Source organism: Undibacterium sp. Tian12W (assembly GCF_049339405.1).
Classification (GTDB): domain Bacteria; phylum Pseudomonadota; class Gammaproteobacteria; order Burkholderiales; family Burkholderiaceae_D; genus Undibacterium.
Genome location: NZ_JBMPPK010000003.1, coordinates 346,029 through 388,392, shown reverse-complemented (window position 1 = coordinate 388,392; position 42,364 = coordinate 346,029). Strand labels below are relative to the sequence as shown.

The window sequence follows — 42,364 nt, the reverse complement described above, 5'->3', positions numbered from 1 at the left end:
TGTGAACACTTGCTATATTATTTAAGCATTCCAACTAACCTAAGTTAATTGGTGCGCTTCACCAAGTGCCCACATTTATTGACTGTTAATTGTTAAAGAACCAGAATCTTTTCTACCTCGCCAGACCATCTTCTGATCCAGCTTTGCGTCGCAGCGTTGTGTGCGTCAGCAGCAGAGAAACGAGATTATGAAGCACTTATTTGCCGCTGTCAACACCTGCAACTCATTTCGTTTTGTTTCGTTCTTTCGAACTAGTTAAACTGTTGCAAACTATTCACAGCAACCAGATTCTTCCGCAGTTTTAACTTCTCCGCTCAGTCTCTAGCTTTGCTTCTCTTCTCGCCCGCTCTTCAGCGGGAGGCGAACTATAGCAAACTTCCTCACCCCTTTGCAAGACCTTGGCGTAAATTATTTAGGGAATTGTTGGAGGATGCTGATTTTATAGGGGGAGCAGTGTGCTACTTCTTAGTGCTTATAGGGTCAAGGCTATCTCTGTATATATAATAGATAGGGCAACGGTGCGCATGGCGCACCCTACTGCCCCTGGTGTTTGGCGTATGTCCTGGTTACCAGCTTCGCCGTTCATCACCGGACGACGCTGGGCTCCTGCCTGCGCAGGAGCGACGAGTTCGGGGGCTATCTATATAGCGCTGATTTCGCTGATCGGCCGAAACCCACCCCCTTCCCGGCCATTTCACTGAGCCGCTCACAGGCGGCTTAGATTCTGTCGGCACAAAGCATGCTTTGTGAAACCCCGACGCCATCCCCTTGAAGGGGAAGGTGTTTGCAGGGCTTTGCGAAATTCTCTCAGTGATACAAAATTGATTTCGCATACCTGGTTAACATCGGCTTTCCTCACAAGGAAATCCATATATCAAGGCACATGCGGGTAAAATAGCGGATTCATCAAACCACTAATTGAACATCTGCTTATGTATATATATGCAGATCATTTGTCATCAGTGTTATCCGGACCGAATTTATGTTGCGCATTACCGATTTACAACTCCCGCTGGACCATGCCGAAGACGAGCTGAAAGCCGCCGTGCTGAAGGAACTGGGGATAACAGAAAAAGAATTGATTAATTTTACGGTGTTCCGCCGTAGCTATGATGCGCGCAAAAAGACCGCGATCATTTTGATCTACACAATCGATGTGGAGACGACGAATGAAGCTGCCTTGCTGGCCAGCCACAGAAACCGCACGAAATTATCCGAGACACCGGATACGTCCTATAAGTTTGTCACGCATGCGGACGGCAAGTCATTTAAACGCCCGGTTGTGATTGGCTTTGGACCTTGTGGTTTGTTTGTTGCACTGCTGCTGGCGGAGATGGGGTTTAACCCTATCGTGCTGGAGCGTGGCAAGACTGTGCGTGAGCGCACCAAGGATACCTGGGGCCTGTGGCGCAAACGTGAATTGAAGCCAGAATCGAATGTGCAGTTTGGTGAAGGTGGAGCCGGTACTTTTTCTGATGGCAAGTTATATAGCCAGATCAAAGACCCAAAACATTATGGCCGCAAGGTGCTGACTGAGTTCGTCAAGGCTGGTGCGCCAGAAGAGATCATGTATGTCAGCAAACCGCACATAGGCACCTTCCGTCTGGTGAAGATGATAGAAGAGATGCGTCACAATATAGAAGCGCTGGGTGGCGAAATCCGCTTCGAACAAAGAGTGACGGATATTGATATCGTTGATGGCAAAGTTCAGGGTGTGCAACTGAATGACGGTGAATATATAGAGACTGCCCATGTTGTGCTGGCGATAGGGCACAGCGCGCGCGATACCTTCCAGATGATTGCTGATCGTGGCGTGTATGTAGAAGCAAAACCGTTTTCCATCGGTTTTCGTGTAGAACATCCACAATCTGTCATCGACAAGGCACGTTTTGGCCCTAACGCAGGCAATAAGATATTGGGTGCGGCAGATTACAAGCTGGTGCATCACGCCAAAAATGGGCGTTCTGTGTATAGCTTCTGTATGTGCCCTGGTGGGACGGTTGTGGCAGCGACATCTGAACCTGGCCGTGTTGTGACGAATGGCATGAGCCAGTATTCACGCAATGAACGCAATGCAAATTCGGCTATCGTTGTCGGCATTACGCCCGCAGATTATCCTGGTAACCCATTGGCGGGCATAGATTTGCAGAGAGCCCTGGAAGAGAAGGCATATGAAGTTGGTGGTGGTAACTATAATGCGCCTGGCCAGTTGGTTGGTGACTTTTTGGCAGCGCGCGCATCCACGGAATTGGGTACGGTAGAACCATCCTATAAACCCGGCATTACCTTGTGTGACTTGGCAACAGTGTTACCTGAATTTGCGATCACCGCAATACGCGAGGCCTTGCCGGAGTTTGAGAAAAAGATCAAAGGCTTCGCCATGAAGGATGCGATTTTGACTGGCGTGGAAACCCGTACCTCTTCCCCTATCCGTATCAAACGTAATGACGACGACTTGCAAAGCTTGAATACCAGAGGCCTGTTTCCCGCCGGTGAAGGTGCTGGTTATGCAGGTGGCATCTTGTCTGCGGCAGTAGATGGCATCCGGGTTGCGGAAGCAGTTGCGCTTGATATACAAGAATAAATACAAGAAAAAATACAAGCAAAAATACAAGCAAACACTTAAAAGAAGGAAGCAAATATAAAAAATGGCAAAAACGAATTCGTTTTTGCCATTTTTCTTTTGCAGAGGCGTTAACCTAAAAGATCTTCCAGCCCCGCGCTCAACTCTGCCAACGGCGGCATTTCTTCAAGAATAAGCTCTGGCTTGATACCCAGTTTTTTTGCCACTTCTGTTGGGAAGGTGGCTTCGCGCTCTTCTTTCGAATAATGACTTTCCTCGCCTCTTGCGCACCAGGAAGCAATGTGGACCACCGCACCTATCTGATCAAACTCTGATTGCTGCAGTGGTTCGCCACAGGCCTTGATGGCAGTGGCAAAAGTGTCAGGGAAGCGCCAGCGCTTGGACAACTCAGCACCCACATCAAAAAAATCATAACCAAAGGATGTGCGCTCGACATCTGGCCGGCGTGGGTCCAAAGGACCGGCAGTTTTATCGACTTGCAGCATTTGCTCTGGCATGCCTGCATGCATGACCAATTGGCCTATCGCATGCATCAAACCAACGGTAAAGGCAAAGTCCGAATTACAGTGGGCTTTTTTGGCCAGCCATTTTGATACGACAGCAGTATGCAGGCTGTAGCGCCAGAACTGCTTCAGGTCCACCCCAGGCATCGACTTGAAACCGCTGGTTAAACCGCTGCTGACCACCAAAGTACGTACGGTCATGAAACCCAGCATCAGCACAGCATCATCGACCGAACCAACCGTCCTTGAAGCATGGTAATAGGAGGAATTGGCCAGGCGCAGCAGTTTTGCGCTGAGGACCTGGTCTGCAGACAGCTTGCGGGCAATCTCGTCTATGGAAACATCGTCATTATTAAAACTATCGATGACTTCCTGGACGACTTTGGGTATCGATGGCAAAGCATTTTGCTGCTGAAACAGATTCTCGATTTTCATAGGGCATCTCCTTTGGGGATGTAGATACAAGAGGTCTATGTCTCTTATTATTTCCGGAAATTGATACACCTTCAGCAAATTCCCTTAACAAACAGGAAGAATGCGCATTGCTATCAAAAATCATACTCTGATATTGGTTTTTCAGAAATGCTTTTTTGTTGCTTGCAGCTCTTAACTCAAGATTGCTAACAATTGGCGTGTCAAACAATATTTGACTTGGCACTTTTCTACATGAGCAAATGTAATTTGTTACTTTCCTGTCAGCTTACTTTTTGACTTGTTTCTTTACTTCACTTCAGTGGGTACATGGTGGTAAAGTAGTTTAGAAGTAATGTAGGACAGGTTTTGGAACAGTTCATCCAGTCAGAGCCAGCAGCCAGCCAGGAGACGCATCATGCAAAATGCCATAGAACTCGCAACACAAGTCGGTGAAGAACTCAAATCCAGAAAATTAATACTTAGCATCGCCGAATCCTGCACGGGTGGCGGGGTTGCCCATGCCATTACAGAAATTGCCGGATCGTCAGAATGGTTTGATTGTGGCTTTGTGACTTATTCCAATTCGTCCAAGACGGAATTGCTCGACATACCAGCAGCGCTGATAGCCCAGCATGGAGCAGTAAGCGAAGAAATTGCCGCTGCCATGGCGCAGGGTGCCCTGGCTAATTCTGAAGCCCATTTATCCTTATCCACCACTGGCATTGCCGGGCCTACCGGAGCTGTTCCTGGCAAGCCTGTAGGAACCATTTGCTTTGGCTGGGTAGTCGGTGGTATCCCCCATACCGAAAGGCTGGTATTTGCCGGTGACAGAAAATCAGTCAGGGAGCAAACTGTCATTCATGCCCTGGATAAATTACTCAGGTATATCAAGGAGTTATAAAATTGCTGACTGCATTGCCAGTAACTGTGGATGCACCCCAGCGTCAGTCATCAACATCAGGTTTAGCCGCGCATGGTAGTCGCCTGCATATCTTGCTGGTCGATGACGATGTAGAAATTGCAGCCTTGCTCAGTAACTACCTGGGGAAATTTGATATAAGTTGTGTTGCAGTGCAAGACGGCGTGGCAATGCGTGCAGCACTGCAGTCACATAATTTTGATGTGATTTTACTGGATTTGATGCTGCCTGGCGAAGATGGCCTGAGCCTGCTACGTCAGTTGCGCCGCCATGCCAGTACGCCAGTCATCATGCTGACTGCCCGCGGTGAATTTGCCGACAAGATACAGGGTCTGGAATCAGGCGCTGACGACTACCTGATCAAACCCATCGATACCCGTGAACTGGTTGCCCGCATACAAAGCGTCACCAGACGCGCCCATACATCAGCAAAACAAACGCAAGAAGCTACCGAGAGCAGAGCAACAGAAATACGCTTTGATGCCTGGGTATTGAATTTGCCGGCGCGACAATTGTGCAGCCCCGATAAACTGATTATTCCACTGTCAAATGCAGAATTCAGGCTCTTGCTGGCCTTTCTTAAAAGACCGGGGCAGATACTCAGTCGTGACCAGTTGATCGATTTTGCGCACAACAAATCAACTGAAGTCTTTGACAGGAGCATAGATTTGCTAGTGTCGCGCCTGCGCCAAAAACTCGGCGATGATCCCCGCCACCCTGCCCTATTAAAAACCATACGTGGCGAAGGCTATTTGTTTAACGCCAGCGTGCCATGAACAAGCTGCTGCGCGATACCATCTTCAGCCGTCTGTTCGGCCTGGCCATGGCTGCGGTAGTCGTAAGCCATATCATCACCTTTATCCTGCTATTTGTTTTTCTGGGTGATCACCGTCCACCGCCTCCTCCTGCACATATGCCGCAACATCACCCGCACGGCATCTTGCATGGCCCTTTCCTGGGTTTTTGCCTGAGCATGGCCATACAATTGCTCTTGCTGGCGATCGCGGCGTGGGCAGGTTCGCGTAGTCTGGCGCGCCCCATGCAGCAACTGGCAGAAGCAGCAAGCAAGCTGGGCAAGCATAAAGAACCTTTGGCGATTCCAGAGACAGGGCCAGAAGAAGCACGCCAGAGTGCCCGAGTCTTTAATCAGATGCAAGAACGTCTGTTCCAGCAAATGGAAGAGAGAGAACGCTTCCTGGCAGCGGTTTCCCACGATTTGCGCACGCCATTGACGCGCATAAAGCTGCGCATAGAGCAAATGCACAATGAGGCAGATGAAAAACTGCTCGACGATGTAGAAGAAATGCGCCTGATGCTGGACGCTACCCTGAATTACCTGCGTGGCAGCGAAGAGTCTTCGCAAATGCTGGATGTCACATCATTGGTGGCCGCCATTGTCGACAATATGCAGGATGAAGGCAAAGCTGTCAGCATGCATGGAGAGGCACGCCCTCTGATGGCTCTGCCAAATGAACTGAGACGCTGTATCAGCAATTTGCTGGAAAATGCGATTGCCTATGGCAAAACTGCACAGATCGGTTTGCATGATAGCCAACATGAATTGTTAATCATTATTGAGGATCAGGGTCCTGGCATACCGGAAGCAGAACTGGAAAAGGTATTCGCTCCGTTCGTCCGCCGGGCTGTTTCCAGAAATAAAAATACTGGTGGTGTTGGCCTGGGGCTCAGCATAGCCAGGGAAATCGCCAGACGTCACCAGGCTAGTCTGATACTAAAAAACCGCCCTGGCAATCAGGGCTTGCTGGTGGAATTGCGCCTGCCTAGGAACTGAGCGCCTCTTTGTGTCAAAGTCGATACAAAGCAGACACAAGCGGGCAACATGTGGATGCGACACTTCAGATCACAACAACGCATGACTGAAGGAGAGCGCGATGAGCAGCATCAGTGGAGTAAGTGGAAGTTCCGGCAGCTATTTCCCGCAAACTGGCGGCACCCAAAGACGCGAACGTGATACCAGCAAGATAGCGGAAAATGTATTTTCCAAGCTTGATACCAAGAACCAAGGCTATCTTGAAGTCTCGGATCTGGAAAGTGCATTTGGCAATATTGCATCATCCTCATCCACCAGCACCGCCAGCACTAGCAGCAGTGGCAGCAGCACAAATTCTACCAATGCCAGCATCAATGACTTGTTCAAAAAACTCGATAGTGATGGCGATGGCAAGGTCACCAAAAGCGAGTTTAGCGATGGCATCAAAAAACTCGGCGATGCCCTGGAAACACAATTCAATGCCAAACGCACCCGTGGCGCAGAGGGATCGAGACCGCCTCCACCTCCGCCACCAGGAGGTGGTGAAGGTGGCGATCAGGGCCTGGATAAAACCCAGTTGACGGATTTATCGACAGAAGTGGGCAAAACCAATAGCAGCGCCGGTGCGGCACTGAGCCAGGTGGCGCAGAATTTTGACGCTGCCGATACTAATCAGGATGGCAAGGTCAGCTTGCAAGAAACCCTGGCCTACCTGGAAAAAGCCAGTACTACACAGACGAGCAGCACATCCACGGCGACCAGTACAACCGCCACTGCCAGTACAAGCAACTCCAGCACAAGCAGCAGTTCTGGCAGCACTGGCAGCGCATCGGATGGAACGACCAGCTCGGTGACAGGTAGCATTAACAATAGTAGCAGTACGAATACCGACGCAGCCCTGTTCAAAAAAGCGCTGCAGTTATTGCGTGCCTACAGTTCGCCGCCAACCAGTTCCAGCAGTCAAAGTATTTCGGTCAGCGCATAAAGACAAAAGGCACATGTAGATCATGTGCCTTGTTTTTATGCGTCAGGGAGTTCTCACTACTCGCGAATCACTGCTCCCTGTTTTGCATCAATAATTCATTGATGAGCACAGACTCTATTTTGTCGGTCTGCAAGGCTGAATTCAAGCCGGATTTGAGTTGCGCCCTGACCGTGTCAAAGCCTTCTTCACTATGCAAATCGTCAGGGTCAATTTTGGCGAATTCGATTTGAAATATATTCGTCAATATTTTCTTGTTTTCAAATAGCCATTCCTTATCCTCAGTGCGGACTTGTATTGTGACTTGCATACGCACCACTTGCCCATTCAGATTGGCAACTTGCTGCGGCAAGACATAATAGCTAAGTCCAGCTGCATTGCTGCCTACACTACGGATATAGAAAAAAATCGTCAGCAAGATGGCAAAGCCAAACAGCACTATGATGGCCGCATAGAGGCCAAAACGATCTTTGGTCGCGCCAGGCTTTTTCGCTGACTTTTTGGCAAGTGCTGCTGTGCGGGAGCTGGATGCAGACGCAGCATTGATCGTAGAACTGGAGCCGGTACTAATTTTAGCCGCGCCCCCCTTCGCCTGGACGGCAGAGGTAGCTTGTCCTGCCTCAAAATCCAGAGCACTGCCTGTTTTTTGGGGTTCACTGCCATCTATCGCTTCAAAATCCAGCTGTGCGCTGAGCAAGCTGGCCTTTGACCTATCTTTAGACATAACTACCTCTTAGCTTGCAGATGTCCATACATTCAACACACTGATAGTGCATTTAATTTCCAAGTGGAAATTTTAAAGAATGGAAAGCATAGCCCATATTTTACCCAAATTCATCAAATTCCAAGGCAAGCTGGCGAAAAAAATGCAGCTTCAAGTTTTGTTTTTATGGCATGTTGAAGCTGGTTTTCTGCAATCAGCTTTCTACTGGCCGCATTGCGTTCATGTAACCCGGATACTGGAATTTAAATGCTTCGTTACAAACTAAGGGTGTAAATCGCCAGCCAACTTCGCTATCATGACGGCATTCCCCCGCATTAGCTTGACAGGCATGACCAATCCCACAACTCCCAAAATCAGAAACACCAGCATAGACAATATCAAGGCTGTCTTGATATTTTTAGTCGTGTTTGGCCATCTGATAGAAATTTACGTGGGCGAAGATCATGTTTTGCGTTCCATCTGGATTTTTGTTTACTCCTTCCACATGCCCATGTTTGCCCTGATGTCAGGCATGTTTTCGAAGGCCAGCTGGGATGATAAAAATGCCACACAACTGATATCGACCGTGCTGGTGCCTTTGATAGGCTTTGAAATTATTTATGAAGCAACCGAATTCGCCCTGAAGGGCACAGGCAGCGTATATGCTGGACTGGTCGCACCTTACTGGATGCTGTGGTATCTCCTGAGTTTATTGTGCTGGCGCCTGTTAATGCCCTTGTTTTCGCGCATGCAGTTTGGTGTCATGCTCGCGCTTGCCCTGTCTCTGGCAGGCAGTTATTCTGAGCATGCGGGCTATTTCCTTGGTATTTCACGCACCCTGGTCTTCTTCCCCTACTTTTTGTTAGGTTGGAAACTTGGCGCTGAAATATTCAATGTGAAGAAAAAAGAAAGACTGGTGATCAGCGCGATAGTAGTGATCGCTGCGTTCATTGCTGCTTTTATGCTCAAGAGTGATTTTGACTACCGCTGGTTTTATGGCAGTTACTCATTGCACAGACTGGAAATGGCCAACCTGACGGGTAGCATGTATCAGTTATTGCAATATGCCGCCTCAACGGTCATCGGTTTGTCTGTCCTGTATTTGCTGGCGCAAAAAGACCTGCGTCTGGCACAGATAGGCAAACGTTCTATTTATGTTCTGGTGTGGCATGGAATGGCATTGATCATATTGCAAGAAACTGGTGTATTGCGCGCCATTTTCAAGCATGAGAATACTGTAGCCCTGGCGGTTTCAGTTGTGGTTTCCATAGTTATCACATGGGTATGCGCTCATGAAAAAACTGAAACCCTGACCAAGCGCCTGATCCTTGATCCACTTGCGTGGCTGCTGATCCCTCAAACGTCCAACAAGCCAGCGGGGCTGGCAATAGACGCTCAGGATGCCCAGAAAAACCCTGTACAGCAAGAGCCTTGATCTGTATTGATACGCTAATCCGTGTCAGTGCTGCCCCCTTGCTCAGTCCTGCGATCTTGCCTGTGTTTTGCCCTCATCGAACTGTTGTGGATTCTTGCCTGAGATGCCGCAGTAGAACTCGCGTATCTGCACCATATCGGCTTCAATATCACCGCTCACGGCAAACATCTTGCCTATACCACCGGCCTTGCGTTTGAAATCAAGATAACCAAGCGCGATCGGTACACCAGCACCAAGCGCAATGTAGTAAAACCCTGTTTTCCAGTGAGTCACCTTACCCCGGGTACCCTCGGGTGGCACGATGACAGTCAGTCTTTGATTTGCATGGAAGGCATCAACCGTGCCCTGCACCAGATTGCCAGATTTACTACGATCAACCGGAATACCACCGAGCCAGCGCATGATATGCCCCAATACCGGCGGAAACAGGCTGGACTTACCCATCCAATAGACGCGCAAACGCAAGGCAAAACACACCATCAGGGTCACAGGAAAATCCCAGTTGCTGGTATGCGGAGCGGCGATCAGGACGTATTTTTGCTCGGCAGGAACGATACCTTCGACCTTCCATCCAGCCAGCTTGAGTCCTATGATGGACAACCAGCGCATAAAGGTATTAATGATGGGAGTTTCAAAAATGGTAAGATGCATGCCGTAAGTCTTTGATAAGAAAAGAGAATTCTGCCTTCTCTTCAAGCAAGCGGCATTATAGTGAGCAGTAGCAACTATAGGAAATAAATATCGGTTTTTTTTAGATTAATTAACGAAAGCGATATCAAAACGAGTTATCAAGTCTTGACCCAATTCACGATGTGCTCCCATTGCGGCAAGTCTTTTTCCACCCTCGATGGAGCGACATCCCACAAGGTAGCGCCATGGGCCGCCAGTTGTATGTAGTTTTGTGTATCCCGCAAAAAACCCAGGACGGGCAAGCCCAGTTGACCCACATAGTGTTCAAGCTGCTCGGCTGCCTTGCTGCGGGTATTCACGCGCATGCCGAGTATGCCGATCTGGTAGCCATTTTTTTTATGCTGGGACAGGCTTTTCAAGAATTCTTCAGTAGCCAGGATATCAAAAATAGACGCCTGCAAGGGCACGATGATCTTGTCGGCGGATTTCAACACCATGTCGAGCTTGCTGCCTACCAGTCCGGCGGGAGTATCCAGCACGACATGGGTAGTGCCTTTGGGCGGTTTCAAGACATTGCCATCAGCAATATCCCAGGGCTGGATTAGCGGCAAATTTTGTGGCCGTAATGTCAACCAGGTGCGGGAAGACTGCTGCACATCGGTATCGCCCAGCATGACTTTGTGACCATGCGCTGCGAAATAGCCAGCCAGGTTGGTAGCTACCGTGCTTTTACCGACGCCCCCTTTGGGATTGACAATTGCAATGACAGGCATGTCCGCTCCTTTTGACAGTGTAAGAACTACAGCATCTGATCAGATTATCCATATTAACCAGAAGATAGCAAGACTTCATCTGATACAGAGCATACACAACACCATCTGAAACCTGTCAACACCGTCAAAATATTCAGGCAGGCACCAATAAAGCCAGCTGCTCAGGAGTCAGATAACACCACTCGCCCTCTTCCAGTTCCAACGAAGCCAGTGTCAATTTACCTATGGCAGTGCGTTGTAAGGCAGCACAATGATTGCCTGCGGCAGCCAGCATGCGTTTGACTTGGTGGTATTTGCCCTGCTCCAGTACGATTTCGAGCAGATGCTCCCCCAGCTTTTGGCAGTGTATGGCAGCCAATGGTTCTGGTTCATCGTGCAGCTTGACGCCCTTTAGTAACAAATTTACCAGCTCTTCAGTCAACGGTTCAGCGGTGGTGGCCTGATAGACTTTTGGCACATGACGTTTGGGTGAAGATTGCGCATGGATAAATGGACCATCGTCAGACATCAGCAACATGCCGGTCGTGTCATGGTCAAGCCGCCCTACGGGTTGCACATCGCGCCAGCTGAATTGCTCAGGCAAAAGTGTCAATACACCAGGATGATGGCTGGGCTTGCGCGAACATTCAAAGTTGGACGGTTTGTTGAGGACGATATATACGCGCTCGCGGTATTCCCAGTCTTCTTCAAAGATATGAAATTGCAAATCCTGGGTTTCAAAACTTGTTTTGACGTTGCGTATCACTTCGCCATTGATGGTAACTTCGCCATCTTCTACCAGATCGCGGCAATATTTGCGGGTTCCGAATCCTTGCGACTGAAGGATTTTATCTAAGCTTAATTTTGTCATGCCGCGACTTTATCAGATGTAGTACTAGCCCCGCTAGTGTCCGTGCTGTCAATGAACCTCGGCGACATCTTCATCGGCCATCTTTGGTTCCAGCGGCAAGCTGATTTTAAAGCAGGTTCCCTTGCCGACATCGCTCTCAACCACGACATTACCGCCCAGGATACCCGTCACCAGGTTATAGACAATATTGAGACCCAGACCACTGCCTCCCAGACCCAGACGAGTCGTGAAGAAGGGATCAAAAATGCGCCCCAGATTGCTTTCTGGTATGCCTTTACCATTGTCGCGCACGGTTATTTCGACGAAATTTTCATCAAAAATACGCGCCGTGATGCTGACCGTACCGCGATAATCACCATCAAAACCATGGATAAAGGCATTGTTGATCAAATTGGTCATGACCTGGCCCAATGGCCCCGGATAACTATCCATCATCAGCTTGGGTGGGACACTATGAACGACATCATGACGGGTCTTGCGTATGGTAGGCCCCATGGTCAGGATCAGCTCAGACAACATTTCATCCAGCGCAAAGACGCGGCGGTTGGCACTGGTTCTATCGACGGCAACCTGCTTGAAGCTGATCACCAGTTCAGATGCCTTGCTCAGATTACGCAAGAGTAAATCGGCACCGGTCTTGGCATTTCTTAAATATTCTTCCAGCACAGAGCGGCGCAAGCCTTTGTCAAATTCAACCAATACAGCATCTGTGTGCTGGGCCAGCGTGCTGGCCACGGTGACACTGGTGCCTATGGGCGTATTGAGCTCATGTGCAACACCTGCGACCAGAGAACCAAGTGCTGCCATTTTTTCAGTCCTGAGCAATTCGCGCTGGGCGCGTTGCAGATTTTCTAACACGATGGTCAGTTCACTGTTGGCCGCTTCCAGCGCCTGGGTACGCTCAGAAACCCGCCTTTCCAGCGTGGTATTCATATTGCGGATTTCCTGCTCATTCTGGCGTTTTTCGGTAATGTCTTCCTGCACCAGGATAATCAGGGGTTCATTACCGAGCCGTATCATGCGCCCGGATACCTGACAGAGGATGATTTTTTCTTGCTGGCCGCAAGTCAGCCAGGCTTCATAATCATGGATTTCACCATCGCGTTCTATGATGCGCAATATCTCCGCGAAATCAGCTTCGTTGCGCCACAGCGCTTTCTGCGTTTCGTTGTCCCCGAGAATTTCATCATGTGACCAGTAAAATTGCCTGACCCAGGCATCATTGACGTCGATCATGCTGTAGTGCTGGCTTTTGCGCAGCACCGTCATGGCGACGGGTGATGCCTGAAAAATACCAATGAACTTCTCTTCAGTCACTTTCAGGGCCTGCTCGGCGCGCAAGCGCTCGTTGAGTTCTTGCTGTAGGGTGATATTTTGCGCTTCGCGTTCCGTGATCAAACGTCCCAGGTTCAGACGCATCTTGTCCAGGCCTTGCGCCAGATTACCGATTTCGTCCTGTCTTTCCCATTCCAACGGCTGATCCAGTTTGCCACGCGCCAGTCGCCCGGTCGCCAACTGCAATTCCATGATCGGCCTGACGATCCGGCGCTCAAACAATAGCCAGATCAGGATAAAAGAAAACACAACCTGCACCAGCAAGGCCAATCCCAGCTTCAGAAAGTCTGCCCATAGTTCTTTTTCTATATGTTCAGTAGTCAGCTCCAGCATGACACTGCCGATGACCTTGGTCTCCAGCAGGATGGGGCGTTCTTCGCGCAGGAATTTAGCGCCCTCTTTCTTGAACTTGCTGCTATGGGCGAAGATGGATTTGGATTCATCAAGCACTTCGACGCTGACCACTTCGGGATTGCGCATGACGGCTTGTATGAATTGATTGGCGACTGCCTTGTCCAGCGTCCAGACCGGCACTGCCATGCCGCGCGACAGCATATCGGCATATTGCGACATAGGATTGCGTACGCGCAGTTGCAATTCCCGCTCATACCTGTCCTGCACCAGAAAGCGCCCCAAAACAATCGCAGGCAATACGATGCCAACTACAACGCCGATAATAAGAATTTGTCGGAGGGAGAGTGTACGCAATGGTTTACCTGTTATTTGCAGCGGTTACTTCGATTGTTGCTTGCGCCACAATTGTATATTGGCCGCAATGAGTTTATTCATCACGTTTTGCTTGTCCAGTTTGTATACTGCCTTGGCAATGCGGCCACGCATTTCCGGCGTATTGCAGGCTGACTTATGGGACAGGGTCAAATATAAATTTTCGTTTGTAATCGGTGGCGTGACGGTTTTCAAGCCAGTGATATTCAGCTTGGCGACATAGGCCAGGCCTGGGTCTTCTTCATAAATCAGGTAATCAGCACGAGACAGACTGAGCATCTTCAAAGCCTGCTCAAGGCTGGGCACCATGGAAATCTTCAGTGACTCTTTGGCATAACGATCAAAGTCTTCACCAAAGCTGTTGTTAATCACAGTAACACCCTGCTTGCCCGCCAGGTCAGCCCATTTCTTGTACGGCAGATTATAATTATTTCGGGTCCAGATGACCGTGCGTGTTTCACGAAAAGCCGGGTAGAAATAATCCATGTATTCCAGCCTGGGCAGGGTAAAAAATGCACCTGCCAGCAAATCTACACGTCCCAGCTTGGCCTCTTCCTGCACTCTTCCCCATGGGCCTACATATTTAATGTCTATAGGTATGCCAATTTCTTTGGACAATAACTGCATCCACTCTGCATTTGCCCCTATCAGACGGTTTTCATCTTCAGGATCACGCCACAGATAAGGTGGATATTCAGGGTTACCAGTTGCCAGCAGGCTCTTGCAAGACTCATTGGCATGCGCTGCTGAACTGAACGCTGCCATCGACAATAATGCCGCACAGCAGAACAACTGCAACAGGACATTATTTGAAGGACTGGCTTCGCAAGTATCAAGCTTCATGGCACGACCTTCTCGGCAAGAACGTGAGGGAATGGATACCTAAGTCTAACTGCTGGAATTAGGCTTGGCAAGAAAGTAGTTGTGAAGGAGGAACGGTTTCCAAAAAGAAAATAATTCCTCCAAATCCTGACCATAAGTGCAAGATTTTTACCACTTTGCAATCAGCCAGAATAAGGACTGCCCGGACACGGCAATCCTTTTCTATATGATATGGAGTTTAGCGCCTGACGACAGAATTACCACTACTTCTGACTGCATCGCCAGACAACAAGCTAGGGTCATGGTCAAAAGAATAGGTCTGCTTGTTGCCATTATCAAAAGCGACCGTTACATTCCATACCTTGGTTGTTTTCACTTTTTGTTCTATCTTGTGCCCGGCTAGCGCGCCACCAGCAGCACCGGCCAGCGTCGCCAGATCACGGCCAGTACCGTTACCGACCTGATTACCGAGCAAGGCACCGGCAACGCCGCCTGCAATCACACCGAGAGCACCGCCCTCACCTTCCTTATCTTCCACAGATACGGCAAGCACCTTGCCGCAATCAGGGCAAACTGGCTCATTCCTGGCATTGGCTGGCGCAGCTACAGGTTTGCTACTCATATTTTGTTTGGCAACAGCCAGCGCCGTATTGTATTCAGTCTTGGCATCACGCAGACACTGCATTCTGGCCGAGGAACTGCCAGCATCAGCACACAGCCTTTTATCGTCATTGTATCTTTGCGTGGCGCGCTTGCTGTCTGCTGCGTATTGCTGTTTGGCCGTCATGTTCTGTGCAAATGCACCCGTCACGGCAGTCAGCATCAGGCTGGCCAGGAACAATTTTTTATTCATTTACTACTCCTCAGTTAATCAAAGTTCAGTATCGCATTGCGAAACATACATGCATTAACGGTTCACACCCAAAATTGATGACGTAAATCACAATAGTTGACAGTTACATATTAAATGAGATTGATTCGATGGGACTATTTTGGCTTGGCGCCATAAAAAAACCCGCCAGCAGCGGGTCTTGATTATTGCAATGTGAAGTATTCGATCAAATTCTGGCTTTGATCAGCTTGCCCAGTTTCTCGATACCTTCATTGATACGCTCTGGCGACACAGTCACGAAGGACAGGCGCAAGGTATTTTTTGCAGGGTTGTTTGCATAGAAAGGGCCACCTGGCACAAAAGCGACATTTTGCTGAATTGCTTCATCCAGCAATTGCTTGCTGTCCATGTGCTCTGGCAGTGTGACCCAGATGAACATGCCGCCTTCAGGCTTGGTCCATTGCACACCTTCAGGGAAATGCCTGCTCATGGCATCCAGCATGGCGTTACATTGTTTTGCGTAAAGAGTGCGTATGGTCGGGATGTGTTCACTCAGGAAACCATCTTTGATGACTTCATACACCACCATCTGCGTCAACTGCGCTGTGTGCAAATCAGCTGCCTGCTTGGCTTGCTCAAGCTTGCGTATCAGCGGTGTAGGGCCAACAACATAACCGAGGCGTATGCCTGGCGTCAGCACCTTCGAGAAAGAACCCATGTAGATCACGCCACCGGGGTTCATGTTCAGCATTTTTGGCAAAGGCTCGCCGCTGTAGCACAGATCGCCATAAGGATTATCTTCGACCAGCGGGATGCCCATGCGTGCGCAGGTTTCTACCAGCTCATAACGGCGCTCTACCGACAAGGTGCGTCCGGTAGGGTTCTGGAAGTTAGGCAAGGCATACATCAGGCGCGCGCCTGCGCCTTTGGCGGCAACAGAAGCGGGGATCAGGCCATGGTCATCAGTATCCACCGACTCAAACTCTGGGCGATAAACTGAAAAAGCCTGCAAAGCGCCGAGGTAGCTCGGTGTTTCCACCAAAACCTTGCTGCCTTCATCCACCAGTACTTTACCCAGCAAATCCAAACCTTGCTGAGAGCCGGAGACCATCATGATCTGGTCAGGCAGGATTTTTGAATCATTGGTAGACAAAGAGTCGGCCAGAAATTCACGCAAAGGGGCATAGCCGTCAGTGGGGCCGTATTGCAATGCAGACTTGCCTTGTTGTGTCAGTACCTTGTCAAAAGCAGCGCGCATGCGCTCTACCGGGAAAGTTTCTGGAGATGGCAAACCGCCAGCGAAAGAAATCACTTCAGGACGCATGGTCACTTTTAAAATTTCCCTGATGGCAGAGCTTTGCAACTGCTCGGCGCGGTCAGAAAATTTCCACTCTATGGGGCTGGGATTCTCAAGTTTCATGCTGGTCTCACTATCTCTCGGTTGGGATTGCCATCTCGGGCAAGTTTATTGTTTTATAAAATTCAGGCGATCTCAACGATCATTTCAATTTCTACACAAGCACCCATAGGGATTTGGGCCACGCCAAAGGCGGAACGTGCATGCTTGCCTTGCTCACCAAAGATTTCACCGATGAGTTCAGACGCGCCATTCGTCACCAGATGTTGCTCGATAAAATCAGGTGTGGAATTAACCAGGCTCATCAGTTTGACGATGCGTTTGACACGGTTCAAATCGCCGCCACAAGCAGCTTGCAAAGTGGCGATCAGATCAATCGCGACTGCACGTGCGGCCAGCTTGCCTTCTTCAGTAGAGATATTCTTACCCAGTTGACCCACCCATGGCTTGCCATCTTTTTTGGCAATATGGCCAGACAGGAATACGGTATTACCGGTTTGTGCATACATGACGTAGGCAGCAGCGGGTGTCGCCACGGCTGGCAATTCAATATTTAATGCTTGAAGCTTTTCGTAAAATGACATGTGTATTTTCCAGGAAAAAGAGCAACAGCCCTCACTGATGCACTAGAGATAATTGAATTTTTATTATTATTTCTGCAAACTTCAAGAAGTCGCGGAATTCCAACCCATATTCAAGCCGATACCATTTTGATAGGACTTACGCAAAATTGTCCCAGCAAGGCGTCAGCGACGAAGACAGTACTTCGGTACCGGATTTTGCTAAATACTGGAGCTGCAACGCAGCTGGGGCAGTTTTGCGTATGTCCTATGATACCAGTCCTCTATTGTAAGCCTGCACTGATGCGATTAACACCCCCTGCTGCACTGCTTGTGACAGATTAAATTTGGTCACTCCAGGAGATTTCCCAGCTTCACCGTTGAATATTCATGCGCCGTCCCAGTGCAACGACAATGATCACAGCCAGCGCAAAAAAGATTTCACGGCCAGTCAACACTTCACCCAATATCACAGCAGCACCCAGCAAACTCAAAAATGGCTGCAGCAATTGCACCTGGCCGACGCGGGCAATACCACCAATAGCCAGGGCCTTGTACCAAAAGAAAAAGCCTATGAACATGGAAAACACTGACACATAGGCAAACCCGGCCCAGGCGCGGCCAGAAGCCTGCATCCCATAATGCCAGCCCAGCCAGGTAGTAACAGGCAATAAAACCGGCAAAGCCAGCAGCAAAGCCCAGGAGATAACCTGCTGCCCGCCCATGCTTTGCGACAAGCGTCCGCCTTCGGCATAGCCCATGGCAGCAGCGATCACTGCGATGAACAAGGCCAGGTCGGCAAACTGGAATGAGCCACCACCCTGCATCAGGGCAAAGACGATGACCAGACCACTGCCCAGTACCGCCATCACCCAAAAACCAGGCGACGGCTTTTCATTAAAGCGCAATGCTGCAAACAAGGCAGTTGCCAAGGGCAAGATACCCAGTACGATGGCCCCATGAGTAGCAGGCACATAAGCCATGGCAACAGAGCTGAACAAAGGGAAGCCGACCACCACACCCAGAGAAGTAATCAGTAAGGGTTTGATTTGCTCACGTCGTGGCAGTCTGGCACCCTGCATCCATAACAGGATGCCCGAGCAGCATGCTGCCACCACAGCCCGTCCCAGTGCAACAAAAACTGGATTGAGTTCCGCCACTGCCATGCGGGTAAATGGCAGTGTCAGGCTGAAAATCATGACACCAACCAGTCCAAGGGCCATACCCTTGTTTTCTTGTACCGGCATGACAGACCTGCCTATTTTAATTTGCGTGCCCGTTGTCATTGTGAACTCACCAGCATAGGATAAAGCGACAAGACCAGCAGCAGGGCCATGCCATAATTAAAAATGCGCAAATTACGTTCCACCTTCAGCAAATGCCTGACTTTGGCACCAAACAATGCCCATAAGCCTACGCTGGGCAAATTGATGACTGCAAAAACACCAGCCGCCAGGGCAACGATCCAGAAGCCGCTGGTTGCGGGGATATAGGTACTGAAGGCACCAAGCGCCATGACCCAGGCCTTGGGATTGATCCATTGAAAAGCGGCCGCACTCAAGAAACTCATGGGGCCAGCTTTGTGCGCGCCGTCTTGCGTCTTGCTTTCTATAGGCCCCGCATTGGCAATATTCCAGGCCAGGTACAGCAGATACGCAGCTCCTGCCCATTTCAATACGACATATAACCAGGGGAAAACCGCAAACAGGCCAGCCAGACCCACACCGACTGCCAGTACCAGTATCATGAAGCCTATGCTGATGCCAAGCATATGCGGCAAGGTGGCACGGAAACCAAAGTTGACACCAGAAGCCAGCAACATCAGATTATTCGGGCCAGGTGTAATCGAAGACACCAGCGCAAACAGGGCAAAGGCCATGAGGGTATCAATTGCCATCTTGCTCTCCACGTCGGTCAAGACTGAAATTCTGTCGCCCATCCATGTTGTTTCTCCCTTTTTTGCTTTAGTGTTGTGCTATCCTAAACGCAAAAACCGATACAGTACCAATACACTGCAAGCGATAATATTCATACTGTAATGGTCAACTATCCATTACAGGATATAGTCTGGAGACATGCAATGCTGACACCCACCTTTTTTATCTCGCGCGATTCTGGCGGCTCACTGGTAGAGCAAATCGTCAATGCCGTGGCCAATCGCATCGACGACAAATTGCTGCGCACAGGCGCGCGCATGCCATCGATACGCCAGTTTGCCGACGAACAGGAAGTGTCACGTTTTACGGTGGTAGAAGCCTATGACAGGCTGGTTGCAAAAGGCTATCTGGAGTCGCGCCGGGGGGCAGGATTTTTTGTGCGTGAACGTGCATCGATGCTCAACAATGTCCCAACCACGGCACAAATCGCCCCCATCACCCAAAACCTGGATGTGGTGTGGCTGGTACGCAATATGTTCCGCCAATTGCCACCGCAAAAAATGCCAGGCTCGGGCGTCTTGCCACATGACTGGCTCGATGGGGAACTGGTGGCGAATGGCTTGCGTTCCATCAGCAGGTTGAACCAGAACCTCTTGCTGCATTACGGTACCCAACAAGGGTTTTTGCCACTACGCCAGCAATTGCAGTTGAAACTGGCGGAACTGGAAATTGCTGCCTCACCTGAACAACTCGTCATGACCAGTGGCGTGACGCAGGCACTGGATCTGGTGGCACGTGAATTCACTCAGCCTGGCGACACCATTTTTGTCGATGACCCGGCGTGGTTCTTGATGTTTGGTTCTTTCGCCATTCTTGGCACCAAAGTAATAGGCATACCACGCCTGCATGACGGCCCGGACGTGGCCAAACTCGCTGAACTGGCAGCAGTACACAAACCCAAGCTGTATATCATCAACTCGGTCTTGCATAATCCAACCTCGACTTCGTTATCTGCAGCCAAGGCATTTCAGGTCTTGAAAGCGGCAGAAGAACACGACTTCATGATCGTTGAAGATGATGTGTATTGCGACATGCACCCCGGCCCGGCAGTACAGGCCGCCACCCGCATTGCTGCGCTGGATCAGTTGAACCGGGTGATTTATCTAGGTGGTTTTTCCAAATCGCTGGCAGCAAATTTACGGGTTGGTTTTATCGCGACATCACCTGAACTGGCGATACGCCTGGCCGATCGTAAGATGTTATCTACTCTGACGACCACAGAAATTGGCGAACGCGTGGTGTATAAAATCCTGTCGGAAGGACATTACCGCAAGCATGTAGATCGCATAAGGGTAAAACTAGATGGGGTGCGCGATGACATCACCAAGCGTCTTGAGCAAATGGGAATGAAGGTAGATTACCGCACGCCTGCCGGCATGTTCCTGTGGACCGAGACGGGCTGTGACACCAACAAGCTGACCGAGAAAGCCATGGAACAGGGTTATCTGCTGGCACCTGGCAGTTTATTCTCACCGAGCCAGCTTCCCTCCACCAAGATGCGCATCAACATAGCCGCGATGTCTGATCCCGGTGTCTGGGAATTTTTGAAACGTGAGATCAAATAATTGCAGCAATAGTCTGAACAGCCTTAGAACAGTCTTAGTGCAGGCTGGCATTGGCCAGCTTGACGCCAAACCAGACAAACATGCTGCCTACTCCACTCGACAAACTGGCAGACAGGCGACGACGCTTGCTGAAGTTGCGTGCCAGACGAGAGCCCAGGAAAATCAATACCGACAGATAAGTGGTGCTGAACACCATCACGACGCTACTGAGTATCAGGAAGGGAATTGCCGGTGTCGGATAATTCGGGTTGATGAATTGCACGAAAAAAGACAGCAAGAACAGGATAGCCTTGGGATTCAACAAGCTGATCACCAGCGCACGCTTGAACGGGTTTTGCATATTGACAGCTGTCGCCTGCGTTTCTGCCACCGTCACTGTCTTGTTACGCCATTTTTGTATGGCAGCCCAGATCAGGTTGATACCCACCCAGGCCAGATAAGCTGCACCCGCATATTTCACCACCATGAACAAAGCCGGATAAGTACGCAAGATACTGGCGGCACCCAGGGCTGTCAGCAATAGCAAAATACTGTCGCCGACAAAAATACCCGCTGCCCCCTTATAGCCTTCACGCACGCCACGTGTGGTGGCAACTGCCAATACATATAAAGAATTGGGGCCAGGCAGCAAGACTATGCCCAGCGCACCTAATACATAGGTCCATAAATCGGTGACGCCGTAAAACTCCATTTTCCACATCCTTAGCATTACTATTTAATCGTCGCTATTAAATTCGCCATCTGACTGGCAATTTACACTGGCACGAGATTAACATTTTGTGGAATTTCTTGCTCGCGCCCATCTGCCCCCTCACCCGCACGGCGCAACAAGCTCAATGCAGTATCCCCTTCACGCAAGGTGGCGGTACGGACAGTGGCACTGACTTTCATTTCCTTGCCAGAGACAGAAATCGGCATGGCAACTACCGTGGCACGGGCACGGTCAGCAATTTTGACGGCATCCTCGGCGGAGGCCTCAGGCAAGAGCACAAAAAACTCTTCACCACTGAAACGGGCAACACAATCATAAGCACGCATCGCCCGTTTTACGCGGCGGCTGACTTCGACCAGGATCACATCGCCGACCTGTGGCCCATGCATGTCGTTGATATGCTTGAAGTCACTCAAATCAAGTACCAGCATGGACAATTGCTTGCCCAGGCGCTGGTGACGCTGCAGCTCAGTGTCTGAGATGCGCATGAATTCTTTCCAGTTGGCGACGCCGGTGACGGGGTCGGTATTTGCCTGTCTTTCCAGTTCATGCTCGGCGCTCAAAAGCTTGCGCCTGTACCTGTGCACGTAAGCAGCAATAGCGTGACCGGTAATGGCTACCGCAGGCATGATCAGCAAGACACTGGCTGCCTGGGAAAAAGTGCCTGATTGTTTATACAACAGCAGCAAACAGGAAGCTGCGACAAACAGGAACAGCGGTATGCGCAATATGTTCAAAGCCAAAGGCAGGGAAATGAATGCCATCAGCACCAGCCAGGCATCGACCATGTAATGGCCCAGATAATCGCGTGGCAAACAGATATTGCTGACGAATTGTATCGACAACACCAGAACTATCCAGTGCATGGCATAGCGGTCCAGCCTGGGTACATTCTCTTCCATGCCGTACTGCTTGATCAGCCACAGGGAATAAGAGAATCCGGCAAGCCGCATCAGCAGCAAGACAGCCAGGGGAATATCAAACTCATGGAAGAGTACATCGACCAGTGCCAGCGGCAAAAATGCCCACAGCATGATACGGACAACACGGCGGACTTGCGCCCTGTCCTGCTTGGTGTAGTGAGAGCGGTAATTTTCTTCGCTGACGTCTTTATAATTCGTTTGCATTTTTGCACCGTTTTATTTTTCAGCTGCACCTGGCTTTGCCAGTCTGGGGCCTGGTCAGGCAGTTCAATTTTGATCAAAAGTGCATATCTATGCTACATTCTCTCCCTGAACTTTTTAAATTCAGTCCTAACGGAACCAGTCAGACTTAATTATATGCCCCACTTGTACCTGCAAGATGTTAAAGATTGCATAGGCGACACATCAGTGCCGGGCATGTCTGCGTCCATAAAAACACAAGATTTCAACTCAGACTGCTGTTGTTTAAGCTGTTGTTCAAACTGTCACTCAGACTGTTGTTGAGTCTGCAAAACTGTGTGCAGCAAGGTCTGCCTCTGCCTGCCCGTCTTTGCTGAAAAATACCCGCTTTCACGATTTACTACATTCACATTTAGCTATTTTCACAACAAATGGACATACTTCTCTACGATAACTGGGAACGCCGCCTGCGCCCCTTCAGCCCACTGAATAAAGACTGGGTGGGCCTGTATTGCTGCGGACCTACCGTGTATGACTATGCCCATATCGGCAACCTGCGTACTTATCTGTTTGAAGACCTGTTGCGCCGCGCCCTTGAATGGAATGGCTATACCGTGCGCCATGTCATCAACATTACCGACGTTGGCCATCTGGTGTCCGATGGTGATGATGGTGAAGATAAGATGGAAAAAGGCAGCCGCAAAGCCGGTGAATCCGCCTGGCAGATTGCTGACCGTTTCACGACAGCCTTCAAGGATGATTTGCAAAAACTGCATATCCTGGAACCAGCCATCTGGTGCAAGGCCACCGACCATATTGTTGAGCAAATCGATTTCATCGCTGCCATAGAAAAAAATGGTTACACCTATCGCACCAGTGACGGCATTTATTTTGATACCAGCAAACAGGACGACTACGGTTTCCTGGCGCGTATCAAGCGTGATGCGATCAAGGCCGGCAGCCGTGTTGAACTTGGTGAAAAACTGCATGCGACTGACTTCGCGCTGTGGAAATTCAGCCCGCCAGATGAACACCGTCAAATGGAATGGGACAGCCCTTGGGGCCGTGGCTTCCCTGGCTGGCATATAGAATGCTCTGCCATGTCAGCCAAATACCTTACGCCATGGTTTGATATACATTGCGGTGGTGAAGACCATATCGCCATCCACCATAGCAACGAGATCGCGCAAAACCAGGCTTGCCATGGCACCCGCCTGGCCAACTTCTGGATGCATGGTTACTTCCTGCAAATCGATTCTGGCAAGATGTCCAAATCGACGGGTGAATTCCTGCGCCTGCAAACTTTGCTGGACCAGGATATTGATCCGCTGGCATATCGCTATCTGTGTCTGACTGCGCATTACCGCAGCCAGATGCAGTTCAGCTTTGAGGCCCTGTTGTCTGCACAGACAGCCTTGCAACGCCTGCGTGAGACTTATCACGCATGGCCAACAGGTGGCGATATCAGTGCCGAATACCGCGAAAAATTCACCACCTTCATCAATGAAGACCTGAACGTACCGCGCGCCCTGGCACTAGTATGGGAAATGCTGAAAGCTGATCTGTCTGATGCCGACAAAAAAGCCACGCTGACAGAATTCGACAAAGTATTTGGTCTGGGTCTGGCGCAATGGCAACCTGCCGTGCTGGCTATCCCGGCAGAAGTACAAAGTCTGGCGGAACAACGTCAGGCTGCACGCAAGTCCAAGAACTGGGCTGAGGCAGACCGTTTGCGTGGTGAATTGCATGCGCTGGGCTATGAAGTGGAAGACAAGGCCGACGGTATGCAGATCAAGGCGTTGTAAAATGTAATATTGAAATAACTCAGGGGAAACGATTGTTTCCCCTGTTTTTTTAGATCGACAGGAATACCCCATGCAAAGAATGAGCTTTCTGAAAAAAGCAGCTCTCATCGCCAGCATAACGCTATTGCCAGCGCTTGGTCATGCAGGCACTTATATTGAAGGCAAAGATGTACCCGCAGATTTACGACCTTTCATCACAGCCAATACCAAATTGCTGGCCTTTGTCAGTGCTGACCTGAATGGCGATGACAAGGCTGATTACGTCTTCATCCTCGAAAAACAAAAGAAAAACGCTGCAGATGAAGATATGGAGCAAGGACAACGTCCCCTGCATATCGCCATACGCCAGGCCGACGGCAAATTAAAACTGGTCAAGACCAATGAAAAAATCGTGCTGTGCTCAACTTGTGGCGGCATGATGGGTGATCCATTTGCTGATCTGACAGCCAGCAAGAAAAGTTTCACCGTATCCCACTATGGCGGCAGTGCCTGGCGCTGGGCGAATGAATATCAATTCAATTATTCGCGCAAGGACGACTCCTGGCAATTGGTGAAAGTGTCTGAATCATCCTTCCATACAAGTGACCCGGAAAAAGCCAAGGAAAAGATTTATACACCACCCAAACATTTTGGCAAAATCGACATCGCTGATTTTGACCCGGAAAAATTCAAGGGTGTGGGTGCGAAATAATAAGCAAATAACGCGAATATAGTGAGCAGATAGTGAGTTAATAGCGACCAAAAAATGGGAGATTTTTTCTCCCATTTTTTTTATAAACTCTTTTCAAACTGCAGGCGTATCGTGGTACTACCCGGTGTTATTGAGCTACGTGATTTGCGCCCTTCCTGATCACTGAATTGCGAAGACTGCAGCATATCCTGATGCAAGAGATTGCTGACAGACAGGCGCAGTTGCGTCTTTTTTTCCAACTTCCATAATCCATACACATCAAGAATACGACTGACGCCCGTATAGTTGCGCAGACCAGGCGTGACCTGCACATTGCCACCTGTCTGCAGATTGAAATTAAAGCCAAATGATTGCTGCTCACTGCGCTTGTAATCCATGCCCAGATTGGCTGTCAATGGCACCTGATCGGTCAGGCGATTATCAGGCCCTGGTATTGCATTCAGCCTTGACCAGTTGCGCGCGGCATTCAGGCGTACTTCTACTGGTATTGCGGCAGGTAGAAAATCCTGCAGGCTGAATTTGGCATCAAATTCCAACCCCATCACTCTGGCCTTACCGTTATTAAAAGGTGTCGTAATCCATACACCATTTTTTTCATACAGGTTTTGCACCGTCACATCCTGTACCCGCTTGACGTAGGCGGACAGGCTGAACATGCTGTTTTTAGCAAAATAAGATTCATACGCCAGGTCAGCACCCCAGGCCAGCTCTGGCAAGAGTTGCGGGTTGCCCTGGAAGTCCGGGTTGTTCGGGCCATTATCATTGTTTGCTGTGTAACGACGGGGTACCAGGCTACGCGTGGTGGGAGCTTTGTACGTACGGGACAAAGCGAAGCGCAACTGGTCCTTCTCCTGCTCAGGCAATTTCCATAATAATTGCATGACCGGGCTCCATACGCTGGACCGGGTTTGCACAGATGACATCAGCCTGCCCGTCGTTTCCGTATTCAGCCCCTCCCAGCGCATGCCCAGATAAGCTTGCAGGCGGTTCGTTACATCCCATTCATCCTGGGCAAACACGGCCACGCGGCGGACATTGGCCTTGTAATCTTCAAACAGTGTGTCTATCACGGCCGCATATGGCTGCCGGTCATACTGGGCACGGGCTTCACTGCGCTGTGTTTGTGTGAGATCCCAACCGAGTGCAAGACTATGGTCATCACGAAAGCGACTCAGGTATTTGCCGCTGCTGCTGACACTGCTGTCTATGGCGTTCGACACGACATGGCGGTTAAAAGCCTGATCTTGCTCCAAAGGATAGCCATAGAAATTATAGTCAGTCTCGCGCTTGTTGTAGTTCAGGCCCAGCTTCGCATTCAGTTTGCTGTCTGCATCTATCCTGTGCGCCCAGCTCAGGTCTGAGCGTAACAAACCTGTATGTGACGAGGCACGATAATTATTATCAGGGTATTGGCTGGCATCTTCCGGTGCCGCTGTTTCATGGTCATGCCCCCAGTTCACGTTGCGGTAAAAATCAATCAGACTCTGCCAGCTCAGTGTGTCGCCATTGTCCAGGCTCCAGTTCAGACGGGGTGTCAGCGCCAGACGCCAAAAGTCAGCCAGATTTTTTTGCTGTATTGATCTCAGTACCCTGGATTTGCCGTCAGGGCTCACTATGCTCTCGGTGACTGCGGGGGCATTTTCATAACCGGTTTTTGATAAAGTGCCAGTGACAGAGTAAGAAAAACCTGCATGCTTGTCGGCCACTTCCAGAGATAGCGTGGGGTTCCAGTTATTTTCACTATGGGCGATTGCAAGCTTCAATTCTTTTCTGGCACTGCCTGCACCCTTTTTGAGAATGATATTAATGGTACCCGCCACTGCCTGTGCGCTAAATTCTGCCGTTGTTGTGCGCAGAATTTCCACACGTTCTATCAGTGCGGGATCAATGCTGTCGAGGGAAAATCCCGGTGCCACCGGATCGCCATTCAATAATATCTGCGTATAGCCTGCGCCCAGGCCACGCATGCGCAATTCATTGCCGACAACAGAAATGCCAGGCTGGCGTTTTAATACCGCAGACAATTGCGTATCACCATATTGCATCAGCTCAGCGGCATTGACGATAATTTTTGCGGCAGTATCATTCTTTCTTTGCGCTGTTGCTCCGGGCCCGGCCACTTCTACGGTTTGTATCGTATCTGCATTCTTCGTGGTTTCAACTTTGTTCTCGGTTTTGACTACGTCAGCAGCCCGCAATGCAGTGCTACACATAAGTAGCGAGGCTCCGATACCAGCTATGCTGGTTTTCATGCATGCCTGGCGCACAAAGCCAGGCGATAGAAATTTATTTTTTAAGGCGAACTTGGACATATGATGGCAGAATTTTAGCGAGACAGTGAGCTGCCGCGCACGGCAAGCAGGATTAGCAGGACCAGCAGAATTGAACAACAGGATGGATTTTAAAGAGGGCAGGACTCAGGCAATACAGGCTTGTGATAAAAACCCGAAATCAGGGGACAGCAGGAATTATTTTGCGGCCGACAATCCAGCCTTTGGGTCTTTTAAAAAATCATCGAGTATGCGCGCGATGCTGCCATCATTTTTCATGGCCAGTAAAGTGGCATTAATGATTTTTGAATTCGCACTCGCAGCGAACTCTGGCCGCACACGCATGACATGTGAACCATATGAAATAATCAGGCCAGGGCCCAGCAAATGTGGCGTAGCACTTTTTTCTGCCGCCGCCAGGATAGCTGGCTGGCTGCCAACAATACCCGAGATGCGCCCCGCCTCCAGCATGCGTATGCCATTTTCCAGGGTATTGATTTCTACCTTCCTGACGCGCTCGTCCTGGCCAAACGTGCCATAACTGAGCCTGCGCATCATGCCTATGCCTTTTTCCATGGACAGGGCAATCAGGTCATCATAATTTTTCAGCACGGCGCCGCGCGGCGCAATCACCATAATCGGAAACTGGGTAACCTCGCTCAAGAGAATACCGTCCTGGTCACTGAAATTCTCTGCCTGGGAAATACTGTAAGCCTCTTTATCTGCGGGGAACATCACCACATGGCGGGAGCTGGGCACCACTACAAGCTCCAGCGCAACGCCGGATCTTCTGCGCAATTCATTGACTATGCGCACATTGATGCCGTCATAAGTACCCTTGGCATCTTTGATGAAAGCAAAAGGAGCGACCTCAGTCAGATAGAGGTTGGCAGCCCGCAAGGCAGGGACATACCCGCAAAAGAAAATGAAAGATAGCAAACACGCTACTTTAAGCAACATTACGGCGACCCCATGTCCATGAAAAGATCAGAGAAACAGACACTGCAACAGACACTACTGCAGTGAAGTCTAGTGAAATTTTGTAAAAACTACAAATATTCATGCCCGCTGGCGCCTGCTGGCATGCTTTTTAAACAATCATCTTGAAATATGTCAAAGCGGCCTCACCTTCCCTGCTCAAGCAATGCTGCAAACAATGTTAAAAAAACAGCAGCAGGCAAGTCATTGCCAATATTACTTAAAACCAAAGAAATCTTTGAGGGAAACCATGTCAGAAAAGCAAACCTTGGGCTTTCAGGCCGAAGTCAAACAATTGTTGCAGTTGATGATCCATTCCTTGTATTCAAACAAGGAAATCTTTTTGCGCGAGCTGATCTCGAATGCGTCTGATGCATCCGACAAACTGCGCTTTGAAGGCATCAATGACGCCAGCCTGTTTGAACACGACCCTGATCTGCAAATCCAGGTCAGCTTCAACAAAGAAGCCCGCACCATAACCATCGCAGACAATGGCATAGGGATGAGCAAGGCTGATGCGATTGAGCATCTGGGTACAATTGCCAAATCCGGCACCAAGGAATTCTTTGGCAAATTGTCTGGCGACCAGCAAAAAGACGCAGCCATGATAGGCCAGTTTGGCGTTGGTTTTTATTCCGGCTTTATCGTTGCTGACCGTATCACCGTAGAAACCCGCCGCGCCGGTCTGCCTGCAGACCAGGCCGTGCGCTGGGAATCCGAAGGTGCAGGCGACTTTAGCGTCGAGGACATCGTCAAGGAAGGCCGCGGCACCAGCATCACCCTGCACCTGCGTGAAGGCGAAGACGAGTTCCTGTCTGCGTGGAAGCTCAAATCCGTCATCCGCACTTATTCTGACCATATCTCCCTGCCTATCAAGATGCAGAAAGAAGAATGGGATGAAGAGAAAAAAGAACAGGTCTTGAAAGACGAGCTGGAAACCATCAACCAGGCCAGTGCCTTGTGGGCGCGCAGCAAGTCTGAAATCACGCCTGAGCAATATGATGAGTTTTACAAACATGTGTCCCATGACTACAGCGCGCCACTGACTCACACGCATAACCGTGTTGAAGGTCGCAGCGAATATACACAATTGCTGTACATCCCGGCACGTGCACCATTTGACATGTGGGACCGCAATAAACGTGGCGGTATCAAGCTGTACGTCAAACGTGTCTTCATCATGGATGACGCTGAACAACTGATGCCAGTCTATCTGCGCTTCGTCAAAGGTGTCATCGATTCGAATGACCTGCCTTTGAACGTCTCACGCGAAATCCTGCAAGAAAGCCGCGACATCAAGGCGATACGCGAAGGTTCTACCAAGCGCGTACTGGGCATGCTGGAAGACCTGGCAGATGCAGACGGCGACGATGCACAAGCGAAGAAAGACAAGTACACCACATTCTGGGGTGAATTTGGCCAGGTGTTAAAAGAAGGCGTGGGCGAAGACAGCGCCAACAAAGACCGTATCGCCAAACTCTTGCGCTTTGCCTCTACCCATAATGACAGCGATGTACAAAATGTCTCACTGGCCGATTACCTGAGCCGTGCCAAAGAAGGCCAAGACAAGATTTACTATGTCACGGCAGAGAGCTATGCAACGGCCAAGAACAGCCCACACCTGGAAATCTTCCGCAAAAAAGGTGTTGAAGTTCTGTTGCTGACTGACCGTGTCGATGAGTGGATGTTGTCCTATCTGACTGATTTTGAAGGCAAGGAACTGGCATCCGTCGCCAAAGGCGGCCTGGATCTGGGTCAACTGGAAGATGAAGCAGAGAAGAAACAGCACGAAGAAACCCAGACCGAGTTCAAAGACCTGGTCGAAAAAATGAAGACAGCCCTGGCTGACAAAGCCAAGGATGTACGCGTGACTTTCCGCCTGACTGACTCACCAGCCTGTCTGGTAGCGGATGAGCATGATTTGTCCGGCAACCTGGCGCGCATGCTAAAGGCTGCTGGTCAAAGTGCACCAGAATCCAAGCCTATACTGGAAGTCAATCCTGACCATCCTTTGGTACAGAAACTCAAGTATGAAGTAGCCAAGTTCGACGACTGGGCACACCTGTTGTTTGATCAGGCTTTGCTGGCAGAAGGCGGTCACCTCACTGACCCTAGCGGTTTTGTGAAACGTCTTAATGAGATGCTATTGAGTAAATAATTTCGCTTATAGCTCTGCATAATGAAAAACGGACTCAATATTGAGTCCGTTTTTTTATGTGATGTGAACAACTTCAGCGCGATGGGAAAATCTTGTCACGCTGCTGCTTGGCAAACCAGTCTCGCAACATCTGTTCTTCATAGCGGAAGCTGGAATTGCCAGTCGCCAGGCCAGAGCGCATGAGGAAGTTCATGTCCTTGATATTTTCTGTACCCGCAGCAATGCTTTTACCTTTTTCGTCTTTCAAGTCAAAAGTCAAAGTCATGCGTGGCCAGTACAAATCCTTGATGACCCGTATGTCACCAACGGTATTACGGTAAAAAGGGCGTACATCACCAGCCAGATCAAGGTCAGTGACGGTCACATCCCATTGGTAAGCATCAGGCAGTTTTTTTGCGAGGTCGGCAAATATCTGGTCAAAGTCCTTGATCATGCGTTCCTGGAAGCCTGATTTGGATTCATTGCCTGGGCGAATATCTGTAAATTTCTCAGGCTCTTGCCAGGTCACTTTCACTTCGCCAGCCTGAGCCTGCACCTGTGTCAGCATCGCGCCTGCCAGCAATATTGCACTTATCATCAATTTCATCACTCCACCTCCTGTCCCATTCTACTGCAAATCAAATTGAAGCTTTTGTCATGCTTCAAGAATAGCCCAGCAAGACGTAAACAGCCAGACAGCTTTGTCATCAGTTATCATGAAATTTGTCACAAAGTTTATCCACTACTGCGGTCGCCGGATCGCTGCTGCCGCACAAGGACCGCAAGCACTGTGCGCTTGCAATTGACCAATCTGCCCAGATATCAGTTTTATGAAAGCACCAAAGTCACATGCCTCAAATGCCTCAGATAGCTTAAATGCCCCGGATGTCTTGAGCACGTCAGGCACGCCTACGCAAGTCCCTGTGCAAACACCTGTTCTGCAAGGCTTTCCTCCTGTAATAAACGAGTACACGCATACCCTGATACTGGGCAGCTTCCCTGGTGCAGCCTCACTCACGGCAACGCAATATTATGCTTACAGGCAAAACCAGTTCTGGCGACTGGTCTCAGCCTCACTGGGAATCGATCTGACCGGTCTTGATTATGAACAGCGCCTGCAAGGCTTGCTGGCGCATGGCATAGGTTTATGGGATGTATTTCATTCCTGCGTGCGGGAAGGCAGCCTGGATTCGGCCATACGCGAGGGCAAACTCAATGACTTCAGCAGCTTGCAAGCAACACATCCGCATTTGCGCAAGCTTTGCTTCAATGGCCAGACTGCAGGCAAAATGGCGACTTACTTCCAGCAGCGTGGCTATCAGACGCTGATACTGCCATCGTCCTCACCCGCCCACGCAACGCGCAGTTTTGCTGACAAATTGAGCGACTGGCAAGCCGGCTTGCAAGCTTCTGACCAGCTTCTGACTAACTGAAAAGCGATACCACATCAAAATATGCAACAAACTTTAGTGAACTAAACTCCTGGTTTGCTGGCATCAACGGCGACAGGGGGCTTCTGCTTTTTCATTTCACCGGCATTTTTGACCAGCTCTTCAGCAACCGGGCTGGCTTTTTTCAAGCGCTGGTCCTTACTGGCCTTGTAGGTAGTGGCTGTATGCACAAAATAAGTATCCTGCTGCCTGGCTGCTGATGGCGGCTTGTCTCCCTCCGGTTTATTGCCTGTGGTGCTCAGCTTGACGGTATAGTATTCATCAGTGGCATTCTGCAAGAAACTGAGTTTACCGGTGTTTTCCCAACATGCCTGCATCAGCGGTCCCTGCTCTTCCACATCGTCGGTGCAGGCGCCATTATTACTCTCACCCATGTTCAATTCCAGCGCGATGACGGGTTTGACGTCGCTCAAAGACACGATGAAGGCATAGTCATTGGTATAGCCCTGATGCATGTCTCCGCCTTCGAACAAGAGGCCAAATTTATCCTGGCCCAGGCGAATCAGGCTGGCCATCGGTGCCATGCCATTTGCTCCATAGGCAGCAACTTCTTTCTTGCCTTTTTCGAACAGCCATTGTTTGCCGTTATAGGCAAAAACATACACAGAAACGACCGGCGCGGTGGCATGGCTTTCTTCTACCACACCGCCAAGAACTTGCTGGCGCTGCACGACCAGTACTGCCTTCTTTTTACCGGCCTCAGTATAGGTATCTGCCAGCAGGGCCGTGGCCAGGGTGTCTGCCTGCCCTATATCCCAGGATGCTGTATTTTTTTCAGGGAGTAATACCCCGTGTTGTTTTTCGTTATATGTGCCAAAAATCGCCAACATGGCAGTGTCTGCATTGAACACCTGTGGTTTGGCTGGATCGACTGGTTCACGGCCAAACAGAAAAAAAGCGGACAGGCCGAGCAAGGCGACAAAAATGAAGGCAGCAAGGGCTGGTTTTTTATATTTCATGTGAGAAGCGGAAAAATAAATAAGTAAAAGCTATCGGACAAGTGAAAAGATATGTGTCAATTTGAGCAACATGCGATTTTAACTCAGGCAGCTCATTATGGGCCCGGCTGACAATACAATTTCCGCAACAGAGCTAGCAGGTGGTCGCATGCACGTATAATTGCGTAAAAGCAATTTCTCTTATGGTTTTTTCCGTCAGAATTGATTACAACTTGTATGGAAAATGTAAATTTGCTTTCGATAAACACTATGAAGGTTAAAATAAGCGGATGCTGATCAAACGAAAATCCATAGAAGCCGAGGCCAATCACCGCTCTGGCCCCACAGCCGCTGCTCCGAAGAAGGCCAACCGCAAACCCAAATTTGCTCCTGTCACCCTGTCTGAAATGGATGGGGTACGTTTCCTGCATTTCGGTACCGAATGGGTGCAGGGTGCGATGCGCCTGCGTAAGCCTGACGCCATAGAACTCGAATATGCGCAACAGATGATGGCCTGGATGCTGTTTATCGACGCTCCACAAAATCTGGTGCAATTGGGCCTGGGTACAGGTGCATTGACCAAATTTTGCTATCGCCAGTTTGAAGAAGCGACAGTAAGGGCTGTAGAACTAAACCCCTCCGTCATTGCCATCTGCGAGAGCATGTTCAAATTGCCGGCCAATGACGAGCGTCTGCAAGTACTGGAAATGGACGCCATGGACTTTGTCAATGATGAAAATAATCATGGCCATATCGATGCCATGCAAGTCGATTTATACGATGCCACTGCCCGTGGCCCTGTACTCGACAGCGCTGAGTTTTATCAGGCCTGTGCAAATTGCCTGAAGGACGATGGCATCTTGACGGTCAACCTGTTTGGCGACCACCCCAGCTATGCACGCAACCTCAAAGCCATGCGCTTTGCCTTTGACACTGTGCTATGCCTGCCAGAAGTGCACGATGGCAATGTCGTTGCCCTGGCGTTCAAGCGCAAGCCCGAATTGAATTTCCCAGAGCTGTACGACAAAGCGGAACAGATCAAAGCCAGTAGCAAATTGCCTGCAAAATCCTGGGTCAATGGACTCAAGGCAGCCTGCGATCCCAAATAATATCAAAATAATTTGATGGAAACGGTTAAACAGTATGAATAAACCCGCACACCGCAGCCTGAACCTGCAACAAATTTTTACCTGGCTGATGGCTGATGGCGTCATCCCCAAGGAAGAAGCCAAGACCCAGTTTCACGCAACCCAGGGTTTGTTGAAAAACGGCCCGGCTAGCATGCATCCCCTGACTGCGGTGGCGCAGGCCAGATTGCATTCGGCCATTTCACCACATATTTTGCTGACGCTGGACTGGCTGACGGAATGGGCTGCGGCCAAGGTAAATTTACCTTTTTATCGCATTGACCCCTTGAAGATTGACTTCACCAGCGTATCAGATGTCATGTCGGCCTCTTATGCGACCCGCTTCAACATTTTGCCTGTGGAATCTACGGCCAATGTCATTGTGGTCGCAACATCTGAACCATTCAATACCGAATGGCAAGATGAAATACTGAAATTCAGCCGCAAGGAAATTCGCCTGGTGGTGGCGAACCCGCTGGAAATTTCACAATATATCGTCCAGTTTTTTTCGCTGGCAAAATCCATCAAGGACGCGCGCAAGTCAAACAAGAATGACGCCAATCTGCGCCAGAACTTTGAACAACTGATAGAGATAGGCAAGACCAATAAACAGGTTGATGCAAATGACCAGCACATCGTCAATATCGTTGACTGGTTGTGGCAATTTGCCTTTGATCAGCGTGCTTCAGATATCCATCTGGAACCCAAGCGCGATATTTCTGTCATCCGTTTCCGTATCGATGGTGTCTTGCACCAAGTGTATCAGGTGCCCGCAACCATCATGATCGCCATGACAGCCCGTATCAAATTGCTGGGCCGCATGGATGTCATCGAAAAGCGTCGTCCTCAGGATGGCCGTATCAAGACTCGCACCAGCGAAGGCCAGGAGGTGGAATTACGTCTGTCCACCCTGCCTACGGTGTTCGGCGAAAAAATGGTCATGCGTATTTTTGATCCGGAAGTCGTGGTCAAGACCCTGCCCGAACTCGGTTTCCCCATCAATGATGCAAAACGCTGGGATCATCTGACCAGCAAACCGCACGGCATTATCCTGGTCACAGGACCTACCGGTTCCGGTAAAACCACTACCCTATATACCACCCTTAAAGCGCTGGCGACACCGGACGTGAATGTCTGTACTGTCGAAGATCCTATCGAGATGGTAGAGGGCTCGTTCAACCAGATGCAGGTGCAGTCTGCCATCGACCTGAGTTTTGCTGACGGCATACGCGCCCTCATGCGTCAGGATCCTGACATCATCATGGTTGGTGAGATACGCGATTTGCCGACTGCCGAGATGGCCATACAAGCCGCACTGACAGGTCATTTGGTTTTATCTACCCTGCATACCAACGATGCACCGTCTGCCATCATGCGTCTGCTGGAACTGGGTGTCCCCTATTATTTATTGGAAGCAACCATTATCGGCATCCTGGCCCAACGCCTGGTCAGAACGCTATGTATACACTGCAAATCACCAGAAGGTGAATTGCAGGATGCAGTCTGGGATACCCTGACCGAAGGCTGGGGTATTAGCAAACCCGAGAAAATTTATAAGCCTGTTGGTTGCCCTGAATGTCGCCAGACCGGCTTCATGGGACGTACCGGTTTATATGAGTTGCTGACAGTCACCCTGCCCTTCAGCAAACTGATTACAGAAAGTGCCGATATCCATGCCCTGCGTGCACAAAGTATCAAGGACGACATGAAACCCTTGCGCATTGCAGGCGCATATAAGATCATCGAAGGTGTTACCACGGCAGATGAGGTTCTGAAAGTCACTTCATCTCTGATCTAGCTTAGTCTTCTGGGAAGGCAGGGATGCGTTCGACACCGGAAAGTGATACGCGACAACTACTATGGCAAATGCTGGTGCTTGCCATCTTGTATGCGGCACTTGGACGTCTTTCTCTCATGCTGGCCATACCGCCGGGCTACTCCATCGCGATCTACCCTTCTGCCGGTGTTGCGCTGGGCATGGTGCTTACCGGCGGCTACCGTCTCATGCCTGGGGTGGCAGTTGGCGCATTCGTTGCCAACTTGCTCATTAACCTGAATATCTTTGGCAGCATCAATACCAATGCCCTGATTGCCTCTACTATCGTCGCGGCTGGTGCCAGCCTTCAAACCCTGGTCGGTTGCAAGCTGGTCCTGAAAAAATTGCATGACAACCTGGCACTGGATACAGACAGAGCGATTTTTCAGTTTTTCATCTATGGCGGCGTGGTTGCCTGCCTGATCAATGCCAGCATCAGCGTTACTGCGCTGGTCGCCCTGGGTGTCATACCCTGGCAGGATTTTTTCAATAACTGGATAGGCTGGTGGGTAGGCGATACCTTTGGCGTGCTGACGATTACCCCCATCATCATGGTGATCTATGGCAAGCCACGCGAAATCTGGTATGCCAGGCGCTGGAGCGTGCTGGTACCACTGCTGATCTGCCTGATGCTGGTGATTACCGCATTTGCGTTTACCCGTTACCGCGAAGAACAAAAACAGCAACTTGAATTTCGCCTGAAAGCCGAGCGCATAGGCCAGAACCTGCAAAACAAGCTTGATACGCATGCTGACATCATGCGCAATATTGAGCGCCTGTATGCCAGCTCCCTGCAAGTCAGCCGCAGTGACTTTGCCACTTTTGTCAGCCACACCCTGCAAAGCCAGAAAGCGATTTCCTTCCTGTCCTGGGTACCCAGGGTAGATCTTGAGCAGCGCCAGAGTTTTGAAGTGACTGTATTGCGCGAAGGCTTTGCCAATTACCAGATACAGGAGATGAATGAGTTTAATCAACTCGTGGAAGTCAGCGTCAGGGATGAATACTATCCCATCCGTTATATAGAGCCATTCTTTGATAATCATCAGATGTTTGGCTATGACATGGGCTCTACCACTGCACGCAAGATTGCCATAGAGGACGCCCGTGACAGCGGCCACCTGACAGTAACCGACCCTCTGATTTCAAACGAGACCGATGGCAGGGAACAATTACATGTACTGCTGTTCGCACCAGTCTATGAAAATGGCAAACCGCAAGAAACCATGGAACAGAGGAAAGCAGCTTTTTCCGGGACAGCTGTCAGCATGATACGTATGGCTGACGTCGTCCGGGAGATACTGTCGAATGAAGACATGCGCAGCGTGCGCATCAAATTCTATGATCTTTCTTATCCTGGCAAGAAAGGGATATTTATCGATGAAATCAGCGGGCTGACCCCGACTTATTTATTCCAGTCCACCATCAATTTTGGTGGCAGGCAGTTTGCATTACTGGCACAACCTTCATCAGAATACTGGCGCACCCATGTCGCCTGGATCACCTGGATCACCATGATAGGTGGCCTGTTGTTCACCGGCTTGCTCGGTGCTTACCTGCTGGTCGCGACCGCCCATACTTTTGGCATAGAAAATCTGGTTGCACAAAGAACTGCAGAGTTGCACGACAGTGAAGAAAGGCTGCGCACCATACTAGATAACGCCGCAGAAGGCATCTTGACCACGAATGAACATGGCATCATCGAATCAGCCAACCGTTCTGCCGAAGTCTTGCTGAAATATACGCATGGCAGCCTGCGCGGCAGAAACATGTTCAGTCTTTTCCCTGACCCTGAATCGCTGCAATTCCTGACCACCCATTTGCACACGACCAATCGTGAAAGACAATTTGAGGTGGCGGGAAAAAGTGAGCGCAAAGAATTGCTGGCCAGGCAAAAGGATGGTCATGAGGTGCCAGTTGAACTGGCTATTACCCGTGTGCGCCTGGGCATGCAGGTCTTGTATGTCATCATCGTGCATGATCTGTCGGAGAAAAAACGGGTAGAAAAACTCAAGAATGAATTTGTCTCTGCCGTATCACACGAGTTGCGCACACCGCTGACTTCTATCCGTGGCGTGCTGGGCCTTCTGGCAGGTGGCGTTGCCGGTGATATACCGGAAAAAGCACAGTCCATGCTGGTCATGGCCAACGATAATGCCAAGCGCCTGACTGCACTCATCAATGATTTGCTGGACTTTGAAAAACTCGAATATGGCAGCATGCAATTCCATTTCGAGACCCTGCCCCTGGCTGAACTGATAGACAGCAGCTTGCAGTCCAACCTTGGTTATGCGCAAAGTTTTGACATAGGCATACAGTACGAATCCCCGGTAGATACTGCTGCCCAGGTCAGGGTAGATTCGCAACGTTTTGTACAGGTCTTGTCCAACCTGCTGTCGAATGCCATCAAGTTTTCGCGGCCGCATGGACAAATTGATGTGCGCGTCACGCTGAACCACGACCAGAATCAGGTACGCATAGAAGTACAAGACTATGGCATAGGCATTTCAGAAGAATTCAAGAGCAGCATCTTCCAGAAGTTCACCCAGGAAGATGCCAAGGCAGCCCGTAAATACGCAGGAACCGGCCTGGGTCTCAGCCTGACCAAGACCATGATAGAAAAAATGGGCGGGCAGATCGGCTTCACCAGTACAGAAAACCTTGGCTCCTGCTTCTATATCACCTTGCCACTCGTGACCGCAGTGACCGTCGCCACCGCTGCCGCGACGCCCTCTGCTACCGAAGCATAGCGCAGGCGCACACCCAGCTCCAGTTTGATGCGCTGGTTTTGCATGCGCCTTGATTCTGACATGAAAGACAATAATACAGGGCTGACCTGCTGCGCCAGTTCGGCACGCGGCAAGCGTGGCGGGCGCGGTAAAGCAAAGGCATCAGCGACCAGGTCAAAATAAGCCGCCATCTTCATGTCGCTGTCATCGACAGCATGATAAACACGGTTGGGCAGCGCCCGGAACAAGGCCAGTTTGATCAATTGTGCCAGATCATCTGCATGGATGTGGTTGGTATATACATCGTCAGCTTCTGCTAATGCGGGTGTGCCCTTGTGCAAACGCTCCAGCGGCAGGCGCCCAGTCGCATAAATACCAGGTACGCGCAGTATGGACAGGCAGGATTGACTGCGCCTGGCCCAGGCTCGCAGGCAGTTTTCTGCCGCCACGCGGCGCAGTGCGCGGGCGTTTTGTGGATTTACGCTGCGGGTCTCATCAAACGAGGCTCCCGCACAGTCACCATACACACCAGTAGTGCTGATATAAACAAGGCGGCCCTTGTCAGGTAAAATGGCGGTCAAATTTTGTGTGCGTCTGTCAGCCTTGCCTTCTGAGGGTGGTGGTGCCAGATGAACAACGCGATCTGCCAGACCTTTGAGGCGGGCCAGGGTATCATGCTGGTCCAGGTTACCCAGCAAGGGGGTAGCGCCGGCAATACGTAGTTCTGCGCAGCGCTCAGCCTGACTGGTCAGCGCAAAAATGCGGAAATGCTGGCGCAATAATGGCAAGAGGCGCATGCCCACGTCGCCACAACCTATGATAAGCAAGCGTGGCTTGCCAATTTGTTTAAACTGTTTATTCATGTTCAGGATAGTATGACTTTTCAAGTAAGCGTCACCCCCAGTGGCCGTCAATTTAGCTGTGAAGAAGATGAAACCGTATTGTCGGCAGCGCTGCGCGCAGGCGTCATCTTGCCATATGGCTGTAAAAATGGTGCATGTGGTTCTTGCAAAGGCAAGATCGCCAGTGGAACTGTGCAACATGGCCCGCACCAGCAACGTGCCCTGACCGAGCTGGAAGAAACCCAGGGCATGTCCCTGTTTTGCTGTGCCAAGCCACAATCAGACCTGACCATAGAAGCGCGCGAAATCGTCGCCGATGGTGATTACCCGGTCAAGAAAATGCCCAGCCGCATTGCGAAGCTGGAGAAACTGTCGCACGATGTCATGCTCATCGCCCTGCAATTGCCTGCCAATGAGCGCCTGCAATACCGCGCCGGTCAATACATAGAATTCCTGCTCAGGGATGGCAAACGCCGCAGCTACAGTATGGCGAATGCCCCGCATCTGGATGAACATATCACCCTGCATGTACGTCATATGCCAGGTGGCCTGTTCACTGACCAGGTATTTACTACCCTCAAAGAGCGCGACATCCTGCGCTTTGAAGGCCCGCAAGGCACGTTCTTCCTGCGTGAAGATAGTGAAAAACCAATTATCCTGCTGGCTTCCGGCACTGGCTTTGCACCGGTCAAGGCTTTGGTGGAACATCTGATCCACCTGGAATCCAAGCGCCCGGTCAGCCTGTACTGGGGTGGCCGTCGCCCTGCAGACCTGTATATGCATAGCTTGTGCAAGGAATGGGAAAAACAAATACCTGGCTTTAGCTACATCCCTGTGGTTTCTGATGCCTTACCTGAAGATGCATGGACGGGCCGTAGCGGTTTTGTACATCAGGCAGTCATAGCGGATCATGCGGACTTGTCAGGACATCAAGTCTATGCCTGTGGCGCACCAGTCGTTATTGACTCAGCCAAACGTGACTTTACGGCGCAGTGCCAGTTGCCTGCCGACGAATTCTATGCGGACTCGTTTACTTCTGAGGCTGACCTGGGAAATTGAGACAAATAAACTTTTTGTGTCAGTGCCAAAATTTATTTTGACGCATTGCAAAAAAAGTCCTACTATCCGTTTTATGAAAATTTTTACTGACATGTCCTCACCAAATATTGCACGACGTCGCAACTCGCTGAGCGAGCCTGGGCCGATGTAGGAGTGAGCGTGCGCGTAAAAAGCTGCACCACGAATATCCAGCCACAGGTTCCGCCCTGTGGCTTTTTTTTACCTTGATTTTTTGTCTACCCCACCCACTGTAACGACCTTAGGAGTCTTGAAATGGAATTCAGTCAGTACAACGTAAATTCCCTGATGTACATCACCCCACGCCCCGAACTCGTGTTCGTTGAAGGCAAGGGCATGTACTTGACTGATCACAAGGGCAAGCGATATCTCGATTATCTGCAAGGCTGGGCGGTCAATTGCCTCGGTCATTGCCCAGATGTGATACATGACGCACTGGTAACGCAATCGAAAAAATTGCTGAACCCCTCCCCGGCTTTCTACAATGCCCCGATGGTGGAGTTTGCTGATCTGCTGACGAAGAACTCTTGTTTTGACCGCGTGTTTTTCACCAACAGCGGTGCAGAAGCCAATGAGGGCGCAGTCAAACTGGCGCGCAAGTGGGGTCAGTTGAACAAGAATGGCGCATTTGAAATCATTACCTTCGACCATGGTTTCCATGGCCGTACCCTGGCGATGATGTCGGCCTCCGGCAAACCAGGCTGGGACACTATTTTTGCCCCGCAAGTCAGCGGCTTCCCTAAAGCAGATTTGAACGATATCGCTTCAGTAGAAAAACTGATCACCGACAAAACCGTCGGCGTCATGCTGGAACCGGTACAAGGCGAAGGCGGCGTGATACCTGCCAGCCCTGAATTCATGCAGGCCCTGCGTGAGTTGACGAAGAAGCATGGCTTGCTGCTCATCGTTGATGAAGTGCAGACTGGCATGGGCCGCACTGGTGAATTGTTTGGCTATCAATTGTCCAATATAGAGCCTGACATCATGACCCTGGCCAAGGGCATAGGTGGCGGCGTACCACTGGGTGCCCTGCTGTGCCGTGAAGAAGTAGCCTGTTTCGTGCCCGGCGACCAGGGCGGCACTTATAACGGTGCGCCCTTGATGGCTGCCGTCGGCAAAGCGGTATTCAATGAATTGAACAAACCTGGCTTCCTGACCTCGGTCAAGGAAAAAGGCGAATACCTGAGCCAGCAACTGGAACAACTGTCTGCAGAGTTTGGCATGCAAGGTGAGCGTGGCTTCGGTTTGCTGCGCGCCCTGAAGCTGGGTGACAATATCGGCGGCAAGCTGGTGGAAGCTGCCCGTGATATGGAACCGGTTGGTTTGCTGATCAATTCTCCCCGCCCAGACTTGCTGCGCTTCATGCCAGCACTGAATGTAACGAAGGAAGAAATTGATGAGCTGATCAGCATGTTGCGTGTGGTGATCAAACAAGTCAAAAACTGATATCAGCACTGTTTGAAAAAGCCTGCACAGCAAGCGCTGTGCAGGCTTTTTTTACGGCAAGAATATTGCCTCTAAAGCATGTTTAACATTTTTTATATGTATATAATGCACAATTCCATTCCAGCAATGAAAGCGTGCATGAACAATTTTTATAAGCCTCTCGCCTGCAAGATCGCCCTTGGTATTGTCAGTAGCATGTCTTTCTTTCATATGCCGGCTTCGTATGCAGCTAGCGAGCCTATCCCAATCGCCAGCTTTTTCAAAGAAGCCCAGTTCCGTGATGCGCGTCTTTCTCCCGATGGCAAAAACATCGCCATGATCATGAAAGGTGCGAATGACCGCATGGTTTTGGCAGTACTGGAAGTGGGCCAACTGCGCCCTGAGATTATCGCGAACTATGAAGACAAGGACTTAAACTCCTTTCACTGGATTAATAATGAGCGGCTAGTATATGACCTGACTGACTTGCAATATAAGGAAGCTCAGCGCTTTTTCGGTCATGGTCTGTATGCCGTTAACAAAGACCGTAGCAAGCGCATACGCCTGG

At 50.1% G+C, this 42,364-nt stretch carries 36 protein-coding genes (1 of these 36 running past the window's edge); 17 read left to right on the top strand and 19 right to left on the bottom strand.

The features are described 5' to 3' along the window. The first annotated feature begins 982 nt into the window (after nucleotides 1–982). Complete coding sequence (locus tag ACO0LI_RS05680; RefSeq protein ID WP_423031519.1) at nucleotides 983–2,584, top strand: NAD(P)/FAD-dependent oxidoreductase; 1,602 nt, start codon at nucleotides 983–985, stop codon at nucleotides 2,582–2,584. Between the two features lie 110 nt (nucleotides 2,585–2,694). Here ACO0LI_RS05680 and ACO0LI_RS05675 read toward each other — a convergent pair whose 3' ends face one another. Further along, nucleotides 2,695–3,522 carry an HDOD domain-containing protein gene (locus tag ACO0LI_RS05675; RefSeq protein WP_423031517.1) on the bottom strand — a complete coding sequence of 276 codons (828 nt, stop codon included), beginning with the start codon at nucleotides 3,520–3,522 and terminating at the stop codon, nucleotides 2,695–2,697. A gap of 394 nt (nucleotides 3,523–3,916) precedes the next feature. Between ACO0LI_RS05675 and ACO0LI_RS05670 the strand changes: the two genes are divergently transcribed. The 4 genes from ACO0LI_RS05670 to ACO0LI_RS05655 all read left to right on the top strand — a co-directional run bounded on the left by ACO0LI_RS05670 (nucleotide 3,917) and on the right by ACO0LI_RS05655 (nucleotide 7,176). Then, a complete protein-coding gene (locus ACO0LI_RS05670) occupies nucleotides 3,917–4,402 on the top strand; it encodes a CinA family protein (RefSeq protein WP_423031515.1) in 486 nt (161 codons plus the stop codon). 2 nt (nucleotides 4,403–4,404) lie between these two features. After that, nucleotides 4,405–5,196 carry a response regulator gene (locus tag ACO0LI_RS05665; protein WP_423031513.1) on the top strand — a complete coding sequence of 264 codons (792 nt, stop codon included), beginning with the start codon at nucleotides 4,405–4,407 and terminating at the stop codon, nucleotides 5,194–5,196. Next, the gene (locus ACO0LI_RS05660; RefSeq protein WP_423031511.1) at nucleotides 5,193–6,212 is read left to right on the top strand and encodes an ATP-binding protein; all 1,020 of its coding nucleotides are present in this window, start codon (nucleotides 5,193–5,195) and stop codon (nucleotides 6,210–6,212) included. The genes ACO0LI_RS05665 and ACO0LI_RS05660 overlap by 4 nt, the downstream gene beginning before the upstream one ends. A gap of 100 nt (nucleotides 6,213–6,312) precedes the next feature. After that, on the top strand, nucleotides 6,313–7,176 hold the full coding sequence (locus tag ACO0LI_RS05655; RefSeq protein ID WP_422954241.1) for an EF-hand domain-containing protein: 864 nt from the start codon (nucleotides 6,313–6,315) through the stop codon (nucleotides 7,174–7,176). A gap of 67 nt (nucleotides 7,177–7,243) precedes the next feature. On the opposite strand, the gene ACO0LI_RS05650 is transcribed toward ACO0LI_RS05655, so the two are convergent. After that, nucleotides 7,244–7,897: a flagellar basal body-associated FliL family protein gene (locus ACO0LI_RS05650; protein WP_422954242.1), complete on the bottom strand. Its 654-nt coding sequence runs from the start codon at nucleotides 7,895–7,897 to the stop codon at nucleotides 7,244–7,246. Nucleotides 7,898–8,192: 295 nt separating this feature from the next. Here ACO0LI_RS05650 and ACO0LI_RS05645 point away from each other — a divergent pair, with 295 nt between their 5' ends. Next, nucleotides 8,193–9,311 (top strand): acyltransferase family protein, encoded by a 1,119-nt coding sequence (locus ACO0LI_RS05645; protein WP_423031509.1) that lies wholly within the window; start codon nucleotides 8,193–8,195, stop codon nucleotides 9,309–9,311. Between the two features lie 42 nt (nucleotides 9,312–9,353). Here the strand turns inward: ACO0LI_RS05645 and ACO0LI_RS05640 are convergent, their stop codons facing one another. From ACO0LI_RS05640 to ACO0LI_RS05595, 10 genes are all read right to left on the bottom strand, one after another. Continuing rightward, a complete protein-coding gene (locus ACO0LI_RS05640; protein ID WP_422954244.1) occupies nucleotides 9,354–9,962 on the bottom strand; it encodes a lysophospholipid acyltransferase family protein in 609 nt (202 codons plus the stop codon). Between the two features lie 137 nt (nucleotides 9,963–10,099). Further along, entirely contained in the window at nucleotides 10,100–10,714 is a 615-nt protein-coding gene (locus tag ACO0LI_RS05635; RefSeq protein ID WP_422954245.1) for a ParA family protein, read from the bottom strand. A gap of 133 nt (nucleotides 10,715–10,847) precedes the next feature. Continuing rightward, complete coding sequence (locus tag ACO0LI_RS05630; protein WP_422954246.1) at nucleotides 10,848–11,564, bottom strand: pseudouridine synthase; 717 nt, start codon at nucleotides 11,562–11,564, stop codon at nucleotides 10,848–10,850. A gap of 48 nt (nucleotides 11,565–11,612) precedes the next feature. Continuing rightward, complete coding sequence (locus ACO0LI_RS05625; protein WP_422954247.1) at nucleotides 11,613–13,607, bottom strand: ATP-binding protein; 1,995 nt, start codon at nucleotides 13,605–13,607, stop codon at nucleotides 11,613–11,615. 24 nt (nucleotides 13,608–13,631) lie between these two features. Then, nucleotides 13,632–14,468: a substrate-binding periplasmic protein gene (locus ACO0LI_RS05620; protein ID WP_423031507.1), complete on the bottom strand. Its 837-nt coding sequence runs from the start codon at nucleotides 14,466–14,468 to the stop codon at nucleotides 13,632–13,634. 217 nt (nucleotides 14,469–14,685) lie between these two features. Then, nucleotides 14,686–15,300, bottom strand: a complete 615-nt coding sequence (locus tag ACO0LI_RS05615; RefSeq protein WP_423031505.1) for a glycine zipper 2TM domain-containing protein — start codon at nucleotides 15,298–15,300, stop codon at nucleotides 14,686–14,688. Nucleotides 15,301–15,505: 205 nt separating this feature from the next. Next, a complete protein-coding gene (locus tag ACO0LI_RS05610) occupies nucleotides 15,506–16,699 on the bottom strand; it encodes a PLP-dependent aminotransferase family protein (RefSeq protein ID WP_423031503.1) in 1,194 nt (397 codons plus the stop codon). A 62-nt stretch (nucleotides 16,700–16,761) separates the two neighbouring features. Then, nucleotides 16,762–17,220 carry a RidA family protein gene (locus ACO0LI_RS05605; protein ID WP_422954251.1) on the bottom strand — a complete coding sequence of 153 codons (459 nt, stop codon included), beginning with the start codon at nucleotides 17,218–17,220 and terminating at the stop codon, nucleotides 16,762–16,764. Nucleotides 17,221–17,570: 350 nt separating this feature from the next. Further along, nucleotides 17,571–18,443, bottom strand: coding sequence for a DMT family transporter (locus tag ACO0LI_RS05600; RefSeq protein WP_423031501.1), 873 nt, complete (start codon nucleotides 18,441–18,443; stop codon nucleotides 17,571–17,573). 35 nt (nucleotides 18,444–18,478) lie between these two features. After that, nucleotides 18,479–19,093, bottom strand: coding sequence for a LysE family translocator (locus ACO0LI_RS05595; protein WP_423031499.1), 615 nt, complete (start codon nucleotides 19,091–19,093; stop codon nucleotides 18,479–18,481). A gap of 183 nt (nucleotides 19,094–19,276) precedes the next feature. Between ACO0LI_RS05595 and ACO0LI_RS05590 the strand changes: the two genes are divergently transcribed. Beyond that, on the top strand, nucleotides 19,277–20,698 hold the full coding sequence (locus ACO0LI_RS05590) for a PLP-dependent aminotransferase family protein (RefSeq protein ID WP_232063771.1): 1,422 nt from the start codon (nucleotides 19,277–19,279) through the stop codon (nucleotides 20,696–20,698). Between the two features lie 34 nt (nucleotides 20,699–20,732). Here the strand turns inward: ACO0LI_RS05590 and leuE are convergent, their stop codons facing one another. After that, nucleotides 20,733–21,389, bottom strand: a complete 657-nt coding sequence (gene leuE / locus ACO0LI_RS05585; protein ID WP_423031497.1) for a leucine efflux protein LeuE — start codon at nucleotides 21,387–21,389, stop codon at nucleotides 20,733–20,735. 62 nt (nucleotides 21,390–21,451) lie between these two features. Then, the gene (locus tag ACO0LI_RS05580) at nucleotides 21,452–22,537 is read right to left on the bottom strand and encodes a GGDEF domain-containing protein (RefSeq protein ID WP_423031495.1); all 1,086 of its coding nucleotides are present in this window, start codon (nucleotides 22,535–22,537) and stop codon (nucleotides 21,452–21,454) included. A gap of 407 nt (nucleotides 22,538–22,944) precedes the next feature. On the opposite strand from ACO0LI_RS05580, the gene cysS reads away from it, so the two are divergent. Continuing rightward, entirely contained in the window at nucleotides 22,945–24,318 is a 1,374-nt protein-coding gene (gene cysS / locus ACO0LI_RS05575) for a cysteine--tRNA ligase (protein ID WP_423031493.1), read from the top strand. 70 nt (nucleotides 24,319–24,388) lie between these two features. Next, on the top strand, nucleotides 24,389–25,009 hold the full coding sequence (locus ACO0LI_RS05570) for a hypothetical protein (protein ID WP_423031491.1): 621 nt from the start codon (nucleotides 24,389–24,391) through the stop codon (nucleotides 25,007–25,009). Nucleotides 25,010–25,089: 80 nt separating this feature from the next. Here the strand turns inward: ACO0LI_RS05570 and ACO0LI_RS05565 are convergent, their stop codons facing one another. Together ACO0LI_RS05565 and ACO0LI_RS05560 are read right to left on the bottom strand one after the other, a co-directional pair. Beyond that, on the bottom strand, nucleotides 25,090–27,261 hold the full coding sequence (locus tag ACO0LI_RS05565) for a TonB-dependent receptor plug domain-containing protein (RefSeq protein ID WP_423031489.1): 2,172 nt from the start codon (nucleotides 27,259–27,261) through the stop codon (nucleotides 25,090–25,092). A 216-nt stretch (nucleotides 27,262–27,477) separates the two neighbouring features. Next, complete coding sequence (locus ACO0LI_RS05560) at nucleotides 27,478–28,218, bottom strand: transporter substrate-binding domain-containing protein (protein WP_423031487.1); 741 nt, start codon at nucleotides 28,216–28,218, stop codon at nucleotides 27,478–27,480. A gap of 289 nt (nucleotides 28,219–28,507) precedes the next feature. On the opposite strand from ACO0LI_RS05560, the gene htpG reads away from it, so the two are divergent. Then, the gene (gene htpG, locus ACO0LI_RS05555; RefSeq protein ID WP_423031485.1) at nucleotides 28,508–30,415 is read left to right on the top strand and encodes a molecular chaperone HtpG; all 1,908 of its coding nucleotides are present in this window, start codon (nucleotides 28,508–28,510) and stop codon (nucleotides 30,413–30,415) included. Between the two features lie 73 nt (nucleotides 30,416–30,488). Here the strand turns inward: htpG and ACO0LI_RS05550 are convergent, their stop codons facing one another. Next, the gene (locus tag ACO0LI_RS05550; RefSeq protein WP_423031483.1) at nucleotides 30,489–31,001 is read right to left on the bottom strand and encodes a DUF3016 domain-containing protein; all 513 of its coding nucleotides are present in this window, start codon (nucleotides 30,999–31,001) and stop codon (nucleotides 30,489–30,491) included. A 223-nt stretch (nucleotides 31,002–31,224) separates the two neighbouring features. On the opposite strand from ACO0LI_RS05550, the gene ACO0LI_RS05545 reads away from it, so the two are divergent. After that, the gene (locus ACO0LI_RS05545; RefSeq protein ID WP_423031481.1) at nucleotides 31,225–31,827 is read left to right on the top strand and encodes a DNA-deoxyinosine glycosylase; all 603 of its coding nucleotides are present in this window, start codon (nucleotides 31,225–31,227) and stop codon (nucleotides 31,825–31,827) included. Nucleotides 31,828–31,868: 41 nt separating this feature from the next. Here the strand turns inward: ACO0LI_RS05545 and ACO0LI_RS05540 are convergent, their stop codons facing one another. Further along, entirely contained in the window at nucleotides 31,869–32,804 is a 936-nt protein-coding gene (locus ACO0LI_RS05540) for a hypothetical protein (protein ID WP_423031479.1), read from the bottom strand. 269 nt (nucleotides 32,805–33,073) lie between these two features. On the opposite strand from ACO0LI_RS05540, the gene ACO0LI_RS05535 reads away from it, so the two are divergent. The 3 genes from ACO0LI_RS05535 to ACO0LI_RS05525 are packed head-to-tail and all read left to right on the top strand — an operon-like array spanning nucleotide 33,074 to nucleotide 38,473. After that, entirely contained in the window at nucleotides 33,074–33,892 is an 819-nt protein-coding gene (locus ACO0LI_RS05535; protein ID WP_423031477.1) for a spermidine synthase, read from the top strand. Between the two features lie 34 nt (nucleotides 33,893–33,926). Beyond that, nucleotides 33,927–35,708, top strand: coding sequence for a GspE/PulE family protein (locus ACO0LI_RS05530; protein WP_422954265.1), 1,782 nt, complete (start codon nucleotides 33,927–33,929; stop codon nucleotides 35,706–35,708). Between the two features lie 23 nt (nucleotides 35,709–35,731). After that, nucleotides 35,732–38,473, top strand: a complete 2,742-nt coding sequence (locus ACO0LI_RS05525; protein WP_423031475.1) for a CHASE domain-containing protein — start codon at nucleotides 35,732–35,734, stop codon at nucleotides 38,471–38,473. Here the strand turns inward: ACO0LI_RS05525 and ACO0LI_RS05520 are convergent. Next, complete coding sequence (locus ACO0LI_RS05520; RefSeq protein ID WP_423031473.1) at nucleotides 38,398–39,315, bottom strand: SDR family oxidoreductase; 918 nt, start codon at nucleotides 39,313–39,315, stop codon at nucleotides 38,398–38,400. The two genes, ACO0LI_RS05525 and ACO0LI_RS05520, sit on opposite strands and share 76 nt — an antisense overlap. A gap of 12 nt (nucleotides 39,316–39,327) precedes the next feature. Between ACO0LI_RS05520 and ACO0LI_RS05515 the strand changes: the two genes are divergently transcribed. From ACO0LI_RS05515 to ACO0LI_RS05505, 3 genes are all read left to right on the top strand, one after another. After that, nucleotides 39,328–40,353: a CDP-6-deoxy-delta-3,4-glucoseen reductase gene (locus tag ACO0LI_RS05515; RefSeq protein ID WP_423031471.1), complete on the top strand. Its 1,026-nt coding sequence runs from the start codon at nucleotides 39,328–39,330 to the stop codon at nucleotides 40,351–40,353. Nucleotides 40,354–40,626: 273 nt separating this feature from the next. Beyond that, nucleotides 40,627–41,817 (top strand): acetylornithine transaminase, encoded by a 1,191-nt coding sequence (locus ACO0LI_RS05510; protein ID WP_422954269.1) that lies wholly within the window; start codon nucleotides 40,627–40,629, stop codon nucleotides 41,815–41,817. Between the two features lie 138 nt (nucleotides 41,818–41,955). Continuing rightward, a protein-coding gene (locus ACO0LI_RS05505) for an alpha/beta fold hydrolase (protein ID WP_423031469.1) crosses the window boundary here: on the top strand, nucleotides 41,956–42,364 show its start. It continues 1,613 nt past the right edge of the window; only the first 409 of its 2,022 coding nucleotides appear in the window; it begins with the start codon at nucleotides 41,956–41,958; the stop codon falls past the right edge of the window.

What these genes read in the sequence shown, in the direction of transcription:
- cysS (WP_423031493.1), top strand. Translation starts at nt 22,945, where the DNA reads ATGGACATACTTCTCTACGATAACTGGGAACGCCGCCTGCGCCCCTTC.
- ACO0LI_RS05680 (WP_423031519.1), top strand. Translation starts at nt 983, where the DNA reads ATGTTGCGCATTACCGATTTACAACTCCCGCTGGACCATGCCGAAGAC.
- ACO0LI_RS05515 (WP_423031471.1), top strand. Translation starts at nt 39,328, where the DNA reads ATGACTTTTCAAGTAAGCGTCACCCCCAGTGGCCGTCAATTTAGCTGT.
- ACO0LI_RS05600 (WP_423031501.1), bottom strand. Translation starts at nt 18,443, where the DNA reads ATGCCGGTACAAGAAAACAAGGGTATGGCCCTTGGACTGGTTGGTGTC.
- ACO0LI_RS05540 (WP_423031479.1), bottom strand. Translation starts at nt 32,804, where the DNA reads ATGAAATATAAAAAACCAGCCCTTGCTGCCTTCATTTTTGTCGCCTTG.
- ACO0LI_RS05545 (WP_423031481.1), top strand. Translation starts at nt 31,225, where the DNA reads ATGAAAGCACCAAAGTCACATGCCTCAAATGCCTCAGATAGCTTAAAT.
- ACO0LI_RS05640 (WP_422954244.1), bottom strand. Translation starts at nt 9,962, where the DNA reads ATGCATCTTACCATTTTTGAAACTCCCATCATTAATACCTTTATGCGC.
- ACO0LI_RS05675 (WP_423031517.1), bottom strand. Translation starts at nt 3,522, where the DNA reads ATGAAAATCGAGAATCTGTTTCAGCAGCAAAATGCTTTGCCATCGATA.
- ACO0LI_RS05590 (WP_232063771.1), top strand. Translation starts at nt 19,277, where the DNA reads ATGCTGACACCCACCTTTTTTATCTCGCGCGATTCTGGCGGCTCACTG.
- ACO0LI_RS05610 (WP_423031503.1), bottom strand. Translation starts at nt 16,699, where the DNA reads ATGAAACTTGAGAATCCCAGCCCCATAGAGTGGAAATTTTCTGACCGC.
- ACO0LI_RS05570 (WP_423031491.1), top strand. Translation starts at nt 24,389, where the DNA reads ATGCAAAGAATGAGCTTTCTGAAAAAAGCAGCTCTCATCGCCAGCATA.
- ACO0LI_RS05645 (WP_423031509.1), top strand. Translation starts at nt 8,193, where the DNA reads ATGACGGCATTCCCCCGCATTAGCTTGACAGGCATGACCAATCCCACA.
- ACO0LI_RS05620 (WP_423031507.1), bottom strand. Translation starts at nt 14,468, where the DNA reads ATGAAGCTTGATACTTGCGAAGCCAGTCCTTCAAATAATGTCCTGTTG.
- ACO0LI_RS05655 (WP_422954241.1), top strand. Translation starts at nt 6,313, where the DNA reads ATGAGCAGCATCAGTGGAGTAAGTGGAAGTTCCGGCAGCTATTTCCCG.
- leuE (WP_423031497.1), bottom strand. Translation starts at nt 21,389, where the DNA reads ATGGAGTTTTACGGCGTCACCGATTTATGGACCTATGTATTAGGTGCG.
- ACO0LI_RS05525 (WP_423031475.1), top strand. Translation starts at nt 35,732, where the DNA reads ATGCGTTCGACACCGGAAAGTGATACGCGACAACTACTATGGCAAATG.
- htpG (WP_423031485.1), top strand. Translation starts at nt 28,508, where the DNA reads ATGTCAGAAAAGCAAACCTTGGGCTTTCAGGCCGAAGTCAAACAATTG.
- ACO0LI_RS05520 (WP_423031473.1), bottom strand. Translation starts at nt 39,315, where the DNA reads ATGAATAAACAGTTTAAACAAATTGGCAAGCCACGCTTGCTTATCATA.
- ACO0LI_RS05510 (WP_422954269.1), top strand. Translation starts at nt 40,627, where the DNA reads ATGGAATTCAGTCAGTACAACGTAAATTCCCTGATGTACATCACCCCA.
- ACO0LI_RS05550 (WP_423031483.1), bottom strand. Translation starts at nt 31,001, where the DNA reads ATGAAATTGATGATAAGTGCAATATTGCTGGCAGGCGCGATGCTGACA.
- ACO0LI_RS05635 (WP_422954245.1), bottom strand. Translation starts at nt 10,714, where the DNA reads ATGCCTGTCATTGCAATTGTCAATCCCAAAGGGGGCGTCGGTAAAAGC.
- ACO0LI_RS05535 (WP_423031477.1), top strand. Translation starts at nt 33,074, where the DNA reads ATGCTGATCAAACGAAAATCCATAGAAGCCGAGGCCAATCACCGCTCT.
- ACO0LI_RS05580 (WP_423031495.1), bottom strand. Translation starts at nt 22,537, where the DNA reads ATGCAAACGAATTATAAAGACGTCAGCGAAGAAAATTACCGCTCTCAC.
- ACO0LI_RS05565 (WP_423031489.1), bottom strand. Translation starts at nt 27,261, where the DNA reads ATGAAAACCAGCATAGCTGGTATCGGAGCCTCGCTACTTATGTGTAGC.
- ACO0LI_RS05605 (WP_422954251.1), bottom strand. Translation starts at nt 17,220, where the DNA reads ATGTCATTTTACGAAAAGCTTCAAGCATTAAATATTGAATTGCCAGCC.
- ACO0LI_RS05660 (WP_423031511.1), top strand. Translation starts at nt 5,193, where the DNA reads ATGAACAAGCTGCTGCGCGATACCATCTTCAGCCGTCTGTTCGGCCTG.
- ACO0LI_RS05615 (WP_423031505.1), bottom strand. Translation starts at nt 15,300, where the DNA reads ATGAATAAAAAATTGTTCCTGGCCAGCCTGATGCTGACTGCCGTGACG.
- ACO0LI_RS05630 (WP_422954246.1), bottom strand. Translation starts at nt 11,564, where the DNA reads ATGACAAAATTAAGCTTAGATAAAATCCTTCAGTCGCAAGGATTCGGA.
- ACO0LI_RS05595 (WP_423031499.1), bottom strand. Translation starts at nt 19,093, where the DNA reads ATGGCAATTGATACCCTCATGGCCTTTGCCCTGTTTGCGCTGGTGTCT.
- ACO0LI_RS05670 (WP_423031515.1), top strand. Translation starts at nt 3,917, where the DNA reads ATGCAAAATGCCATAGAACTCGCAACACAAGTCGGTGAAGAACTCAAA.
- ACO0LI_RS05530 (WP_422954265.1), top strand. Translation starts at nt 33,927, where the DNA reads ATGAATAAACCCGCACACCGCAGCCTGAACCTGCAACAAATTTTTACC.
- ACO0LI_RS05650 (WP_422954242.1), bottom strand. Translation starts at nt 7,897, where the DNA reads ATGTCTAAAGATAGGTCAAAGGCCAGCTTGCTCAGCGCACAGCTGGAT.